General features: G+C 74.6%; 43 protein-coding genes. 22 read left to right on the forward strand and 21 right to left on the reverse strand.

All coding sequences use genetic code 11. The annotated features are described in order from the left end of the window. Positions 1-95 precede the first annotated feature (95 nt). Entirely contained in the window at positions 96-1,109 is a 1,014-nt protein-coding gene (locus BM093_RS28440; RefSeq protein WP_425439207.1) for a uroporphyrinogen decarboxylase/cobalamine-independent methonine synthase family protein, read from the reverse strand. Between the two features lie 187 nt (positions 1,110-1,296). Further along, entirely contained in the window at positions 1,297-1,758 is a 462-nt protein-coding gene (locus BM093_RS28445; RefSeq protein WP_093353187.1) for a nitroreductase family deazaflavin-dependent oxidoreductase, read from the reverse strand. Positions 1,759-1,920: 162 nt separating this feature from the next. On the opposite strand from BM093_RS28445, the gene BM093_RS38045 reads away from it, so the two are divergent. Together BM093_RS38045 and BM093_RS28450 are read left to right on the forward strand one after the other, a co-directional pair. Further along, positions 1,921-2,292, forward strand: coding sequence for an alpha-hydroxy-acid oxidizing protein (locus tag BM093_RS38045; RefSeq protein WP_177238755.1), 372 nt, complete (start codon positions 1,921-1,923; stop codon positions 2,290-2,292). Continuing rightward, complete coding sequence (locus BM093_RS28450) at positions 2,289-3,161, forward strand: alpha-hydroxy acid oxidase (protein WP_177238756.1); 873 nt, start codon at positions 2,289-2,291, stop codon at positions 3,159-3,161. The genes BM093_RS38045 and BM093_RS28450 overlap by 4 nt, the downstream gene beginning before the upstream one ends. Before the next feature lie 34 nt (positions 3,162-3,195). Here the strand turns inward: BM093_RS28450 and mnmA are convergent, their stop codons facing one another. The 6 genes from mnmA to BM093_RS28480 all read right to left on the reverse strand — a co-directional run bounded on the left by mnmA (position 3,196) and on the right by BM093_RS28480 (position 9,360). Then, on the reverse strand, positions 3,196-4,278 hold the full coding sequence (mnmA, locus tag BM093_RS28455) for a tRNA 2-thiouridine(34) synthase MnmA (RefSeq protein ID WP_093353197.1): 1,083 nt from the start codon (positions 4,276-4,278) through the stop codon (positions 3,196-3,198). A gap of 3 nt (positions 4,279-4,281) precedes the next feature. Further along, positions 4,282-5,490 (reverse strand): cysteine desulfurase family protein, encoded by a 1,209-nt coding sequence (locus BM093_RS28460; RefSeq protein ID WP_093353202.1) that lies wholly within the window; start codon positions 5,488-5,490, stop codon positions 4,282-4,284. Beyond that, positions 5,405-6,589, reverse strand: coding sequence for a lysophospholipid acyltransferase family protein (locus tag BM093_RS28465; RefSeq protein ID WP_093353208.1), 1,185 nt, complete (start codon positions 6,587-6,589; stop codon positions 5,405-5,407). Before BM093_RS28465 ends, BM093_RS28460 begins: the two co-directional genes overlap by 86 nt. Continuing rightward, positions 6,586-7,383 (reverse strand): GNAT family N-acetyltransferase, encoded by a 798-nt coding sequence (locus tag BM093_RS28470; RefSeq protein ID WP_245773861.1) that lies wholly within the window; start codon positions 7,381-7,383, stop codon positions 6,586-6,588. The genes BM093_RS28465 and BM093_RS28470 overlap by 4 nt, the downstream gene beginning before the upstream one ends. Positions 7,384-7,577: 194 nt before the next feature. Beyond that, on the reverse strand, positions 7,578-8,519 hold the full coding sequence (locus BM093_RS28475) for an electron transfer flavoprotein subunit alpha/FixB family protein (protein WP_093353213.1): 942 nt from the start codon (positions 8,517-8,519) through the stop codon (positions 7,578-7,580). Between the two features lie 55 nt (positions 8,520-8,574). Beyond that, the gene (locus BM093_RS28480; RefSeq protein WP_093353218.1) at positions 8,575-9,360 is read right to left on the reverse strand and encodes an electron transfer flavoprotein subunit beta/FixA family protein; all 786 of its coding nucleotides are present in this window, start codon (positions 9,358-9,360) and stop codon (positions 8,575-8,577) included. Between the two features lie 396 nt (positions 9,361-9,756). Between BM093_RS28480 and BM093_RS28485 the strand changes: the two genes are divergently transcribed. The 4 genes from BM093_RS28485 to BM093_RS28500 are packed head-to-tail and all read left to right on the forward strand — an operon-like array spanning position 9,757 to position 13,685. Next, on the forward strand, positions 9,757-10,038 hold the full coding sequence (locus BM093_RS28485; protein ID WP_093353223.1) for a hypothetical protein: 282 nt from the start codon (positions 9,757-9,759) through the stop codon (positions 10,036-10,038). 53 nt (positions 10,039-10,091) lie between these two features. After that, entirely contained in the window at positions 10,092-10,835 is a 744-nt protein-coding gene (locus BM093_RS28490) for a class I SAM-dependent methyltransferase (protein ID WP_093353227.1), read from the forward strand. A gap of 14 nt (positions 10,836-10,849) precedes the next feature. Further along, on the forward strand, positions 10,850-12,406 hold the full coding sequence (locus BM093_RS28495) for a 1,4-alpha-glucan branching protein domain-containing protein (RefSeq protein WP_093353231.1): 1,557 nt from the start codon (positions 10,850-10,852) through the stop codon (positions 12,404-12,406). A 31-nt stretch (positions 12,407-12,437) separates the two neighbouring features. Then, positions 12,438-13,685: a glycosyltransferase family 4 protein gene (locus BM093_RS28500; RefSeq protein WP_093353236.1), complete on the forward strand. Its 1,248-nt coding sequence runs from the start codon at positions 12,438-12,440 to the stop codon at positions 13,683-13,685. A 278-nt stretch (positions 13,686-13,963) separates the two neighbouring features. On the opposite strand, the gene BM093_RS28505 is transcribed toward BM093_RS28500, so the two are convergent. After that, positions 13,964-14,671: an acyltransferase gene (locus BM093_RS28505; RefSeq protein ID WP_245773862.1), complete on the reverse strand. Its 708-nt coding sequence runs from the start codon at positions 14,669-14,671 to the stop codon at positions 13,964-13,966. Between the two features lie 121 nt (positions 14,672-14,792). Here BM093_RS28505 and BM093_RS28510 point away from each other — a divergent pair, with 121 nt between their 5' ends. Then, positions 14,793-14,996 carry a hypothetical protein gene (locus tag BM093_RS28510; protein WP_093353244.1) on the forward strand — a complete coding sequence of 68 codons (204 nt, stop codon included), beginning with the start codon at positions 14,793-14,795 and terminating at the stop codon, positions 14,994-14,996. A 9-nt stretch (positions 14,997-15,005) separates the two neighbouring features. Further along, on the forward strand, positions 15,006-15,968 hold the full coding sequence (locus tag BM093_RS28515) for a nucleoside hydrolase (protein ID WP_093353248.1): 963 nt from the start codon (positions 15,006-15,008) through the stop codon (positions 15,966-15,968). On the opposite strand, the gene BM093_RS28520 is transcribed toward BM093_RS28515, so the two are convergent. From BM093_RS28520 to BM093_RS28550, 7 genes are all read right to left on the reverse strand, one after another. Beyond that, positions 15,941-16,558, reverse strand: coding sequence for a helix-turn-helix transcriptional regulator (locus tag BM093_RS28520; RefSeq protein WP_177238757.1), 618 nt, complete (start codon positions 16,556-16,558; stop codon positions 15,941-15,943). The genes BM093_RS28515 and BM093_RS28520 overlap by 28 nt on opposite strands. 82 nt (positions 16,559-16,640) lie before the next feature. Beyond that, positions 16,641-17,246 (reverse strand): DedA family protein, encoded by a 606-nt coding sequence (locus BM093_RS28525; protein WP_177238758.1) that lies wholly within the window; start codon positions 17,244-17,246, stop codon positions 16,641-16,643. A gap of 108 nt (positions 17,247-17,354) precedes the next feature. Further along, positions 17,355-17,993 carry a response regulator gene (locus tag BM093_RS28530; protein WP_093353347.1) on the reverse strand — a complete coding sequence of 213 codons (639 nt, stop codon included), beginning with the start codon at positions 17,991-17,993 and terminating at the stop codon, positions 17,355-17,357. 32 nt (positions 17,994-18,025) lie between these two features. Beyond that, positions 18,026-19,210, reverse strand: coding sequence for a MacS family sensor histidine kinase (gene macS, locus BM093_RS28535; RefSeq protein ID WP_093353261.1), 1,185 nt, complete (start codon positions 19,208-19,210; stop codon positions 18,026-18,028). Positions 19,211-19,226: 16 nt separating this feature from the next. Beyond that, a complete protein-coding gene (locus BM093_RS28540) occupies positions 19,227-20,183 on the reverse strand; it encodes a class I SAM-dependent methyltransferase (protein ID WP_093353266.1) in 957 nt (318 codons plus the stop codon). 48 nt (positions 20,184-20,231) lie between these two features. Continuing rightward, positions 20,232-21,011, reverse strand: a complete 780-nt coding sequence (locus tag BM093_RS28545; RefSeq protein WP_093353269.1) for an enoyl-CoA hydratase/isomerase family protein — start codon at positions 21,009-21,011, stop codon at positions 20,232-20,234. 40 nt (positions 21,012-21,051) lie between these two features. After that, on the reverse strand, positions 21,052-21,822 hold the full coding sequence (locus BM093_RS28550) for an ABC transporter ATP-binding protein (RefSeq protein ID WP_093353352.1): 771 nt from the start codon (positions 21,820-21,822) through the stop codon (positions 21,052-21,054). Positions 21,823-21,949: 127 nt separating this feature from the next. Here BM093_RS28550 and glgX point away from each other — a divergent pair, with 127 nt between their 5' ends. After that, positions 21,950-23,974 (forward strand): glycogen debranching protein GlgX, encoded by a 2,025-nt coding sequence (gene glgX / locus BM093_RS28555; RefSeq protein WP_093353356.1) that lies wholly within the window; start codon positions 21,950-21,952, stop codon positions 23,972-23,974. A gap of 11 nt (positions 23,975-23,985) precedes the next feature. Here the strand turns inward: glgX and BM093_RS28560 are convergent, their stop codons facing one another. Together BM093_RS28560 and BM093_RS28565 are read right to left on the reverse strand one after the other, a co-directional pair. Next, a complete protein-coding gene (locus BM093_RS28560) occupies positions 23,986-24,615 on the reverse strand; it encodes a DedA family protein (protein ID WP_093353273.1) in 630 nt (209 codons plus the stop codon). A gap of 135 nt (positions 24,616-24,750) precedes the next feature. Continuing rightward, positions 24,751-25,977, reverse strand: a complete 1,227-nt coding sequence (locus BM093_RS28565; RefSeq protein ID WP_093353360.1) for an MFS transporter — start codon at positions 25,975-25,977, stop codon at positions 24,751-24,753. Between the two features lie 256 nt (positions 25,978-26,233). Between BM093_RS28565 and BM093_RS28570 the strand changes: the two genes are divergently transcribed. The 8 genes from BM093_RS28570 (at position 26,234) to BM093_RS28600 (ending at position 34,793) form a co-directional block, all read left to right on the forward strand. Further along, positions 26,234-29,959: a nitrate reductase subunit alpha gene (locus BM093_RS28570; RefSeq protein WP_093353278.1), complete on the forward strand. Its 3,726-nt coding sequence runs from the start codon at positions 26,234-26,236 to the stop codon at positions 29,957-29,959. After that, a complete protein-coding gene (gene narH / locus BM093_RS28575) occupies positions 29,960-31,708 on the forward strand; it encodes a nitrate reductase subunit beta (protein WP_093353283.1) in 1,749 nt (582 codons plus the stop codon). After that, a complete protein-coding gene (gene narJ, locus BM093_RS28580) occupies positions 31,705-32,349 on the forward strand; it encodes a nitrate reductase molybdenum cofactor assembly chaperone (RefSeq protein ID WP_093353288.1) in 645 nt (214 codons plus the stop codon). The genes narH and narJ overlap by 4 nt, the downstream gene beginning before the upstream one ends. Continuing rightward, positions 32,346-33,077, forward strand: coding sequence for a respiratory nitrate reductase subunit gamma (gene narI / locus BM093_RS28585; RefSeq protein WP_093353293.1), 732 nt, complete (start codon positions 32,346-32,348; stop codon positions 33,075-33,077). Before narJ ends, narI begins: the two co-directional genes overlap by 4 nt. 90 nt (positions 33,078-33,167) lie before the next feature. Beyond that, a complete protein-coding gene (locus tag BM093_RS36240) occupies positions 33,168-33,332 on the forward strand; it encodes a hypothetical protein (protein ID WP_177238759.1) in 165 nt (54 codons plus the stop codon). Then, positions 33,325-33,651 carry a transcriptional regulator gene (locus BM093_RS28590; protein ID WP_093353298.1) on the forward strand — a complete coding sequence of 109 codons (327 nt, stop codon included), beginning with the start codon at positions 33,325-33,327 and terminating at the stop codon, positions 33,649-33,651. The genes BM093_RS36240 and BM093_RS28590 overlap by 8 nt, the downstream gene beginning before the upstream one ends. Positions 33,652-33,658: 7 nt before the next feature. Beyond that, on the forward strand, positions 33,659-33,919 hold the full coding sequence (locus BM093_RS28595) for an FmdB family zinc ribbon protein (protein WP_093353304.1): 261 nt from the start codon (positions 33,659-33,661) through the stop codon (positions 33,917-33,919). A 160-nt stretch (positions 33,920-34,079) separates the two neighbouring features. Continuing rightward, complete coding sequence (locus tag BM093_RS28600) at positions 34,080-34,793, forward strand: hypothetical protein (protein ID WP_093353309.1); 714 nt, start codon at positions 34,080-34,082, stop codon at positions 34,791-34,793. A 40-nt stretch (positions 34,794-34,833) separates the two neighbouring features. Here the strand turns inward: BM093_RS28600 and BM093_RS28605 are convergent, their stop codons facing one another. After that, complete coding sequence (locus BM093_RS28605) at positions 34,834-35,652, reverse strand: mycofactocin-coupled SDR family oxidoreductase (protein ID WP_093353313.1); 819 nt, start codon at positions 35,650-35,652, stop codon at positions 34,834-34,836. Positions 35,653-36,376: 724 nt separating this feature from the next. On the opposite strand from BM093_RS28605, the gene BM093_RS28610 reads away from it, so the two are divergent. Next, positions 36,377-38,860: an HNH endonuclease signature motif containing protein gene (locus BM093_RS28610; RefSeq protein ID WP_093353318.1), complete on the forward strand. Its 2,484-nt coding sequence runs from the start codon at positions 36,377-36,379 to the stop codon at positions 38,858-38,860. 73 nt (positions 38,861-38,933) lie between these two features. Here BM093_RS28610 and glgP read toward each other — a convergent pair whose 3' ends face one another. Further along, positions 38,934-41,516 (reverse strand): alpha-glucan family phosphorylase, encoded by a 2,583-nt coding sequence (gene glgP / locus BM093_RS28615; protein WP_093353322.1) that lies wholly within the window; start codon positions 41,514-41,516, stop codon positions 38,934-38,936. A 52-nt stretch (positions 41,517-41,568) separates the two neighbouring features. Then, positions 41,569-42,558 carry a Fe2+-enterobactin ABC transporter substrate-binding protein gene (gene fepB, locus BM093_RS28620; protein ID WP_093353326.1) on the reverse strand — a complete coding sequence of 330 codons (990 nt, stop codon included), beginning with the start codon at positions 42,556-42,558 and terminating at the stop codon, positions 41,569-41,571. Positions 42,559-42,749: 191 nt separating this feature from the next. On the opposite strand from fepB, the gene BM093_RS28625 reads away from it, so the two are divergent. From BM093_RS28625 to BM093_RS28640, 4 genes are all read left to right on the forward strand, one after another. Beyond that, the gene (locus BM093_RS28625; RefSeq protein ID WP_177238760.1) at positions 42,750-43,943 is read left to right on the forward strand and encodes an alpha/beta hydrolase-fold protein; all 1,194 of its coding nucleotides are present in this window, start codon (positions 42,750-42,752) and stop codon (positions 43,941-43,943) included. Further along, positions 43,940-44,377, forward strand: coding sequence for a MarR family winged helix-turn-helix transcriptional regulator (locus BM093_RS28630; protein WP_093353333.1), 438 nt, complete (start codon positions 43,940-43,942; stop codon positions 44,375-44,377). The genes BM093_RS28625 and BM093_RS28630 overlap by 4 nt, the downstream gene beginning before the upstream one ends. Before the next feature lie 176 nt (positions 44,378-44,553). Beyond that, entirely contained in the window at positions 44,554-46,545 is a 1,992-nt protein-coding gene (locus BM093_RS28635; RefSeq protein ID WP_093353338.1) for an alpha-1,4-glucan--maltose-1-phosphate maltosyltransferase, read from the forward strand. 124 nt (positions 46,546-46,669) lie between these two features. Beyond that, positions 46,670-46,953, forward strand: a 284-nt coding sequence (locus BM093_RS28640) for a leucine zipper domain-containing protein (RefSeq protein ID WP_143105555.1), incomplete at its 3' end; no start/stop codon positions are given.

The following is a 46,953-nucleotide window of genomic DNA, read 5'->3' on the forward strand; positions in this document are numbered from 1 at the left end:
GCCGACCCCGCACCGATTCTCATCCTTCAAGGCGGCCAGCGGTAGCGGCCATGGGGTCTCTGACCGCGAAAACCACTCACGGGCGGCGGAGCCGCTCACTCGTCGGGGTCGGCGAACGCCCTGCCGAGCTCGCGGGAGAGTGCGAGGGCGCGGCGCGCCCCGGTCGGGGACGCCCCGGCGAGACCGCAGGCGGGGGTCGGGACGGCGAGGCGGGCGAGTCGCCGGCGGTCGAACCCGAGCCGGTCGGCCAGGTCGTAGCCGGCTCGGGCGAGGTCGCCGACGACCGGCTCGCGGGCGGGTGCGGTGCCGGGCAGCAGCCCGAGCAGCAGCGGGACACCCTCGTCCCAGGTCTCGCCGATCGCGTCGAGCAGGCGGGCCTCGGCGGTCGCGCCGGTGAAGGTGGGGCGGGTCGCGTCGATCCCGACGGCGGCCGCGCCGGCCGCCGCGAGCAACCGGATCGGCGGCCGGTCCGCACAGCAGTGCACGACGACCGGTGCGTCGATCCCGCCGATCAGCTCACGCAGCAGGTCCTCGGCGTCCGGGGCCGGCACGGTGCGCACGGTGCCGTACCCGGAGGCGGTCGGCAGGGACCCGGCGAGCACGGCGGGCAGTCCGGGTTCGTCGAGCTGGACGACGACCGTGGCCCCGGTCCGCTCCGCGACCTCCGCGACGTGGGCACGGAGGCCCTCGCCGAGGCTCGCGGTGAACTCGCGGACGGCGCCGCGGTCGGTGAGCACCCGGTGCCCGGAGGCCAGCTCGACCGACGCGGCGAGCGTCCACGGACCGGCGACCTGGACCTTGACCCAGTCCGGGCGGATCCGGTCGCAGGCGTCGTCGAAGGCGTCGAGGTCGGCGGCCATGAGGTCGCGGGACCGGCGCAGGTCGCGGCCCGGCCGGGCGGTGACCCGCCAGGCGGTCGGGACGACCTCGACGGCGAGGTCGACCAGCAGGCCGGCGGTGCGGCCGATCAGGTCCGCCCCCACCCCGCGGCCGGGGAGCTCGGGCAGCGCCGGGAACTCCGGGGTCTCGCCGGTGACCAGCGCGGACGCCTCCCGCGGGTCCGTACCGGGCAGCGACCCGACACCGGTGCCGATGCCCTCGGGCCACAGCTCGCGCGGGCCGGTCGGCTCGTCCGGCTCGTCGCTCACGACCTCGATCCGGGGCTCGGGCGGCCGGGTCTCGCCGGGACGGACGTCGCCCAGCCCGGCAGCGGCGAGCGCGGCGGCCAGCGGGTCCTCAGAACTCACCCGGCCAGTCTCCCCCGTGCCCGCCGCGGGCGGATCCCTGGGGCCGCGCTCACGGGTGCAGCACGAACACCGGGTGCCGGTGCGCGGCGGCGGCCAGCTCGTCGTCGGAGGAGTCCGGGCCGACACCGTCGAAGAAGGCGCCGACCTCCCAGGCCCAGCGCCGCAGGTACGCCCGCAGCACCGGGACGGTCTCGGCGGACGCGGTCAGCTCGGTGGCCGCGACCCGCTCGGACCGACGGCCGACGGTCAGCGTCGCCTCGCCCGCCACCCGCAGGTTGCGCACCCACTGCGTCTCACCGCGGGCGGCGACGAGGTAGCGGGCGCCGCCGTGGCTCAGCGGGTTGACCGGCACCGTCCGGACGGCGCCGGAGCGCCGCCCGCGGACCCCGAGGACGGCTGCCCCAGCGAGCGGGACGCCGAGCCGGGTCAGGCCGGCCACCAGCGGGTTCAGCACGTGACGGGTGATCCGTCCGGGAGCGAGGTAGTGATTGCCAGAGCGCTGCTTCGTCATGAGAGCAGTGTTCACGATTGTCCGTGGAATGGCAAGAGCAGTGCTCTCGCGAGCCCGTCGGGAACAAAGTAGTTGAACGTTCAGTTATACGAGATGACAGCGGTGACCACCGCGGAGCGAGTGGGACGGCCCCGATGAGCGGGGCGGGGAAGGGTGAGAGCGATGACCGGCCGGAGCGCCTACAACGCCTATCGGGAGCGGCGCACGCTGGATCGGATCCAGTCCGTGGCGGACGCCCGGGACCTGGCGCGGCGCCGGGTACCGGCGAGCGTGTTCCAGATGTTCGAGGCCGGGTCGGGCTCCGACATCACGGCCCGGCGCAACGAGGAGGTCTTCTCCGAGGTCCTCTTCCGCCCGCGCAACGCGGTCTCGCTGCCCGAGCACGACATCTCCACGACCGTGCTCGGACACCGGATCTCCATGCCGCTGATCGTGTCCTCGGTGGGCTTCCTCGGCGTCGCGCACTCCGACGGCGAGGCCGGCGTCGGAGTGCCACCGGCTCGGCCGGCACGATCCAGTTCGTCTCCGGGGTGACCACCACCCCGATCGAGAAGATCATGGACAACGCCGACGGGCCCGTCTTCTACCAGCTGTACTACGTCGGCGGCCGGGACGCCTCGGCCCCGATCATCGAGCGGGTGAAGCGGGCCGGGGTCGAGGGGCTCGTCCTCACCGTGGACACGCCCACCATCGCCCGTCCCAAGGACCTGCTCTGGACCCAGCGGCGCGCGGTACCGACCGACGTGTCCCTGCGGGAGCTGCTGAGGTTCGCACCGCAGGTCGTCACCCGGCCCGGCTGGGCGTGGGACATCGCCCGGGCCAACGGCGTGCAGCTGCCGGACATTGCGATGGCGCTGCGGCCGGACGGCTCACCGATGGGCTTCTGGGAGGGCATCGGCAAGATCTACGAGCAGACCCCGGCGTGGGAGGACCTGCCCTGGATCCGCCGGCACTGGGACGGCCCGATCGTGCTGAAGGGGATCCTCACGGTCGAGGACGCCGAGCGGGCGGCCCGTGAGGGCGTCGACGCGATCGTCGTGTCCAACCACGGCGGCAACGTGCTCGACGGGTCGGTGCCCACCCTGCCGCAGCTCCCCCGGATCGTCGACGCCGTCGGGGACCGGGTCGAGGTGCTGCTGGACTCCGGTGTCCGCCGGGGCACCGACGTGCTGAAGGCGGTCTCGCTCGGCGCCCGGGCCGTGCTGCTCGGGCGGGGCTACGTCTACCCGCTGATGGCCGCGGGCGAGCCGGGCGTGCGGCACATCCTGGAGCTGTTCCGGCGCCAGATCGGTGAGGGCCTGGCCTTCCTCGGCGCGGAGTCGCTGCACGAGCTCGACCGCTCGTTCCTCGACGTGCCGGCCTCCTGGGCGAGTATGACGGGAGAGCCGGCGCTGTCGCGGTAGGGAGCCGGCGGCGTTCGGGGGCGGCCCCGGACGGTCAGTGCGTGGCCGCGACCGTCGCCGAGCCGAGCACCACGTCACCGTCCTCGCACGGCCGGTAGAACGCCACCGCCTGCCCCGGCGCGACCCCGCGCAGCGGCTCGGACAGCACGACCGTCACCCCGTCGTCCGACGGGGTGACCTCGGCCGGGGCGGTGCCGCCGTGCGCCCGCACCTGGGCGACACAGCCGAAGGGGGCCTCCGGTGCGACCCCGGAGGCCCACACCGGGGTCCGCGCGCTGATCGAGGTCACGTCGAGTGCGGAGTCCGGGCCGACCCGGACGGTGCCGTTGACCGGCTCGATCCCGAGCACGTAGCGGGGGCGGCCGTCGGCGGCGGGCCGGTCGATGCCGAGGCCCTTGCGCTGCCCGACGGTGAACCCGTGCACGCCGTCGTGGGTGCCGAGCACCTCGCCGGAGGCCGAGTCGACGACGTCGCCGGGGCGCGACCCCAGCTGCTCGCGCAGGAAGCCCTGCGTGTCGCCGGTGGGGATGAAGCAGATGTCGTGGCTGTCCGGCTTCCCGGCCACCCGCAGCCCGAGGCGTGCGGCCTCCTCGCGGATCTGCGGCTTCGGGGTGTCACCGATCGGGAACATGGCGTGCCGCAGCTGGTCGGCCCGCAGCACCGCGAGGACGTAGGACTGGTCCTTGTCGGCATCGGCCGAGCGGCGCAACCGGGGCACCGAGGGGTCCAGGCGGGCGTAGTGACCGGTGCAGACGGCGTCGAACCCGAGCGCCAGCGCCTTGTCCAGCACCGCCGCGAACTTGATCTTCTCGTTGCAGCGCAGGCACGGGTTCGGGGTCTCACCGGCGGCGTAGGCGGCGACGAAGTCGTCCACCACGTCGCGGGTGAACTCCTCCGACAGGTCCCACACGTAGTACGGGATGCCGAGCAGGTCGGCGGCACGCGCGGCGTCGGACGCGTCCTCCCGCGAGCAGCAGCCGCGGGACCCGGACCGCATGGCGTCGCGGGTGCGGGACAGCGCCAGGTGCACCCCGACGACGTCGTGGCCCGCGGCGACGGCCCGCGCGGCCGCGACCGCGGAGTCGACGCCGCCGCTCATCGCAGCGAGGACCCGCACGGCTCAGCCCGTCACCGCGGCAGGGGCCCCGCGGCCGGCCCGCCGGGCACGTTCCACGACCGAGCCGATCGCGCCGCCCAGGGCGGCCACGTCGTCACGGGTGCTGGTGTGCCCGAGCGAGAACCGCAGTGAGCCGCGGGCGGTGGACTCGTCGGCGCCCATCGCGAGCAGCACGTGGCTGGGCTGCGCGACGCCCGCGGTGCACGCGGACCCGGTCGAGCAGTCGATGCCGTTCGCGTCGAGCAGCATCAGCAGGCTGTCGCCCTCGCACCCGGGGAACGACAGGTGCGCGTTGCCGGGCAGCCGGCCCGGCCCGCCGGCGACCACGGCGTCGAGGGCGTCGCCGTTGACCACGGCGTCGGGGACCTCGGCACGGACGGCGCGGACCAGCTCGTCGCGCAGCGCGGCCAGCTCGGCCCGGCGGTGCGGTGCCGCGGCGACCGACTCGGTGACCGCGGTCGACAGGCCCACCAGCGAGGGGACGTCGAGCGTGCCGGAGCGGACGTCGCGCTCCTGGCCGCCGCCGTGCAGCAGCGGCGTGCAGTCGACGTCACGGCCGAGCAGCAGCGCGCCCGCGCCGTAGGGGCCGCCGAGCTTGTGCCCGGTCAGGGTGAGTGCGTCGGCGCCGGAGGCGGCGAAGTCGACGTCGAGGATCCCGACGGCCTGCACGGCGTCGGTGTGGAACGGGACGCCGAACTCGTGCGCGACCCCGGCCAGCTCCTGCACCGGGTTGACCGTGCCGACCTCGTTGTTCGCCCACATGATCGAGACCAGCGCGTTGCCGTCGGGCTCCTCGGCGAGCGCGGCGCGCAGCGTCTCCGGCCGGACCCGGCCGGTCGCGTCCACGTCGAGCAGCCGCAGGCGGGCGCCCTCGTGCTCGACCAGCCAGTCGGCGGCGTCGAGCACCGCGTGGTGCTCGACCGAGGACACCAGCACCCGGGTACGGCGCGCGTCGGCGGTGCAGCGGGCCCAGTAGATGCCCTTGACGGCGAGGTTGTCGCTCTCGGTGCCGCCGGTGGTGAACACGACCTCGGACGGACGCGCGCCGGTCGCCTCGGCGATCCGCTCGCGTCCCTCCTCGACCTCGCGCCGGGCCCGGCGGCCCGACGAGTGCAGCGACGACGCGTTACCGGTGCGGCCGAGCGCGTCGCTCATCGCGGCGACGGCGGCGGGCAGCATCGGTGTGGTCGCCGCGTGGTCCAGGTACGTCATCGGTCACCAGGGTAATCCCCGCCCCACCGGCTTCGCGCCGAGTACCGGCTCCGTCCTCCGGCGCCGGCCGCTCACCGCCGGTCCCGGACGGGGCGCGGACACCGTCGCGGGCCCGCGCCGCGAGCGCGCGGCGATCGCCCGCGTCCGGCTCGATCAGCTCCCCGACGCCGACCTCGCACACCAGCCCGGGCAGGCGCAAAACCCGTCCGACGGTGTCCCCCAACGTCTGCGTGCCGACGAACGCGGCCGCGGTGGTCGGGCGCCCGTCCGGGGTCGTGATCGAGATCGTGACCGGGCGGACCGGGGCGCCTGCGTCGATCGCGGCCTGGAACGGGGCCCGCCGGTAGGTCCCGCCGGTGGCACCGCACCAGGTCGTCGCCTCCGGGAAGACGCCGACGAGCGCGCCGGCCCGCAGCGCGGCCGCGGTCGCGGCGACCGTGCCGGGCAGCCGGGACAGCCCCTCGCGGTGCACGAACAGCGTGCCGGTCCGGGCCGCGAGCGTCCCGATCAGCGGCCAGTCCCGGACCTCGCGCTTGGCGAGCATGGTGACCGGGCCGATCGCGCCGAGTGCGGGGACGTCGATCCAGGACGTGTGGTCGGCGACGACGAGCGCACCCCGCCCGTCGGCCGGCGCGAGCGGTGCGCCGTGCACGACCAGCCGCACCCCGGCCGCGGCGAGCACCGCCCGGTGCAGGACGCGCAGCACCGGCCCGAGCACGCGGGGGCCGAGCACCGCGGCACCGGGGACGAGCGGCACCGCGAGCGCGAGCACCCCGAGGAGGACGACGAGGCGGCGAGCCAGGCGCCAGCGTCCGGTCGCCGCCCGGGCGGGCAGGCAGTCCCGCGGGGTGCACGGCGACCACGTCGCCCACGGGCCGCCGGGCCGCTCGGCCGCAGGAGGGTCCGCCGGGTGGGTCGGGTGCGCGAGCTGCGGGTGGTGCGCAGGGGTGCGCAGAGCAGAGCCGCCGGGCGCGGACCCGGGGTGGTGCGTATCGGTGCGCAGAGCAGAGCCGCCGGGCGCGGACTCGGGGTGGTGCGTAGAGGTGCGCAGAGCAGAGCCGCCGGGCCGGACCGGCTCCGGGCCCGCCGTGAGCGTCATGCGGGAGTCCCCGGCCCGGCCGCGTCCCCGAGGAAGAACCGCAGGTAGCGCTGGTCGACGTCGTCCATGCCGAGCAGGACCGGGAAGTCGGCGACACCGAAGTCCGGGTCGTGCGCGGGCGGCCCGCACACCCGTGCCCCCAGCCGCAGGTACCCGCGCAGCAGCGGCGGCAGGGCGGCGATCGTGGTCGTGGTCGCGGTGATGCGGTCCCGGGCCACCCCGGCCGGGTCCCAGGCGCGGTGCGGGACGGTGCGGTGCTCCTCCGGTGCGAGGTGCCGGGCCCGCACCGTGTCCCACACAGCCGCGGCGTGCAGGCCGCCGTCGGCGAGCGGGACGCTGGCGCAGCCGATCAGCCGGCGGTGCCCGGTCAGCAGCATGTAGCGGGCGATCCCGGCCCAGGCCAGCCCGACGACGGCGCCGGAGCGGTGGTCGGGGTGCACGCAGGAGCGTCCGGTCTCCACCAGCGAGGCCCGCAGCGGCTCGAGCCGGGTCAGGTCGAACTCGCCGTCGGCGTAGAGCCCGCCGGCGGCCCGGGCACGCTGCGGCGGGAGCATCCGGTAGGTGCCGACGATCTCGCCGGTCGTGTCCTCGCGGACGACGAGGTGGTCGCAGAACCGGTCGAACCGGTCCACGTCGCGGCCGGGCACCGGGGTGTCCAGCGTGGCGCCGAGCTCACCGGCGAACACCCGGTGGCGCAGGGCCTGGGCCGCGTCGACGTCGTCGGGATCGGTCGTGAGCAGCAGGGAGTACCGGCGGGCCGCGGTCTCCGGTGTCGAGACGATCACCTGGTTCACGCCGGTGTTGGTACCGGCCGTCCGCGACGTCCGGACGGTTCCGCACCGACACGCCGGTGGCGGTCACGTGAACGGCGACCGACCCCTGGCGCGGGGTGTCGTCGCAGGCAGCAGCGGGTGAACGGCCCCGGCACACACGACGACGCCCGGGTGCACGACGGCACCCGGGCGTCGTCCGGTCAGCTCACGGGGGGTCAGCCCTTGCGCTTGGTGACCTCGTCCTGCAGCTGCGGGGCGACCTTGAACAGGTCGCCGACGATGCCGAAGTCGGCGACCTCGAAGATCGGCGCCTCCTCGTCCTTGTTCACCGCGACGATCGTCTTCGACGTCTGCATCCCGGCCCGGTGCTGGATCGCACCGGAGATGCCGAGGGCGATGTAGAGCTGCGGCGAGACCGACTTACCGGTCTGCCCGACCTGGAACTGCGGCGGGTAGTAGCCCGAGTCCACCGCGGCACGCGAGGCACCGACGGCCGCACCGAGCGAGTCGGCCAGCCCCTCGACGACGGTGAAGTCCTCGGCCGAACCGACACCGCGCCCACCGGAGACGATCACCGTCGCCTCGGTCAGCTCCGGACGCGACCCGCCCTGGATCGGCTCCCGCCCGGTCACCGTGGCCTGCCGCCCGGACGCCGCCGGGACCTCGACGCTCTCCCGCGCCCCGGCACCGGCCGAGGCCTCGATGTCGATCGCACCCGGACGCACCGTGATCACCGGGTGCTCGGTGTTCGCCTTCGCCTCCGCGGTGTAGGCACCACCGAAGATCGAGTGCTGCACGCCGTCACCCGTGACACCGACCACGTCGGACAGCAGCCCGGACCCCGTCCGCACGGCCAGCCGCCCGGCGACCTCCTTGCCGTTGGCCGACGCCGAGATCAGCACCCCGGCCGCCGACCCGATCAGCGACTCCAGCACCGCCACCTCGGGCGCCAGGAAGTCGGTCGAGTCGGTCTCGGCCGCGTAGATCTTGTCCGCGCCGTGCTCGGTCAGCCCGTCGGCCAGCTTGTCGGCCGCACCCGCGCCGCCGACCACGACCGCGGACGGCGAACCCAGCGCCTTGGCCGCGGTCAGCAGCTCGTACGTGGTCTTCTTGATCTCCCCGTCGACGTGGTCGACGAGAACCAGAACCTCAGCCATGAGTCTCGCATCTCTCCTAGGGAAGAAGTGGTGGTTGTCGAACCGTGCGAACGGGTCAGATCAGCTTCTGGCCGACCAGGTACTCGGCGATCTTCGCGCCGCCGTCGCCCTCGTCGGTGACCTTCTCACCGGCCTGCTTCGGCGGCTTCGGCGCCGAGCTCGTCACGCTCACCAGCGCGTTGGCCAGACCCACCTCGGAGCCGTCGATCCCGGCCCCGGCCAGATCCAGGTTGTTCACCGGCTTCTTCTTCGCCGCCATGATCCCCTTGAACGAGGGGTACCGCGGCTCGTTGGACTTCTCACCCACCGACACCACCGCCGGCAGCTCCGCCGACAGGTGCGTCACACCGTCGTCGGTCTCCCGCTTCACCGTCACCGTCGAACCCGACACCGACAGCTCGTTCGCCCACGTCAACGCCGGCACACCCAGCAGGTCGGCCACCATCGCCGGCACCGCGGCGACCTGACCGTCCGACGCCGAGTTGCCCGCGATGACCAGGTCCCAGCCCTCGACGGTGCCGATCAGCTTGGTCAGCGCCCGCGCGGTCTGCACCGCACACGAGCCGTGGATCGCCTCGTCCGAGAGGTGCACCGCCGAGTCCGCGCCCATCGACAGGGCCTTGCGGATCGCGTCCGAGGCCCGGTCCGGGCCCATGCACACCACGACCACCTCGCCGTCACCGGCGGCCTCCTTCAACAGGAGAGCCTGCTCCACGGCGCGCTCGTTGATCTCGTCGATGACCGCCTCGGTACCCTCACGGTCGAGGGTGTGGTCGGAGTCGGACAGCTTCCGCTCCGAGTAGGTGTCGGCCACCTGCTTCACCAGGGTCACGATCTTCATAGGACCTCTTCGACCTCCTGCCGCGGCGGCCTGCGCCCACGCGCACACCGCGTCGTCCTCGTTCGCGGGCCGGCTCCCGGTCGTCCGGGCCCGGTCCGCCTCGCGTCACCGTGACGGTGCTGCGCCGCGCGCTCTGCCGAGCGGGGGTGGGCCGCGGCGTCGCGCCCGTCGTAGCCGCTGACTCTGCCAGCGTCGTGCCCTAATGGCACGCCGTGCCACGTGTGACATTCATTGTTACCAGCGAGTAGCACCCTGGTACACGCCGATGCGCGGTGACCGTACTCACCCGCGGCGGCCGTCACGCCCGGCACGCACGACGTCACACCCCGTTCCCGCGGACGAGGGCCCGGACTTCGCTACCGTCGACAGCTCACGCACCGGCAGGAAGGAGCCGTCGTGCAGGTGACGGGGTTCGACGACCGCCTGGGGACCGGCTACGTGCTGAGCACGGGCGACCACGCGGGTGAGGACGTGCCGGGCAGCCGGACCGTCGAGTACGGCGGGGTGACGATCCGCGCCACCGAGGGCCTCGCGGTGATGCTCGAGGACGCACTGGCCCACCGGCCGACCACCCGCCTCGAGTGGGGCGGGCCCGAGGTCCCGCTGACGCTCGACGACACCACCCTGCTGGCCTGGCTGCAGCAGGACGTCGGCGGCATCGTGACCGTCGCCGAGTAGCACCGCCCGGGCCGGGTGCGGGCCGGGCGGGCACCTCGTGATGGAGTCGGCCCGTGACCAGCAGCCTGCCTCTCACCGGTGAGCGAACCGTCCCGGGCATCGCCCACGAGAACTACTGGTTCCGCCGCCACGAGGTCGTCTACGCCGCGATCGCGGCGAGCTGTTCCGGCGCGGTAGTGCTCGAGGCCGGGTGCGGCGAGGGCTACGGCGCCGACCTGCTGGCCGGGACCGCGCGCCGCGTGCTGGGGCTGGACTACGACGTGCCGACGGTCGCGCACATGCGCGACCGCTACCCGAGGGTCGCGGTGGCACGGGCGAACCTGGTGGCACTGCCGGTGCCCGACGCCACCATCGACGTCGTGGTGTCCCTGCAGGTCATCGAGCACCTGTGGGAGCAGGAACGGTTCCTCGACGAGTGCCGGCGGGTGCTGCGTCCCGGCGGGACGCTGCTGGTCTCGACGCCGAACCGGATCACGTTCTCGCCGGGCCGCGACACCCCGCTGAACCCGTTCCACACCCGCGAGCTGGACCCGCGCGAGCTGGCCGGGCTGGTGCGCGACGCCGGGTTCGACGACGTCGTCGTCCGCGGGCTGCACCACGGGCCGCGGCTGCGCGCGCTGGACGACCGGCACGGCGGCCTGATCGAGGCGCAGACCCGCCTGGCCCTGTCCGGGGAGGTGTGGCCACCGGAGCTGGTCGCGGACGTCGCCGCCGTCCGCAGCTCGGACTTCGAGCTCCACGAGCACGATCTCGACGGCTCGCTCGACCTGCTCGTCACGGCGGCCCGGCCACAGTGACTCGGACAGCCACAGTGACAGGGACAGCGACAGGGACACCGAGGGCAACGGCGACGGTCGGGACGTTCTGCCTGGTCCTGCACTCGCACCTGCCGCTGCTGGCCCGGCACGGGCGCTGGCCGGTCGGCGAGGAGTGGCTCTACCAGTCGTGGGCGCACTCGTACCTGCCGGTCGTGGCGACCCTGCGCGAGCTGGCCGCCGAGGGTCGCGGCGGGCTCGCCACGCTCGGGCTCACGCCGGTGCTCACCGCCCAGCTCGACGACCCGTACTGCCTGCGCGGCATGCACGACTGGCTGGGCCAGTGGACGCTGCGGGCGCACTCGGCGGCGACCCGGCTGCCCGAGCTCGCCGCACACGAGCACCGGGTCTCGACGGCCGCGACCGCGGAGTTCGAGGCGCACTGGCGGCACGGCGGCTCCCCCGCCCTGCGGGCGCTGCGCGACGCCGGCGCGGTCGAGCTGCTCGGCGGGCCGGCCGCGCACCCGTTCCAGCCGCTGCTGCAGCCACGGGTGCGGGCCTTCTCCCTGCGGGCCGGGCTGGACGACCACGCACTGCGGCTCGGCGCGCGGCCGGCCGGGATCTGGGCGCCGGAGTGCGGCTACGCACCCGGGATGGAGCACGACTACGCCGACGCGGGCGTGCAGCGTTTCCTCGTCGACGGTCCGGCGCTGCGCGGCGACACCGCCCTCGCCCGGCCGGTCGGGGACTCCGGCGTGCTCTGCGTCGGCCGCGACCTGGACATCACCTACCGGGTCTGGTCGCCGCGCAAGGGCTACCCCGGCTCCGCCGAGTACCGCGACTTCCACCACTGGGACCACCCGTCGGGCCTCAAGCCGGCGCGGGTCACCGGGCGCCGGGTCCCGCCCGAGCGGAAGAAGCCCTACGACCCGGCCCTCGCACAGGAGGCCGTGCAGCGCGACGCGCGGGACTTCGTCGACACCGTCGTCGCCCGGCTGCGATCGCTGCGGGAGTCCACCGGCCGGCCCGCCCTGACCGTGGCCGCGTTCGACACCGAGCTGTTCGGGCACTGGTGGCACGAGGGCCCGCAGTGGCTCGCGGCCGTGCTGCGGCTGCTGCCCGAGGCGGGGGTCGCGGTGCGCACGCTCGGCGGCGCGGTCGACGACGGCCTGGTCGGTGAGCCGGTGACGCTGCCGGAGTCCTCCTGGGGCTCCGGGAAGGACTGGCGGGTCTGGGCGGGCCCGCAGGTCGCCGACTTCGTGTCCCGCAACGACGACGTGCAGCGCGACCTGTTGTCCGCTGTGGACGCGGTCCCGGCCGTGGCGGGGCCGTCGCTGCGCCCGGACGTCCGGGACCCGCTCGCGGACCTGCTCGCCGACCAGGCGTTGCACGCGCTGTCGAGCGACTGGGCGTTCATGGTCAGCAAGGACTCCGCCGCCGACTACGCCCGCTCCCGCGCCGCCGTGCACGCCGGCCGGGTCGCGGAGCTCTCCGGGCTGCTGCGCGCGGGGCGCCGGCGGGCCGCGCGGCGCCGGGTCGCGTACTGGACGGACGCGCCCGTCCCGGCCTTCGGGCACCTCGACGCCCGGGCCCTCGCGACTACCCGGCGGTAATCACCGGCGCGGCGTTTGCCAGGATCGGGCGATGCGGGTGCTGATGGTCAGCTGGGAGTTCCCGCCGGTCGTCGTCGGCGGGCTGGGCCGGCACGTGCACGCCCTGGCCCGCGAACTGGTCGTGGCCGGGCACGAGGTCGTCGTCCTGTCCCGGGCGCCTGCCGGCACGGACGCCGGCACCCACCCGACCGTCGAGGAGCGCGTCGACGGCGTGCGGGTGCTGCGCGTCGCGGAGGACCCGCCGCACCTGGAGTTCGGTACCGACCTCGTGCCGTGGACGCTCGGCATGGGACACGGCCTGCTGCGGTACGCGCTGACCTCGCTGCTGCCCGGCTGGCGTCCCGACGTCGTCCACGCCCACGACTGGCTGGTCGCGCACCCGGCGGTCGCGCTGGCCGACGTCCTCGGTGTCCCGCTGGTCGCCACGCTGCACGCGACCGAGGCCGGCCGGCACTCGGGCTGGCTGCCCGGGCCGATGAACCGGCAGGTGCACTCCACCGAGTGGTGGCTGGCCCAGCGGGCGGACCAGGTGATCACCTGCTCGTCCGCGATGCGGGCCGAGGTGGCGACGCTCTACGACCTCGACCCCGGCGCCGTCCACGTGGTGCACAACGGGATCGATCCGGGCCGGTGGCGGGTGCGCACGACGCCCGCACCGGCGCCCGCGGGAGCCGGGCCCCGGCTGGTCTACTTCGGACGGCTGGAGTACGAGAAGGGCGTCCAGGACCTGATCGCGGCGCTGCCCCGGATCCGGCGCAGGCACCGCGGAACCCGGCTGCTCGTGGCCGGGAGCGGGACGCAGCAGGAGATGCTGCAGGCCCGCGTCACCGAGCACCGGGTCAAGCGCTCGGTCGACTTCCTCGGGCACCTGCCCGACACCGAGCTGACAGCCCTGCTCCGCGGCGCCGACGCGGTCGTGCTGCCGAGCCGGTACGAGCCGTTCGGGATCGTCGCGCTGGAGGCCGCGGCCGTCGGCGCGACGCTGGTGGCGTCGACGGCCGGGGGGCTCGGGGAGCTGGTGCGCGACGGCGAGACCGGGCTCGGCTTCGCCCCGGGCGACGTGAGCGGTCTCGCCGACGCCGTCGACCGGGCGCTGTCCGACCCGCCCGCCGCACGGCGGCGGGCCCGGGCGGCCCGGGCCCGGCTGCGCACCGACTTCGCCTGGCCGACGATCGCTGAGCAGACCGCACAGATCTACCGCGACGCCCGCGCCCGGGGCCCGCAGGACCTGGTGCGGCCGAAGATCCCCACCGGGAACCTGTTCGACCGCGCGCCCTGACGCCCACGCCCTGACTCCACGCCCAGGCCCGGGGCCGACCGCGCGCCCCGAGGGGCACCCTCGTAGCGCCAGGTGCCCCGAGGGTGCCCCCGGGAGCACTCGGGCGCGGCACGGCACACGCGCACCGGAGACGGGCCCGGCCCCCACCGACGCCGCCAGGGGCACCCCCGTAGCGCCCTGCGCCCCGAGGGTGCCCCCGGGAGCACTCGGGCGCGGCCCGGCTGCGCAGCAGCGTGCGCGGGCGGCGGGGCGGCGAGGCGGCGCCCCGGCCGGGAGCGTCAGGCGCGGTCCAGGCGCGCCTGCAGGGCCCGGTCGGCCTTGCGGGCCATGTCGGCGACGGCGGCGCGCTCGGCGGCGGCGGCCTCGTAGTCCGCGCGCCGGTCCCGCACCACCCGGGCCGGCGTCCCGACGGCGATCGCGTCGTCGGGGATGTCCCCGCGGGCCACGGCGTGGGCGCCGAGGACCACACCGGAGCCGATCCGGGTGCCGCGCAGCACCGACGTCTTCACCCCGAGCCAGCAGCCCTCGCCGATCCGCACCGGGGATTTCACGATGCCCTGGTCCTTGATCGGCCGGTGCACGTCCTCGGTCCGGTGGTCGAAGTCGGTGACGTAGACCCAGTCCGCGACCAGCGTCGACCCGCCCACCTCGACGTCGAGGTAGCAGTTGAGCGTGTTGTTCCGGCCGAAGACGACCTTGTCGCCGATCCGCATCGAGCCCTCGTGGCAGCGCAGTGCCGTCCCGTCACCGATGTGCACCCAGCGGCCGATCTCGAGGCGGCCGAAGCCCGGGCGCGCCTCGATCGTGACGTTCTTGCCGAGGAAGACCATGCCGCGCAGCACCACGTGCGGGTACCGCAGGCGCAGCACCAGCAGCCGCCAGTAGCGCAGCAGGTACCAGGGGGTGAACGCCCGGTTCCGCAGGATCCAGCGCAGCGTGGCCGGCGTGCACAGCCGGGCCTGCTCCGGGTCGGACGGCGCTCTCACGGCACCGAGCCTAGGCGTGTGCCCGCGGCATCCCGCGGGTACCTCCGTGCCACCGGCCGACGAACAGCCAGCTGCTCGACCGGCCGGCTGCCCGACCGACCGACCCCGGGAGAGCACCATCGTGACCGAACCCCGCGAGCCCGACGGCGGTGTCGACGTCGGCACCGACGAGCTGACCTCCGGCGGCGCAGGCACCGTGCGCGACGACCGCGACCACGCAGGCAACCCGCGCCCGGCCGGGTCCACCGACGACTCCGGCGCGACCACGGCCGCCGCCCGCGAGCTCGACGCCGAGGACGACGACGAGCCCACCCGCAGCGAATAGGCTGCGGGCGTGCGCCCCCGCCCGTTGATCATCGACACCGACCCGGGCGTGGACGACGCCGTCGCGCTCGTCCTGGCGCTGCGCAGCCCCGAGGTCGACGTCCGGGCGGTGGTCGCGGCGTTCGGCAACGTCGCGCTGGAGCGCACGCTGGACAACGCCGGACGGGTGCTGGCCCTGACCGGGCGCACCGACGTCCCGCTCGGGACCGGCGCCGACCGCCCGCTGGTGCACCGGCGCGAACAGCGGGCCGGGCACGTGCACGGCGTCGACGGCCTCGGCGGGCGCGCCGCGCAGCTGCCGGACCCGGTGACCCCGCTGCCCGGCTCCGGGATCGCGCTGATGGCCCGGGTGCTCGAGGAGGCCGACGAGCCGGTCACGATCGCCTCGATCGGCCCGCTCACCGACACCGCGCTGCTGCTGGCGACCCACCCCGGCCTGGCCGAGCGGATCGAGCGGATCGTCGTGATGGGCGGCGCGATCGGCGGCGGCAACATCACCGGCGCCGCCGAGTTCAACGTGCACGCCGACCCGGAGGCCGCGCACCGCGTCCTCACCCAGGACCGGGTCCCGGTCGCGCTCGTCCCGCTCGAGACGACGCTGGGCTGCGCCGCGGGGCCCGAGTGGATCGCGGAGCTGGCCGGCGCGGACCCGGTGGGCGCCGAGCTGGCGGCGATGATCGCGCCGTACCACGGCTACTACCGGGGCCGGTACGGCCGCGACGCCGTCGCGCTGCACGACGCGACCGCGCTGCTGGAGTGCGTCGCGCCCGGTTCGCTGGCCGCGACCCCGGTCCCGCTGGTCGTGGACACCGGGTTCGGCCCGGCCCGCGGCGCGACCATCCCGTACCGGGTGCCCGAGGCGCCGTCCCCGGCCGTCGACGTGCTCTCCGCACCGGACGTCCCGGCCGTGCTGGACGCGGTACTGGCCCGCCTGTCCGGGCGTCCTCAGGCCAGCCCGTGCTCGATCGCGTAGCGCACGAGCGCACCCCGCCCGGGCACGTCGAACTTGCGCAGCAGCCGCTGCACGTGGTTCTCCACGGTGCGCGGCGAGAGCACCAGCCGGGCCGCGACCTGCTTGGCGGTCAGGCCCTCGACGACCAGCCGCAGCACCTCGGACTCGCGCGGGCTGAGCTCGGGCACCGCCGCCGCGGACTGCACCACCGACTCCAGCACGACCGCGGCCAGCCCGGGTGAGAACGCCGGGCGTCCCGCGGCCGCGGCCGCGGCGAGGTCCGCCAGCTCGGCCGGGTCCACGGTCGTCGCGACGCCGGTGGCTCCGGCCCGGACGGCGTCGAGCACCAGGACGTGGTCGGCGCCCGGGGCCGCCACGGCGAGGACCGGGAGGTCCGGCGCGCGGGTCAGCAGCGCCTCGATCGCGGCCGGTCCCGCGTCGCGGGGTCCGGTGAGGTCGACCAGCACCAGCGCCGGTGCCAGCCGGACGACGGCCGCGGCGACCGCGTCGGGCGCGCCGAGCGGTATCCGGCCGAGGACCCGCGCCCCGGACGGGGCGATCGTCTCCCCCACCACCACGACGCCGGCCCGGCCACGATCGTCCTCGCGCACGTCCCGGTTCCCCCGTCCCCCGATCCACCCGGACGGGTTCAGCTTTGCCATCCCGCCGGGCGATGGCAAGGCCGGCGGACCGTCAGGCGACCGCGACACCGCGGCGGGCCCGCACGATCCGGCGCGCGACGCCGGCGGTGCCCGCCACGAGCACGGCGAGCAGGAGCCCGGCGAGCACCGACAGCAGGGGGTCGCCCCGGGTGAACGGCCCGACGAGCATCCCGATCCCGGTCATCCAGCTGGTCCAGACGAACGAGGCGAGCAGCGTCGCGGGCAGGAACGCGGACAGTGGCAGCCGCACCCGTCCGGCCGCGCTCACGCTCGCCAGCCGGCCACCGGGCACCAGCCGGGCCGCGACCAGCGCGAGGATCGGACGGCGGTGCAGGTGCCGGCGGACCCAGGCGCCCACCCCGTCGTCGCGCCGGGCGCCGCGCAGCACCGAGTGCGAGGACCGGCCCGCCCCGTAGAGCAGCCCGTCACCGAGCAGCGACCCGAGCAGTGTCGCGCCGAACAGCCCGGCGAGCCGCCAGCGGTCCCCGTCGGCCAGTGCCGAGGCGGTCGCGCTGAACAGCACCGGCTCGCTGGGCAGGAACGGCATCGGGCCGTCGCAGATGACGGCGAGGGTGAGCAGCGGCAGCAGCCACGGGCTGTCCAGCCCGTACCCGATCAGCGCGGACGGGTCGGTCACGGGCGTCTCCGGCAGGCGCATCGTGGGCGGTGGTGGTCCGGGGCCGGCGGGGAAGCGGCGTGACCGAGTGTGCTTGCCGTCGTGACCCGACCGTGACCCGGGGCCCGGTCAGTCCGCCAGGCCCTGCTCGATCGCGTAGCGGACCAGCTGGCTGCGGTTGTGCAGCTGCAGCTTGCGCAGCGTGTTCTGCACGTGGCTCTCGACGGTCCGGTGCGAGACGACGAGCTTCGCGGCGATCTGCTTGGCCGTCATGCCCTTCGCGACCAGCCGCAGCACCTCGGTCTCGCGCTCGGTCAGGGCGGGCACCGCGGGCGCGCCGTCGGCCAGCTTGGGGGCCTCGGCCAGGCGCCGGTACTCGCCGAGCACCAGCCCGGCGAGTCCGGGGGTGAACACGGCGACCCCGCGTGCGGTCCGCCGGATCGCCTCCAGCAGCTCGTCGACCCCCGCCGACTTCACCAGGTAGCCGAGCGCGCCCGCCTTGACCGCCTCCAGGACGTCGGCGTGCTCGCCGGAGGCCGACAGGACCAGCACCCGGCTGTCCGGGCTGGTCCGGGCGATCTCGGCGATCGCGTCCACCCCGGAGGTCGGGCCGAGGTTGAGGTCCATCAGGACGACGTCGGGCCGCACGGCGGTGGCGATCCGCACCGCGGCCGGGGCGTCCGGGGCGGTCGCGACGACGTCGAGCCCGCGCTCGGTCAGGTCCCGGGCCACGCCCTCGCGCCAGATCGGATGGTCGTCGACGACCATCACGCGGATCGCGCCGTCGCTGTTCTGTCCGGTCACCTCTGCCCCCGTTCGAGTGCGATGACCCATTCAGTCCCGATCTCCGGACCGGTGTCCAGCCTCAGCGTCCCACCGATCTCCTCGACCCGGCCGCGGATCGAGCGCGACACCCCGAGCCGGCCCTGGGCCTCGGCCTCGGCGAGGCGCCCCTCGGGGATGCCCGGGCCGTCGTCTCGGACGCTGACCTCCAGGGTGCCGGGCAGCTCCTCGACCAGCACCCAGGCCCGGGCCCCCGCCCCGGCGTGCTGGGCCACGTTCGCCAGCGCCGCGCGCACCGCGCCCTCCACCTCGTCGACCACCGGCGCGGCGAGCTCGACCGGGCGGCCCGGTGCCGACACCGTCACCCGGTCCGAGGCGAGGATCCGCAGGGCCGCGGCGAGGTCGCGCCGGCCGCGGGCGTCGGTCGTGCCCGGCCCGGCCAGCAACGCCCGCAGCGCCGTCTCCTGCTCGCCGGCGAGCACCCCGAGCTCGGTCGCGTCGCCGCCGATCTCGGCCCCGCGCCGCTGGACGTGCGCGAGGACCTGCAGCACGCCGTCGTGGATGGAGCGGGTGAGCCGCTCGCGCTCGCCGGCGGCGGCCTGCTCGGCGGTGAGCCGGCGCAGCCGGGCCGCGGTGCGCTCCAGCACGTGCGAGGCGAACCCGACGGTCAGCCCGGCCAGCACCAGCAGCTGGATGTCGCCGAGCTCGAGCACACCGAACCGCTGCTTGGACAGCACGAGGGCCGCCGAGATCGCCAGCGCGGCGAGCAGCCCGCCGCGGATGCGGAACGCGACCGCACACGCCAGCACCGCGCCCGAGGTCCAGATCGAGCCCATGCCGGGACCGCCGTCGTCCAGGTGCGCCGCGCGGACGATCCACGGGGTCGTGGCCATCGTCGCGACGCAGACGAGCAGGTCGGCGACCGCGAGCCGGGCGCGACCGTCGGGGGCGCCGGGCAGACCGCCCAGGTAGCCCCAGGACGTGACGGCCGTCCACACCGCCATCACCAGCAGCACCCCGACCGCCGCCGCCGGGCGCTCGTAGCCGCCGGGCAGGTGGTAGACGGTCACGCCGACGACGGTGAGCAGGGTCAGGAGCCGGTAGGCGATGATCCCGCGCCAGAACGGCTCCAGCGGGTGCTCCATGTCGACGAGTGTCGCGCCCTGGGCACGTGAGCGGGCCCGTTCCGGAAGGCTCGTCATCGGACCGGTCGGGCCGTCAGCGCGGCTTCGTGCCGGTGATCAGTGCGTTGTAGAACCAGCCGCGCGGCACGACCCGCGCCAGCAGGTGCTCGTCCACCCAGGACAGCCGCTGCCAGCCGTGGTAGGCGAACATCGCCCAGTTCCAGCCGAGCTTCCCGGGCGGGACGGCGGCCTCGAACGTGCGCACCGGCCAGCCCAGCATCGCCGCGGAGAACTCCTCGCTGCTCGCCCGCACCCCGTCGAAGCCTGCCGCGCGGGCGGTGTGCTCCAGGTCGGACGGGTCGAACGTGTGGATGTCCACGACCGACTCCAGCGCGGCGGCCCGGGACGACTCGTCGAGCTCGTGCTGCGGACGCCGCCACCCCTGCAGGGCCGGGAGCTTCGTGAGGGTCGTGGTCGCCTTCCACGTCCACCGGCCGAGTGTGCGGGCGTAGGCGTCGCCGACGGTCGTCGGCTCCCCGGCGAACACGAACCGCCCGCCCGGCTCCAGCACCCGGTACACCTCGCGCAGCGCGGCCCCGACGTCGGGGATGTGGTGCAGCACGGCGTGCCCGACGACGAGGTCGAAGCTGTCGTCCGGGAACGGGATGTGCTCACCGTCGACGACCCGACCCTCGACGTCGAGCCCGAGCCCGGCCGCGTTGCGGGTCGCGGCCTCGACCATGCCCGGCGACAGGTCGGTGACCACGCCCCGCTCGGCCACCCCGGCCTGCATGAGGTTGAGCAGGAAGAACCCGGTGCCGCTGCCCAGCTCCAGCGCCCGCAGGTAGGGGCGCCCGTCCCACGGTGCGGCGATGCGGAACCGGCCGACGGCGTAGTCGATGCAGCGCTCGTCGTAGCTGATCGACCACTTCTCGTCGTAGGTGCCCGCCTCCCAGTCGTGGTAGAGGACGTTGGCGAGTTTCGGGTCGTGCCAGGCCGCCTCGACCTGCTCGGCGGATGCGTGCGGGGTGGGCACCGGGTCCGAACTCATGAGTAGGAGTTTCGCAGAGCCCTGAACAGGCCCGGCTCAGCGCCCGGCTCAGCGGCCGGTGAAGGTGGCCTTGCCCGGACCGTTCTCCACGAACGAGGCCATGCCGGTCGACGCGTCGTCGCTCGCGAACACCCCGGCGAACAGCTCGGACTCGATGTCCAGGCCGGTGCGCAGGTCGGTGTCGAGCCCGTTGTCGATCGCCTTCTTCGCCGCCGCGTAGGCCAGCGCCGGCCCCGTCGTGAACTGCGCGGCCCACGCCACGGCGCGCGTGTAGACCTCGTCGGCGCCGACGATCTCGTCGACCAGACCGATCGCCAGCGCCTCCTCGGCGCCGACCATCCGGCCGGTGTAGATCAGGTCCTTGGTGCGCGGGGCGCCGATCAGCCGCGCGGCACGCTGCGTGCCGCCACCGCCGGGGAAGATGCCCAGCAGGATCTCGGGGAAGCCGAGCTTGGCGTTGTCCCCGGCGATCCGGCGGTCGGCGCCGAGGGCGACCTCGAGCCCGCCGCCGAGGGCGTAGCCGGTCACCGCGGCCACGGTCGGCTTCGGGATGGTCGAGATCGCGCCCAGCCCGGCGGAGAGCTTGCGGGCCTGCGGCGCCATGTCCGAGTAGGACATCGACGCCATCTCCTTGACGTCGGCGCCGGCGGCGAAGGTCTTCTCCCCGCCGTACACGACGACGGCGCGCACGTCGGCACGCGTCGTCGCCTCGTCGGCGACCTCCAGGAGCTCCCCCTGGATCTGACGGTTCAGGGCGTTCATCGGCGGGCGGTCGATCCGGATCGTCCCGACGCCCTCGTCCACGGACAGGCTCACGAATTCGGTCACGCGCGGACCATAACCGCCCGCCCCGGGGCCGGTGGTGTGATCATGCCCGCCGGTAGGCGGTGAACCGGCCGCCGGCGCGGCGCTCGACGGTCAGCGGCAGCCCGAAGGTCTCCGACAGCGGCTCGTCGGTCATGACGTCGTCGAGCAGGCCGGCCGCGACCACCCGGCCCTCGCGCAGCAGCATCCCGTGCGTGTACCCGGGCGGGATCTCCTCGACGTGGTGGGTGACCAGCACCGACGCCGGCGCGTACGGGTCCGCCGCCAGGTCGGCCAGCCGGGCGACCAGGTCCTCGCGCCCGCCCAGGTCCAGCCCGGCGGCCGGCTCGTCGAGCAGGAGCAGCTCCGGGTCGGTCATCAGCGCCCGGGCGATCAGGGTGCGCTTGCGCTCGCCCTCGGAGAGGGTGCCGTAGGCGCGGTCGGCGAGCGCACCCATCCCGAGCTGCTCGAGCAGCTCCCGGGCGCGGCCGGTGTCGGTGTTCTCGTACTCCTCGCGCCAGCGGCCCAGCACCCCGTAGCCCGCGGAGACGACGACGTCGGCCACCTTCTCGTCGCCGGGGATCCGGATGCCGAGGTTGGCCGAGGTCAGGCCGATCCGCGGGCGCAGCTCGAAGACGTTCACCCGGCCCATCCGCTCGCCGAGCACGTGCACGACCCCGGAGGTCGGGTGCAGCTCGGCCCCGGCGAGGCGGAGCAGGGTCGTCTTGCCCGCGCCGTTCGGGCCGAGCACCACCCAGCGTTCGTCGAGCTCGACCCGCCAGGTCACGGCGTCGAGCAGCGTGCTGGGGCCACGGCGGACGGTGGCGCCGTCCATCCCGATCACGAGGTCCTCGGAATCGACCGGGGTGTCGACCGGGGTGTCGACCGGGGTGACGTCGGTGGGTGTGACACCGGGCGCGGGCGAGGTACGGGACGCAGTCACCCCCCTATCCTGGCCGATCGTGCCTGTCTTCCCGCTCGGTGCCCACCCCGACGACCACGGGACCCGCTTCGCCGTCGCCTCGACCAGCGCGGAGATGGTCGAGGTGTGCCTCGTGGACGGTCCGGAGGACGGCGGTCCCGGCGCCCTGACCGAGCGCCGCGTCGAGCTGGCCGAGCACACCTTCGGGGTCTGGCACGGGCACGTGCCCGGGGTGAGGCCCGGCCAGCGCTACGGCTACCGGGTGCACGGGCCGTACCGGCCGTTCGACGGCCTGCGGGCCAACCCGGCCAAGCTGCTCGTCGACCCCTACGCGACGCGGATCACCGGCCGGGTCACCGACGTCGTCGCCGCCCGGGGCTGGCACGGCGACCCGATGTCGGGGCAGCCGAGCCGGGTCGACTCGCTGGGCTCGGTGCCGCTGTCGGTGGTCACCCCCGCGGACACCGGCAGCCGCCCGCCGCGCCCGGACGTGCCCTGGTCGGAAACGGTGATCTCGGAGCTCCACGTGCGGGGCTGGACCCGGCTGCACCCGGAGGTGCCCGAGGCACACCGGGGCAGCTACCTCGGCCTGGCCCACCCCGCGGTGATCGCGCAGCTGCAGCGGACCGGGGTGACCGCCGTGGAGCTGCTGCCGGTGCAGGCCAGCGCGCCCGAACCGCCGCTGCTGGAACGGGGCGCGACGAACTACTGGGGCTACGCCACCCTCGGTTTCCTCGCCCCGCACCCGGGCTACGCCGCCGTGGCGGGCAACGAGGCCGCCGAGTTCCGCTATCTGGTCGACGCGCTGCACGCGGCCGGGATCGAGGTCATCTGCGACATCGTCCCCAACCACACCTGCGAGGGCGGGGTCGGCGGCACCACGCTGTCCTACCGCGGACTGGACGCACCGGCGTACTACTCGCTCGGCGGGGCCGGGCACGACGCCGACATCACCGGCACCGGCAACACCCTCGACGCCGGCTCACCGACGGTGATCCGGCTGGTCTGCGACGCGATGCGGCACTGGGTGCACGCCTACGGGGTCGACGGGTTCCGCATCGACCTCGCCTCGGTGCTCGGGCGGCCGCACTCGGGCCCGTTCTCCCCGGACTCGGCGCTGCTGACCGCGATCGCCCAGGACCCGACGCTGTCGACCTGCAAACTGATCGCCGAGCCGTGGGACGCGACCGGCGAGGGCTACCGGGTCGGCGGGTTCGGCGTCGCCTGGTCGGAGTGGAACGGCCGCTACCGCGACGCCGTGCGCGACTTCTGGCGCGGGCACGGCGGCGTCGCCGAGCTGGCGTCGAGGCTGACCGGCAGCTCCGACATCTACCGGCTGTCCGGGCGGCGGCCGTGGGCCTCGGTCAACTTCGTGACCGCGCACGACGGGTTCACCCTGCGCGACCTGGTCTCCTACGAGCGCAAGCACAACGAGGGCAACGGCGAGGGCGGCCGGGACGGCACCGACGACAACCGCTCGCAGAACCTCGGCGCCGAGGGCGAGACCGACGACGCCGGGATCCGCGGCGCCCGGCTCGCCACCGCCCGGGCGATGATGGCGACCCTGCTGCTGTCCATCGGCACCCCGATGATCACCGGCGGGGACGAGCGCTGGCGTACCCAGGGCGGCAACAACAACCCCTACTGCCGCGACGACGAGACGTCCTGGGTGGACTGGAGCGCCACCGACGAGACCGCGGCGATGGAGGCGTTCACCGCCCGGCTCACCGCGCTGCGCCGCGAGTCGCCGGTGCTGCACCGCGATCAGTTCTACGTCGACGGCGAGGTCCTCTGGTGGGACCCGTCCGGGCGGCCGATGGAGCCGCAGGACTGGCACGACGGCGGCCGGCGGACCCTGGTGGTGCTGCTGGCTGACTACTGGCTGCTGCTGTTGCACGCCGGCACCGAGCCGGTGGACTGCGTGCTGCCGCCCGGGCCGGCCGGCTTCGACCCGGTGCTCGACTCCACGACCGCCGACGGCGTGCCCGCCGACCCCGCACCGGTCGGGGCGGGGGCCACGCTGGTCCTCCCGCCCCGGTCGGTACGCCTGCTGCGCAGCCGCTGACCGGCCCGGCCTCACCGCGGCGCGTGCACGGCCTCCGGGGCCCGCCGTGCCGCCCGGCGCTCCTGCACCCACCGCGCGGCCCGGTCGGCGAGCAGCCCGACCAGCACGCCGCCCAGCACCCCGGCCACGGCCGCCACGAGCGGGGGCACCGGCAGCACGCTCCCGGCCACCACCCCGAGCAGCACGCAGTACCCGGCCCAGGCCGGCGCGGCCAGCGCCGTCGCGGCCAGGAACCGGCCCCGGGGGTGGCCGGTGGCACCCGCCGTCATCGTGATCGCGACCCGGCCGACCGGGACGTAGCGCCCCGCGATGATCAGCGCGGTGCCCCGCTGCCGCAGCGTCGCGCGCACCTGCTCCACCCGGCGCCGCCCGCGCGGGCCCCGGAACCACGGCCAGCGCTCCATCGGGACCCGGGACCCGAGCCGGTAGGCGATCTGGTCACCGGCGAACGCCCCCAGCGCTCCGGCGAGCACGAGCAGCAGCACCGGCGGGCCCGCCCCGGTGACCGACAGCGTCGCCAGCGCGATCAGCACGGACTCGCTGGGCACGGGCGGCAGGAAGCCGTCGAGCGTGCACAGCGCGAGCAGCGCCACGACCGCCCACGGCGAGGCGACGATCGTCGTCACCAGGTTCTCGAACACCGGCCGGACCCCCCACGTCGTCCGGCCCGCCGCGCCGGCGGACCGCGAACGACGCTAGGTCGGCCCGCCCGGTTCCCGGATCGGAGAGAACCCCGGGGAAACGACCGCGCCCCCCTGAGATCGGCTCGGGGTCGGCTACGCCGTCGCGAGCCGCCGGACCGCCGTGGCGCTGAGCAGCGCCGCCAGCAGCGCCGCGACCGCGAGCAGCACGAACCCGAGCCCGTACCCGCCGGTCACGGTGTAGACCGCGCCCATGACCAGCGGCGGGAAGAACCCGCCGAGGCCGCCCGCGGCCCCGACCACGCCGGTCACCGAGCCGACCCGCTCGGCCGGGACGGTGCGCGCGACCATCGCGAACACCGCGCCCGTCCCGATCCCCAGCACCGCGGCCAGCAGCAGGAACGCCACCGTGCCCGCCGGCAGCAGCTGGAGCTTGAGGGCGGCCAGCAGCGCCAGCAGCGCGGCCGCGACGAAGACGGCGACGAGCACCCGCACCGGGGGCAGCCGGTCGGCCAGCCAGCCGCCGACCGGGCGCATGACCACGGCCAGCACCACGAACCCCGCGGTCCGCACGGCGGCGTCGCCCCGGGCCAGGCCGTAGTCGTTGATGAGCTCGGTCGGCAGGTACACGCTGAACGCGACGAACCCGCCGAACGCGATGGCGTACAGGTAGGACAGGTGCCAGGTGGCGGGCATCCGCAGCGCCGTGCCCAGCCGGCCGAGCATGGTGCCCTGCGGCACCGGCCGGTCCGCCCGGTCGCGCAGCAGCAGGTACGCGACCACCGCGTAGACCACGAGCAGCACCGCGACCAGGTCGAACGGGAACGTGCGGCCGAACGCCTCGACCAGGGCCACGGTGGTGAACGACGAGACCGCCGTGCCGCCCATCCCGGCACCGAACACCCCGAGCGCCAGGCCGCGCCGCTCCGGCGGGTACCAGGAGTTCACGAACGGCACCCCGATCGCGAACGTGGTCCCGCCGAGCCCGAGGAAGAACCCGCCGGCCAGGTACGCGGGCAGCGAGTCGGCCAGGTGCCCGAGGTAGAGCACCGGCAGGACGGTGAGCAGCGCCAGCGCGGGGAACATCCGGCGGGCCCCGAGCCGGTCGGTCAGTGCCCCGACCGGGATCCGGCCCAGCGAGCCGACCACCACCGGGACCGCCACCACCAGCGACTGCTCGAACGAGGTGAGCCGCAGGTGCTCGCCCAGCGACGCCCCGAGCGGGGACAGCAGCGCCCACGCCCAGAACGTCAGCACGAACCCGGCCGTCGACAGCGCCAGCATCAGGGCGGGGCTCGCGCCCGCACCGCCCGGTGTGGACGCGCCGGCCCGCGGACGATCCCGCCCCGACGGTGCGGTCATCTCGGCCTCCTCGCCTGCGTTCCGGCGCGGCTGCGGCCGGACGGCGACCACCGCGGGGCGACCCACCGTGCTCCGTGCCGGGCCGGGCCGCAAGGGTCGTTGTGCCCTTCCCACCTGCAGAGATCGTTTTTACGATCCGCTGACGCCTACCTCTCGCGCGAAACGTGGCGACGGTCCAGGATGGGCTGTCTCCGCACCGATCCGTGACGCACCTCACCACCACCGGCCCCGCCCGGGCCGGCAGGACGGAGTCCACATGGGAGCCACGACCGGCCGGCACGCGGCGACGGGCGACGGGCAGGCGGCGGGTCCCGGGATCACCGACGGGCCCGCCGCCGACGCCCTGTTGCGTGCCGGGAGCTTCCTGCGCCGCCGGCGGTCCACCGGGGACCTGCGGGCCGAGTTCCGCCGCGGCGGGCGCGAGGGCGACGTCTTCTACCGGGACCGGTGGAGCCACGACAAGGTCGTCCGCTCCACCCACGGCGTCAACTGCACCGGGTCCTGCTCGTGGCGGGTCTACGTCAAGGACGGGATCATCACCTGGGAGACCCAGGAGACCGACTACCCCTCGGTGGGCCCGGACTCGCCCGAGTACGAGCCGCGCGGCTGCCCGCGCGGCGCGGCGTTCTCCTGGTACACCTACTCCCCGACCCGGGTCCGCTACCCGTACGCGCGCGGGGTGCTGGTCGAGATGTACCGCGAGGCCCGCGCCCGCCTCGGCGACCCGGTCGCCGCCTGGGCCGAGATCACCGGCGACCCGCAGCGGCGGCAGCGCTACCAGTCGGCCCGGGGCAAGGGCGGGCACGTACGGGTCTCCTGGGACGAGGCCGTCGAGCTCGTCGCCGCCGCCCACGTGCACACGATCCGCACCCACGGCCCGGACCGGATCGCCGGCTTCTCCCCGATCCCCGCCATGTCGATGGTCAGCCACGCGGCCGGATCGCGGTTCGTGGAGCTGGTCGGCGGGGCGATGACCTCGTTCTACGACTGGTACGCCGACCTGCCGGTGGCCTCGCCGCAGGTGTTCGGCGACCAGACCGACGTGCCCGAGTCCGGGGACTGGTGGAACGCCACCTACCTGTTGATGTGGGGCTCCAACGTGCCGGTGACCCGCACCCCGGACGCGCACTGGATGGCCGAGGCGCGCTACCGCGGGCAGAAGGTCGTCGTCGTCTCCCCCGACTACGCCGACAACACCAAGTTCGCCGACACCTGGCTGCCCGCCCAGCCCGGCACGGACGGCGCGCTGGCGATGGCGATGGGGCACGTGCTGCTGACCGAGTTCTTCGTCGAGCGCCGGGTCCCGTTCTTCACCGACTACGTCGGCCGGCACACCGACCTGCCGTTCCTGGTCACCCTCGAGGTCCGCGACGGCGCCTACGTGCCCGGCCGGTTCCTCACCGCCGCCGCGCTGGGTGAGCAGGGCGAGGGCGCCGAGTGGAAGACCGTGCTGCTCGACGACCGCACCGGCGAGCCGGTGGTGCCCAACGGTTCGCTCGGGTTCCGCTACACCGGTTCCGGCGAGGGCCGCTGGAACCTCGACCTCGGCGGCGTCGAACCGAGGCTGAGCCTGTACGGCACCGCGGGCGAGGGGTGCGAGGTGCTGCTGCCCCGGTTCGACGCCGCCGACGGCACCCCGGGCGTGCTGCACCGCGGCGTCCCGGTCGCCCGGATCGGCGAGCACACCGTGACCACGGTGTTCGACCTGATGCTGGCCCAGTACGGCGTCGCCCGCGACGGGCTGCCCGGGACCTGGCCCACCGGCTACGACGACGCCACCGAGCCGTACACCCCCGCCTGGCAGGAGCCGATCACCTCGGTGCCGGCCGCCCTCGCGACCCGGATCGCCCGCGAGATGGCGACCAACGCCGAGGAGTCCGGCGGCCGGACGATGATCGTGATGGGCGCCGGGATCTGCCAGTGGTTCCACGGCGACACCACCTACCGCGCGGTGCTGGCGCTGCTGCTGCTCACCGGCGCGATGGGCCGCAACGGCGGCGGCTGGGCGCACTACGTCGGCCAGGAGAAGTGCCGGCCGGTGACCGGCTGGGCGACCATGGCCTCGGCCACGGACTGGCAGCGCCCGCCGCGCCAGATGATCGGCACCGCGTACTGGTACACGCACACCGACCAGTGGCGCTACGACGGCTACCGGGCCGACGCGCTGACCTCCCCGCTGGCCGACGGCGCGCTGTCCGGGATGCACACCATCGACACGATCGCGCGCTCGGCCCGGCTGGGGTGGATGCCGTCGTACCCGCAGTTCGACCGCAACCCGCTCGACGTCGCCGACGAGGTCCCGGAGGGGGCTGACGCCGCCGCGCACGTCGCCGGGGAGCTGGCCGCCGGGCGGCTGCGGTTCGCGATCGAGGATCCGGACGCCGAGCAGAACTGGCCCCGGGTGCTGACCCTGTGGCGGGCGAACCTGCTGGGTTCCTCGGCCAAGGGCGACGAGTACTTCCTGCGCCACCTGCTCGGCACGCACGACAACGTGCGCGCCGAGCAGACCCCGGAGCACCTGCGCCCCCGCGACGTGACCTGGCGCGACGGCGAGCCGCCGCGCGGCAAGCTGGACCTGCTGCTGTCGCTGGACTTCCGGATGACCAGCTCGACGCTGCTCTCGGACGTCGTGCTCCCGGCCGCCACCTGGTACGAGAAGCACGACCTCAACACCACCGACATGCACCCGTTCGTGCACGCGTTCAACCCGGCGATCGACCCGCCGTTCGAGTCGCGCACCGACTTCGACGCGTTCACCGCGATCGCGCAGCGGTTCTCCGAGCTCGCGCGCACCCGTCTCGGGGTGCGCCGCGACGTGGTCGCGGTGCCGCTGCAGCACGACACCCCCGGCGAGACCGCGCAGCCCGGCGGGGTCGTGCGGGACTGGAGCCGCGGCGAGTGCGACCCGGTGCCGGGCCGGACGATGCCGAACTTCGTCGTCGTCGAACGGGACTACGGCGCCGTCGCCGACAAGATGGCCGCGCTCGGCCCGCTCACCGAGCGACTCGGCCTGGTCACCAAGGGGCTGACCTACCACCCCGACGAGGAGGTCGCCGCGCTCGCCGCGGCGAACGGTGTCATGTCCTCGGGGGCCGCGGCCGGGCGCCCGGCCCTGGACACCTCGGCGAAGATGGCCGAGGCGATCCTGATGCTCTCCGGCACCACGAACGGCCGGCTCGCCACCCAGGGCTTCCGCGAGCTGGAGCGGCGCACCGGCACCCGCCTCGCCGACCTCGCCGAGGGCAGCGAGGAACGCCGCATCCACTTCGCCGACACCCAGGCCCGCCCGGTCCCGGTGATCACCAGCCCGGAGTGGTCGGGCAGCGAGACCGGCGGGCGCCGCTACGCCCCGTTCACCGTCAACGTCGAGCGGCGCAAGCCCTGGCACACGCTGACCGGGCGGATGCACTTCCTGCTCGACCACGAGTGGATGCGCGAGTTCGGCGAGATGCTGCCGCTCTACCGGGTGCCGCTGAACATGCGGGCGCTGTTCGGCGAGGGCGCGGTCGGCGAGACCGACGGCCGCTCGGTCGTCGTCCGCTATCTGACACCGCACTCGAAGTGGTCGATCCACTCCGAGTACCAGGACAACCTGTTCATGCTCTCGCTGTCCCGCGGCGGTCCGGTGGTGTGGATGTCGGTCGAGGATGCCGGGGCGATCGGTGTGCGGGACAACGACTGGGTCGAGGCGGTCAACCGCAACGGGGTGATGGCACTGCGCGCGATCGTCAGCCACCGGATGCCCGCGGGCACCGCGTTCGTCTACCACGCCCAGGAGCGGGTGGTGAACGTCCCGATCACCGAGACCACCGGCACCCGCGGCGGGATCCACAACTCGCTGACCCGCATCCTCGTCAAACCCACCCACCTCATCGGCGGCTACGCCCAGCTGTCGTTCGCCTTCAACTACCTCGGTCCGACCGGGAACCAGCGCGACGAGGTCACCGTGATCCGCCGTCGCTCCCAGGAGGTGGAGTACTAAATGCGCGTGATGGCCCAGATCGGCATGGTCATGAACCTGGACAAGTGCATCGGGTGCCACACCTGCTCGGTCACCTGCAAGCAGGCGTGGACCAACCGCGGCGGCGTCGAGTACGTCTGGTTCAACAACGTCGAGACCCGGCCCGGGCAGGGCTACCCGCGCCGCTACGCCGACCAGGAACGCTGGCGCGGCGGCTGGGTCCGCAACCGGCGCGGACGGCTGCAGCTGCGGGCCGGTGGCCGCTGGCGCAAGCTCGCGACGATCTTCGCCAACCCGGTGCTGCCGCACATCTCCGACTACTACGAGCCCTGGACCTACGACTACGAGACGCTCACCGAGGCCCCGCTCGGCGACGACTTCCCGGTCGCGCAGCCGCGCTCGCTGCTCACCGGCGAGCCGATGCAGGTCGAGTGGAGCGCCAACTGGGACGACGACCTCGGCGGCGGCCCCGAGGTCGGCGCGCAGGACCCGGTCGTGGAGAAGCTGCGCCGCGAGTCCGAGGACGCGGTCAAGCTCGACTACGAGCGCGCGTTCATGTTCTTCCTGCCGCGGATCTGCGAGCACTGCCTGAACCCGTCGTGCGTGGCCTCCTGCCCGTCCGGGGCGATGTACAAGCGCGCCGAGGACGGCATCGTGCTCGTCGACCAGGACCAGTGCCGGGGCTGGCGGATGTGCGTGACCGGCTGCCCGTACAAGAAGGTGTACTTCAACCACCGCACCGGCAAGGCCGAGAAGTGCACGTTCTGCTACCCGCGGGTGGAGGTGGGGCTGCCGACGGTGTGCTCGGAGACCTGCGTCGGGCGGCTGCGCTACATCGGGCTGTTCCTCTACGACGTCGACCGGGTCGGCGAGGCCGCCGCGGTGCCCGACGAGCAGGACCTCTACGAGGCCCAGCTCGACATCCTGCTGGACCCGGCCGACCCCGACGTCGTCCGCGCGGCCCGCCGCGAGGGCATCCCCGAGGACTGGATCGCCGCCGCCCAGCGCTCGCCGGTGTACAAGCTGGCCAAGGAGTACCGGGTGGCGCTGCCGCTGCATCCGGAGTTCCGCACGATGCCGATGGTCTGGTACGTCCCGCCGCTGTCCCCGGTGGTCGACCGGCTCACCGAGACGGGGCACGACGGCGAGTCGGCGGCCAACCTGTTCGGCGCGGTCGACGCGTTGCGGATCCCGGTCGAGTACCTGGCCGAGCTGTTCACCGCGGGCGACCCGGAGCCGGTGCGCGACGTGCTCAACACGCTCGCCGCGATGCGCGCGTTCATGCGCGACGTGACGCTGGGCCGGGAGGTCGACGAGTCGATCCCGGCCGCCGTCGGGATGGACGGCGCGCAGATCATGGAGATGTACCGGCTGCTGGCGATCGCCAAGTACGACGAGCGCTACGTCATCCCGACCGCGTACGAGGGCGAGGCGCACCAGCTCGAGGAGCTCGCCTGCTCGCTGGACTTCGAGGGCGGACCCGGGATGGGGGGCGAGGGCCCCGACGGCGGGCCGCCGTTCGGGGAGGCCTCGGGCCGCCCGGTCCCGGTGTCGGTGGAGACCTTCCACGCGCTGGCCGACCGGCAGACCGCCGACGACTTCGGCGACACCGAGAGCCGCCGGGGCCGGGTGAACCTGCTCAACTGGGACGGCCGCGGGCGCCCGGAGGGTCTGTTCCCACCCCGGCGGACCGCCGCCGAGCGGGCCCGCGACGGGAACGGGTCTCCCCCACCGGACGACGGGGACGGACCGGCGGGGGACGCCCGATGAGGGCCACGCCTGCCGCGCTGCCCGCCCGGGACCAGGCCGTCGTGCTGCAGGGGGTCTCGATCTGCCTGCAGCACCCCGACGCCCGGGTGCTGGCCCTGTTCCCGCTGGTGCGCGCGGCCGTCGCCGAGCTGCCGTTCGGCCGGCCGGCCGAACGGCTCACCCACTTCCTCGACGTCGCCGACGCCACCGCGCCGATCCGGGCCGCGGCCCACCACACCTCGGTGTTCGACACCCGGCGCCGGTGCTGCCCCTACCTGACCTGGTGGACCGATGGCGAGACCCGTCGCCGGGGCGCGTCGCTGGCCGCGGTCCAGGCGCGCTACCACGCGGCCGGGTTCGAGCTGGCCGGCGGCGAGCTGCCCGACTACCTGCCGGTCGTCTGCGAGTACGCGGCCACCGCCGACCTCGCCGACGGGCTGGCCCTGCTGCAGGAGCACCGGCCCGGCCTGGAGCTGCTTCGGCTGGCCCTGCTCGACGCCGGGACGCCGTACGCGGCACCGGTGGAGGCGCTGTGCGCGCTGCTGCCGGGCCCGTCCCCGCGCGACGTCGCCGCGGCGCGGGCGATGGCCCGGTCCGGGCCGCCGCGCGAGCAGGTCGGCCTGGAGCTCGCGCCGTTCACCCCCGCCGGAGGTGCGTCATGACCACGAACTGGATCGACGTCCTGCTCTGGGGCGTGCTGCCGTACGTGATGGTGGTGGTCCTCGTCGGCGGCACGATCTGGCGCTACCGCTACGACCGGTTCGGCTGGACCACCCGCTCCTCGGAGCTGCACGAGTCGCGGCTGCTCCGGATCGGCAGCCCGCTGTTCCACTTCGGACTTCTGGTGGTGATCGTCGGGCACGTGATCGGGCTGGTGATCCCGGCGTCGTGGACGGCCGCGGTCGGGGTCACCCAGGAGGCCTACCACGTGCAGGCGCTGGTGCTCGGCGGGATCGCCGGGTTCAGCACGCTGGCCGGGATCGCGATCCTGATCTACCGGCGGCGCACCACCGGGCCGGTGTTCTCCGCGACCACCCGCAACGACAAGGTCATGTACGTGGTGCTGGTCGCCGCGATCGTGGCCGGGCTGGCCACGACGCTGCTGGGCGCGGCGGGCGGCGAGGGGCACGACTACCGGGCGTCGGTCTCGCCCTGGTTCCGCTCGCTGTTCGTGCTGCAGCCGGACATCGCCTCGATGGCGGCGGCGTCGACCGGGTTCCACGTGCACACGTTGATCGGGATGGCGCTGTTCGTGATCTGGCCGTTCACCCGGCTCGTGCACGCCTTCACCGCGCCGCTGCAGTACCTGTTCCGGCCCTACATCGTCTACCGCAGCCGGGCGGGCGGGCCGGCCGCACGTCCGGCGCGACGGGGGTGGGAACGGGTCTGAGCGCACGCCCGGCAGGCCCGGCGCGAGCTCGGTGCCGGGCAGGACAGTAACGTCGCCCGCCACCTGCCCCCACCTGTCGGAGATCCTTCGATGACCCCAGCACCCGCGCCCGCGGACGGCACCGCGACCGCCGCGCACCCGGCCGCCGACGGCACCGCGCCCCGCAGCCTGCCGGTCGTCCTGGCCGCGTTGCGCCGCCCGGCCGGGACGCCGGTCGTCCCCCGGATGCCGGCGACGGCGGACGACCGTGGCTGAGCCGCCCGCGGACGCCCGCCTCGTCCCGCTGCTGCTCGACCCGACCCGGCTGCGCATCGCCACGGCACTGGTCGCGACCGACGAGGCCGATTTCGGCGCCGTCCGCGACCGGGTGGGGCTGACCGACTCGGCCCTGTCCACGCAGCTGAAGGCGCTGGCCGCGGCGGATCTGATCACCTCCCGCCGGGAGCCGACGGGCACGGCCGGCCGGACCTGGATCGGCCTGACCCCGCAGGGCCGCGAGCAGGTGGGCGCCCACATCATGGCGCTGCGCGAGATCGGCTCGGATGCTTCTCCCGGCGGCCCGGGCCACGCATAATCGGGGAATGCCGCGTTACGAGTTCCGCTGCCGGGAGTGCGCCAGTGGCGGCGCACCCGAGACCTTCGAGGTGGATCGACCGATGGTGGCGGCCTCCGACCCGGCTACCTGCCCGTCCGGGCACACCGACACCGTGAAGCTGCTGTCCACCGTGTCGCTGGGTGGCCGCTCGCCGGGTGGCCGCTCGCCGGGCGGCGGTGCGCCGGCACCGGCGATGGCCCCGGCCGGCGGTGGGGGCTGCTGCGGCGGCGGGTGCTGCGGGGGCTGACCCGTCCGGGTGACGCTCGCAGCGGTGGCGCCCCGGGCTCACCCACATGCCTCCCCGGTTTCGTACGAACAGGCCCTCTCTCCGCTGCCGTGTGACGCAGCGCAGTCGTGGCGCGATGAAACGGGCGCATCTCCATCACCAACGAACTGGGGGGTTCGTGATGACCGGAGCGCTCGCCCGGCCGCTGCGCGCGGTGGGCCTGTTCACCGCCGCGGTCGCCACACTGTTCGCGACCGCGGCCACGGCGTCGGCGGCATCGGCTGCCATGCCACCCGAGCAGCCGGCCCCGCCCGGGCCGGTCCAGGACCTCGTGCTGAGCCCCGCGCCGGGGAACGGCGCCCGCGGGCTCGGGTTCGAGGCGGACTGGACATCACCGGCCGAGACCGGCGACGGAGTCGACACCCACTACGTCGTGGAGGCCTACGACGCGGTCGGCAACCGGCTCGAGTCGACCAGCACGGGTGACACGGCCACCGAGCCGATCCGGGGGGATCGGTGCCGTGCCCCGCTCAGCTTCGCGGTCCGTGCCGTCACCCGGGACTCAGGCACCGGGGACCCGCTCGAGGGGCCCACCGTCCGGGCCGAGTTCGGGGACGTGAGCCTCTGCGAGATCAACAACTCGATCGGCGCGGAGCAGACCGGCGAGGGGACGCTGCAGGTCACGGTGACGCGGGAGCAGCCGATCGACCCGTACGTCGCCGGGCCGTGCACGCTCACCGTCGACGGGCAGGTCGCCTGGAGCGGGAACTGCGGCACCCGGGAGCAGACGGTCGACGTCGACGGGCTCGCAGCCGGCGGCCACGACCTCGTCCTGACCACCGTCTCACCGCGGGGTGACACCTACACCGCCCGGACCTGGGCACCGGTGAGCTGACGGCGGCGGGCGCCCGCCGGACCGGGTGGGTGCCCGCTCCCTACTCCGTCCCGTTGGCGAGCACCATCGACTCGCCGGTCCGCAGGCGGCCACGCGCCGAGACCAGGTGGAGCACGGCCTCCGCGACGTCGCGGGGTTCGAGCAGGCCCGGCCGCGGCCGTCCGCGCGCGAACACCTCCTCGACGTCCGCCCGGGTCGGCTCGGACAGGTCCGGGCGGATGAAGCGGTACGTGCCCGGGTTGTGGATCATGGTGGTGTCGACCCCGGCGGGCAGCACGGCGTTGACCGTGATCCCGTGCTCGGCCACCTCGTAGGCCACCGACTGCACGAGCGCGACGACGCCGGCCTTGGCCGCGGCGTAGTGCCCGGAGCTGCGGGCGCCGCTGCGCGCGACGATCGAGGAGGTCGCCACCACCCGTCCGGAGCCCTGCTCGATCAGGTACGGGAGCACGGCCCGGAACGTGGTGAACACACCGGTCAGGTTGACGTCGATCATCGTCTGCCACTGCCGCCCGGACATCTCGGCAATCGCGCCGCTCGTCGCGATGCCGGCGTTGGCCACCACGATGTCGATCCCGCCGAGCTCCGCGACCGCCCGGTCGGCCACCTGCTGCATCGCGGACGCGTCGCGCACGTCCGCGGTCACACCGAGGCAGCGGCGGCCGAACCGCTCCACACCGGCGACCGTCTCGGCGAGGTCGTCCGGGGTGGCCGGCGGGTAGTCGACCCCGTCGACCGGGCCGGCCAGGTCGCAGACGACGACGTCCGCGCCCTCCCGGGCGAGGGTCGTGGCGTGAGCCCGGCCCTGCCCCCGCGCACCTCCCGTGATCAGCGCGACCGCGCCGTCGAGCACACCCATCGGTCCGTCCCTTCCTCATCGACGTCGTCGGGGTGCAGACCTCGCCGCAGGGGTGGACTCATCGGCCGAGGAGCGCGGCGCCGGTGGTCGACGCCGAGAACCCACGCCCGGCGGCGACACCGCTGCGGTGCAGCCGTAGCTCACCGGCCTTCCCGGGGTGCGTACCTCCTCCTCGGGCGCGTACCCGCAACCGCGACCGGCGGCTCCAGCGCCGGCGGGCCTCGATCAGTTCGGAGCCCCGCACTTCCCACACTGCGCGCCGGCGGAGACGGCGCGGTGCTCGACTCGCCCGCCCGCCGGCCGGCGGGAATCGACCCGCGGCTCGAGACGGGTGTCCGGGCCGACCTGCCGGTGGGTGTCACCTGCGGCCCGAGCCTGCCCTTCGAGGGGCGACAGCGTGCGCCCGGGCGAGCCGTGGGGGTCGAGTGGCACGCTCTCGTCCTCGGGAGGGCGGAAGCGTGCGTGTCGCCGCACCGGAGTCTGTTGATCAGCACCTATCCGCCCCGCGCGGGGCGGAAGCGCGCATGTCACGGCACCGTGCCTGTCGATCAGCACGGATCCGCCCCGCGGAGAGCTGGCCGGGACGGTTCGACAGTTGCCACCCCGGCACGCCGACGCGGCCCCGGGGCCCGCCGCGAACTTTTCACCAAGAAATTCTGCCGATCCCGCCTCCAGCGGCCCTCGGCGCGCCGAAAGTGTCGGACCTCGAAGATATGTTCGACCCATGTTGCAGCCGGTGGTGCTCCCCGACGGGCTGGCGGACCTCCCGCCCGGCCCGGAACTGGGTGCGCTGCTGGCCGGGATCGACCCGACCCGGGTCGCCAATCACGACACCGTGGTGGTGTTGCAGGCCTGGCGGCGGCAGCGTTCCCACACCGACGCCGCGGAGTTGGCGATCCTGGCCGAGGTCGGGCACTGCGACCCGTTCGCCCCTGCCGGGCGGGTCGCCCGGCTCGAGGAGGCACCCGCCGATTGCGGGCTGGAGATCGCAGCGGCGTTGACGTTGACCGAGGTGACCGCGTGGCGGGAGTACGCCCTGGCCGACACGCTGATCCACCGGCTGCCGGCCGTGCACGCCTCCCTGACCAGCGGGGATATCGATCGGGCGAAGGCGATGTTGTTCGCCGACTACCTCGAGCCCCTCACCGATGCCCAGAACGCCCGTATCTGCGCCACCCTGCTCCCGCAGGCGCCCGATCTCACCACGGGGCAGTTGCGGGCGCGGTTGCGGCGGATGGTGTTGGCGATCGACCCCGAGGCCGCTCGGCGGCGGTATCGGAAGGCGCTGCAGCAGCGGCGGCTGGTGTGTTATCTCGACGAGGACGGCACGGCCACCCTCACCGCCACCGGGCTGGACCCGACCGCGGCCCAGGCGGCGTGTGAACGCGTCGACGGCCTGGCCCGCGAGCTGCGCGCTGCCGGGCATCCGGAGCCGTTGCCGGCGATCCGTGCGGATCTGAGCACTGCGCTGCAGGACGGCAGCCTGCACACGCTCAGCCACGACGAGATCATCGCCGTGATGCTCGCCCGGGCCACCGCACCCGACACCGACACCGACGAGTCGAGCAGCACCGGTACCGACTCGGCCACCGGCACCGAGTCCGACTCCGCCACCGGTACCGGCTCCGACACCGGTGCCGGTGCCGGTGCCGGTGCCGGTGCCGGTGCCGGTACGGAGGCTGCAACTGGAGCGCACCACAACACCGCTACCGGGACCGGCGACCTCTCCGACCACCACTCCGACTCGAACTCGGGAACCGGCAGCGGCACGGACACCGATGCGAACTCCAACTCCGGCTCGACCTCCGGTACCGGCACCGACCGCAGTCCCGGCTCAGCATCCGGGTCCGACACCGGCTCCAACGCCGGCACCGGGTCGACCGGGAACTCCGCGCAGCATGGCGGGAACCGCGAGCACGGCGCGGACAGCAGCGACAGCGGCCGGCACGACGGCGCCTGCACCGAGACCAACGGCGATACCGACGCCGACTCCGGCTCCGGCTCGGCATCCGGGTCCGACACCGGCACCGACCCGGACTCCGACTCGGACAGCGAGGGTGCCGACGAGGGTGAGGACGACGGGGACAGCGATGACGGGGGCGACGCCCCCGAGCCCGATCCCGATCCTGATCCCGGTAAGGGGAACTCCGGCGGCCCTCACGATGACGGTCCCGACGGAGACGGTCCCAGCGGTGGCGGTGGTGGTGGTCCCCGTGGGGGCGGACCCAATGATGGTGGCGGCGGTCCTCGTGGCGATCGTTCCGGTGGCGGTGGCGCTCGGCCCATCCCGGAACGCGCCCGGCCGGGCATCGAGATCCGCCTACGCCTGTCCACCCTGCTCGGCCACGACGACCACCCCGGCGAGATCCCCGGCCTCGGCCCGATTCCCGCCCACACTGCTCGTGATTGTCTGGCTCGCCAGCAGTACGCGGAGTGGCGCTTCGCGATCACCGACGCCGACGGCTACCTGGTTCTGGCCGGCACCACCCGGCGTCGCCCACCCCGACAACCCGGACCGGGTGGACGTCCACTGATCCGACAGGCCCACGGCGGCACCGTCGAACTGCAGATCCCCGCCACCCTGCTCGAACAACTCGCCGCGGACCCGCCACCCGGGTGGGAACCGTTGATCGCCGACCTGGCCGCCCAGTACGCCAACCGCGCCAGTTTGCTGGCGGAGTTGGATCGGCGCTCGGGGGATCGGTTCCCGCACCCGGCGCTGCGGCGTCACGTCGAGGTCCGCGATCGCACGTGCGTGTTCCCGGGATGCCGGCGTCCGGCGCGCAAGGCCCAGCAGGACCACACGGACGATCACCAACACGGCGGCCCGACGACCAGCGATAATCTCGGCCCACTCTGCGTGTTCCACCACGCGATCAAGACCGCCGGACGCTGGCGGGTGCGACAACCGTCCCCGGGGGTGTTCCGGTGGCGCAGCCCGTTGGGCCGGTTCTACACCACCCGCGGCGAACCCGTCTGCCCACCATTACCCGACCCGCTACCCGACCCCGAAGCCGAGGTCGGGCAGGTCGAGGCCGTGCCGGGACTGGGGAGTCCGCTGCAGGCCGAGTTCGACGAACGGCCCCTGTTCCCGACCCCACCCGAGGAACCCGAACCGGAGGAACCGGCGCCCGAGTCCGAGCCGGCCGAGGCCCCCGAACCGACCGCGGCGACCGACCGCGCACCACCGGAGGAGCCACCGTTCTGATCGAGCCGACGCCCGGCCGGGCCGACCGGCAGACGTGCGAGCCGGGCCCGTGCGCGACGGGCCCGGCCGTACGTCAGCCCGCCAGGACGATCCGGCCCAGCTCCACCGACGACGCCAGGTGCGGGTGGTGCGGCAGCACCCGCACCGTGTAGCCGGTCAGGCCGGCGTGCGGCAGCGGGACCGCGACCTCCCAGGTCCCGTCGCCCCGGTGCTCCATCGCCTCGGTCACCGGCTCGGCCAGCTCGTCGGCGTCGTCCACCCGCCCGACGACGGCCTCGACCGTCACGTCCGACGGCTCCAGCCCGGCCAGCTCGACACCCGCGCGCACGGTCATCGGCGAGCCGACGACCGGGGTGTCCGGCAGTCCCGAGGCGTCCACCCCGGTGATCCGCACGTGGTTCCAGGCCTTGTTCAGCCGCGCCCGGTACTGGGCGATGTCCCGGGCGGCGGCGTAGTCCGCGGCCGCGGCACCGGCGGCGGCCCGCGCGGCCGGGGCGTACCAGTCCTGGACGTACTCGCGCACCATGCGGGTCGCCTGCACCTTGGGCCGCAGCGTGGTGAGTGTGTGGCGCACCATCTCCACCCAGCGGTGCGGGACACCCTCGGTGCGGTCGTAGAACGCAGGCCCGACCTGGGTCGCGAGCAGCTCGTAGAGCGCGTTGGCCTCCAGGTCGTCACGCCGGGTCGGGTCCTCGACGCCGTCGGCGGTGGGGATGGCCCAGCCGTTGCCGCCGTCGTAGAACTCGTCCCACCAGCCGTCGCGGATGGACAGGTTCAACCCGCCGTTGAGCGCCGACTTCATGCCCGACGTCCCGCACGCCTCCAGCGGGCGCAGCGGGTTGTTCAGCCACACGTCGCAGCCCCAGTAGAGGTAGCGGGCCATCGACATGTCGTAGTCGGGCAGGAACACGATCCGGTGCCGGACACCGGCGTCGTCGGCGAACCGGACGATCTGCTGGATCAGCGCCTTGCCACCGTCGTCGGCGGGATGCGACTTCCCGGCGACGATCAGCTGCACCGGCTGGTGGGCGTCGAGCAGCAGCCCGCGCAACCGCTCCGGATCACGCAGCATCAGGGTGAGCCGCTTGTAGGTCGGCACCCGCCGCGCGAAGCCCACGGTCAGCACGTCGGGATCGAAGACGTGGTCGGTCCAGCCGAGCTCCGGCTCCGAGGCACCCCGCTCCAGCCAGGCCGCCCGGACCCGGCGCCGGACCTCCTCCACCAGCCGGGCGCGCAGCGCGTTGCGCAACGCCCACAGGTCGGCGTCGGACACCTCGGACGACTCCTGCGCGACCCCCTCGGGCCCCGGCGCGCCGAGCAGCTCGGTGACCTGCCGCGCCTCCCAGGTCGGTCCGTGCACCCCGTTGGTGACCGACCCGATCGGCACCTCCTCGCGGTCGAAGCCCGACCACATCCCGCCGAACATCTCGCGGGAGACGATGCCGTGCAGCCGCGAGACCCCGTTGGCCCGCTGGGCCAGGCGCAGGCCCATGTGCGCCATGTTGAACATCTCCGGGTCGTCCTCGGAGCCCAGCGCGAGCAGCCGGTCGGTCGGCAGCCCCGGCAGCAGCCGGTCGGTGAGGTAGTGCCGCACGAGGTCCAGGCCGAACCGGTCGATCCCGGCCGGCACCGGGGTGTGCGTGGTGAACACCGTGCCGGCCCGGACGGCGGCGAGTGCCTCGTCGAAGTCCAGGCCCGCACCGGAGACCGTCGCGGGCGAGCTCGACGAGGGCCCCGCGCCGTTCGACGCCACCGCGGACCCCGTGCACAGCTCCCGGATCCGCTCCAGGCCGAGGAACCCGGCGTGGCCCTCGTTGGTGTGGAACACCTCCGGGGCCGGGTGGCCGGTCGTGCGGCAGAAGGCCCGGACGGCGCGGACCCCGCCGACGCCGATCAGGATCTCCTGCTGGATGCGGTGGTTCTGGTCGCCGCCGTAGAGCCGGTCGGTGACACCGCGCAGGTCGGGCTCGTTCTCCTCGATATCGGTGTCGAGCAGCAGCAGCGGCACCCGGCCGACCCGGGCCAGCCAGACCCGCGCCGACAGCGCCCGGTCGTCGGGCACGGCGACCTGCACGAGCACGGGGTCGCCGTCGGGACCGGCGAGCAGCTGCAACGGCAGCCCCTGCGGGTCGATCGCCGGGTAGTGCTCGAGCTGCCACCCGTCCAGCGACAGCGACTGCCGGAAGTACCCGGAGCGGTACAGCAGCCCGACGCCGATCAGCGGCACGCCCAGGTCGGACGCGGCCTTGAGGTGGTCCCCGGCGAGCACGCCGAGGCCGCCGGAGTAGTTCGGCAGCACCTCGGAGACGCCGAACTCCATCGAGAAGTAGGCGACGGCGGCGGGCAGACGTTCGTCCGGTTCGGCCTGGTACCAGCGGGGTTCGCTCAGGTACCGCTCCAGGTCGGCGGCCTGCTCGGCGACCCGGTCGGTGACGGCGCCGTCCTGGGCCAGCTCGGCGAGCCGCGAGGTCGGGATGTCGCCGAGCAGCCGGACCGGGTCCTGCCCGCAGGCGTCCCAGGCCTGCGGGTCGAGCGAGGCGAACAGGTCACGGGTGGGCGCGTGCCACGTCCACCGCAGGTTCGTGGCCAGTGTCTGCAGCGGCGCGAGCGGACCGGGGAGCTGGGCACGAACGGTGAATCGGCGGAGGGCTCTCACGGCGCGGACCCTAGTGCCGACGGCCGGTCCGCGCGGCACGTGCCCGGACGGGTCACCCCGCGGCGGTCTGCAACCGCTTCAGGACGCTGTCGGCGGCGAAGCGGTCCAGCCGGAACGACTCCGGCCCGAGCGCGTACACCCGGCCCTCGGCGAACGCCGGCAGCGTGGCGAGCAGCGGCTGCCGCTCGCGGTACTGCTGCACCTGCTCGTCGGTGGCGTTGACGACGAACAGCGAGGCGTCCCCGAAGTCGCCCGCGTTCTCCAGCGCGACCGGGATCGCGTCCTTGCGGGTACCGGAGTCGCCGAGGCCGGAGGCGCCGCTGGGGTCGATCGTGCGCAGCGTCAGGCCGAGCTCGCCGAGCAGCTTGCCCTGTGCGGAGTCCGCGGTGAACACGTTGTAGCCGTCGGGGGTGACCGTCAGTGCGACGGCCTCGTGCGCGGCGCCCAGCGCCGCCCCGACCTCGGTCGCCCGCCCGGCGAACGCCTGCTCGGCGGCCGCGGCCTCGGCCTCCCGGCCCAGGTCGGTGCCGAGCCGGCCCGAGAGCTCCTGCCAGGACAGCTCGCTGTGGTTGACGACGATCGTCGGTGCGATCTCGCTGAGCTGGGCGTAGGCCTCCGGGGTGACGGCGTCGGCCCCGACCGCGCTGCCGACGATCACGTCCGGCTGCTGCGCCGCGACGGCCTCGACGTCGACCGTGGGCCCACCGAGCGGGACCGTCCCGCCGTCCACCGCACGGGGCGCCCAGGCCACGAAGAAGCCGTTGTCGTCGGCGACGCCGCCGGGCCGGGAGGTGGCGGTGGCGACCACCGGCAGGTCCAGGCCGAGCAGCGGCCCGGTCATCGTGACGCTGGCGGAGACCACCCGCTGCGGCGCGGCCGGGACCTCGGCGGTGCCGAGCTCGTGGGTGACCGTCCGGGTCCCGGCCGCGCCGTCGGCACCCTCCGGGCCGTCGGCGGGGGTCGCGGACGGCGACGAGCACCCGGCTGCCAGACCGAGCGCGGCGATCAGCAGCAGAGCTGCGCGACGAGAAGCTTGCCTCATTGCCAGGACTATTAGGCAAGCCTACCCTGGTGTCAATGTCTCCCCGGCCACCTGCGTCCCCCGGGCCGGCTGCGCCCGCCCGGCCGGCTGCGTTCCCCCGGCCGCCGGCGGGCTCCGAGCCACCCGGCGGGCTGTCCGGGTCCGCGGTCCCCCCGCAATCCCCCCGCCCGGCCCCGCCGGAGCGGCTGCCCGTGGACCGCTGCCCGCCGGTGGCGCGGCTGATCGCCGGCGGATCCCGCGATGCCTTCTGGGCCGAGGTCCGCCGCCGCGGCACCCCGCTGGTCGACGACCTCGGCGACGGCACCTGCGCGGTCACGTTCGCCGTCCCGCAGCGGCCCGGGACCACCGAGGTGCGGGTGCTGCCGAACAAGCTGGCCGATGCCGCACACCCGGACGCCACCACCGCCGAACAGCTGCCCGGCGGGTGGGCACTGACCCTGCGGATGCCCCGGGACTGGCGGGCGGGCTACGGGATCGCCGAGCTGCCGGGCGCACCCGTCCCGGCGACGAACGGTGCGGCCGCGGCCCGGCGGGAGCGCGCGCTCGCCGCCGTCGCGGAGGCCGGACGTCCCGCGCTGGGCCGGTTCCTCGACGCCCAGGCCGCGGCCCGGCCCGATCCGCTCGCCCGTGAGCACCTCCCCGACGGCACCTCGGTCGTCTCCCTCCCCGACGCCCCCGCCCGCCCGCGGCCGGGCGGCCCGCCCGGGACCGTCCTGCACGGCACGCTCGACGACCGCCCGCTCTGGCTGCACGACCCGGCCGGCGCCGACCCCGGCGAGCCGCTGCCCGTCGTCGTCCTGCTGGACGGGCACACCTGGCTCGCCGACGACCTGCCCGCGGTACTCGACGGGTCGATCGCCCGCGGGGAGCTGCCGCCGGTCCGGACGGTCGGGGTCGCCGCCGCCCCCGGAGACCGGCGCAGCCGCGAGCTCGGCTGCGACCCCGGCTTCGTCGCGCTGCTGCGCGACGGTGTCCTGCGCTGGGCGGGCGGGCTGCGGGGGCTCACCCCGGACCCGGGCCGCACCGTCGTCGCCGGTCAGAGCCTCGGCGGGCTGACCGCGCTCTACGCCACCCAGGTCGCGCCGGAGCGGTTCGGCCTGGCCCTGAGCCAGTCCGGGTCGTTCTGGTGGCCGAACACCGGCGGGGTCGCCGAATGGCTCACCGGCGCGCTGCCCACCGGGCCGCGGACCGCGGGCGTGGTGCTCGAGGTCGGCAGCGAGGAGTGGGTGCTGGGTGGGCCGACCCTCCGCGTCGCCGGGGCCCTGGCCGCCCGCGGCGACCCCGTGCGGCTCCGGGAGTTCCGCGGCGGCCACGACCCGGCGTGCTGGCGGACCACACTGGTGCCCGCACTCGGGGACCTCCTGGGCCGGGGCGGTGGCCGGTGAACGAGCCCGACCCGACCGGCCGGCTCGCCGGGGAAGCCGTGCTGCTGGCCGCCTCCCGGCTCACCGCGATGATCCACGCGGCGGCCGCCGCCGAGGACCTCACCCCGCTGCAGGCCCGCTTCCTGCGCACCCTGCACGAGCCGATGCCCCAGGCCGACCTGGCGGAGCGGCTCGGGCTCGACCCGGCCCGGGTCTCGGCGCTGACCCGCGAGCTCGGCCGGCGCGGGCTGGTCGAGCGCGAGCACGGACGCGGGGACCGCCGCCGGCGCTACGCACGGCTCACCCCCGCGGGTGACGCCGTGGTCGACCGGATCGGGGCCCGGCTGACCGCCCGCTCCCCGATGACCCAGGTGCTCGACCGCGCCGAGCGCGACACCCTCGTCGACCTGCTCGGACGGGTCATCGCGGCGCTGCCCGCGCCGGGCCCCGGCTGAGCGTCCGCATCCGGCCGCGAACGGGGGACGAACCGCGGCTGAACCGATACCGGACACCGCGCGGCGCGCCGTGTCCCGTCGCGCGCACGACTGGACCGGATGGGTACGGTTGTCCCGTGCGCCACACCGGTCCCGGCGTACACATCCGCTCGACCAGAATCCGGGGGTGACGTCCGATGACGGGGCGGCTCGGGATCGACGACGTGACCCCGTACGTGGAGACGGGCGACCCGGCCAAGGCCGTCGTCGGGGAGGTCGTGCCGATCCGGGCGACCGTGTGGCGCGAGGGGCACGACGCGGTCGCCGCGAACGTGGTCTTCACCCCGCTCACCGTGAACGGTGATCCGGGCGAGCCGCGCTACGTGCGGATGCAGCCCGAGGGCGTCGGCACCGACCGGTTCGTCGCCTGGGTCTCCCCCGACGCCGAGGGGCGCTGGACGTTCCGGGTGGACGCCTGGAGCGACCCCTGGGCGACCTGGCGCTCGGCCGTCGAGAAGAAGATCGCGGCCGGGCAGTCCGCGGACGAGCTGGCCAACGACCTCGAGGTCGGGGCCCGGCTGCTGTCCCGGGTCGGCCGCCGTCCGTCCGAGAAGGACAACAGGGACCTGCTCCACGGCGCGGCGAACGCCCTGCGCGACACCGCGCTGCCGCTGCGCGCGCGGGTGGCCCCCGCACTGTTCGACGCCGTCCTGAAGATCATGACCGAGCGTCCGGTCCGGGAGCTGATCACCCGCGGCCCGGAGCGGCAGATCCACGTCGACCGGCGGCGTGCCCTGTTCGGCTCGTGGTACGAGCTCTTCCCGCGTTCCACCGGCGGCCGCGACGAGACCGGCCGGGCCGTGCACGGCACGTTCGCCACATCGGCCAAGGAGCTGGACCGGGTCGCGCGGATGGGCTTCGACGTCGTCTACCTGCCGCCGATCCACCCGGTCGGCACGGTGCACCGCAAGGGCCGCAACAACTCCGTGCACGCCGAGCCCGGAGACGTCGGCTCGCCGTGGGCGATCGGGTCCGCCGCGGGCGGGCACGACGCCATCGACCCCGAGCTGGGCGACTTCGACGACTTCGACGCGTTCGTCGCCAAGGCCGACGAGCTCGGGATGGAGGTCGCGCTGGACCTGGCGCTGCAGTGCGCACCCGACCACCCCTGGGTCGCCGAGCACCCCGAGTGGTTCACCGTCCGTCCGGACGGGACGATCGCCTACGCCGAGAACCCGCCGAAGCGCTACCAGGACATCTACCCGCTGAACTTCGACCGGGACCCGGACGGCATCTACGCCGAGTGCCTGCGCGTGGTGCTGAAGTGGGTCGACCACGGCGTGAAGATCTTCCGGGTCGACAACCCGCACACCAAGCCGCCGAACTTCTGGCACTGGCTGATCTGGGAGGTCAAGCACCGCCACCCGGAGGTGCTGTTCCTCGCCGAGGCGTTCACCCGCCCGGCCCGGCTCTTCGGCCTCGCCCGGCTGGGCTTCACCCAGTCCTACACCTACTTCACGTGGCGGACCGAGAAGGAGGAGCTGGCCGACTTCGCGCTCATGCACGCCGAGCACGCCGACGAGTGCCGGCCGAACCTGTTCACCAACACCCCGGACATCCTGCACGAGTCGCTGCAGACCGGCGGGCCCGCGATGTTCGCGATCCGCGCGACCCTGGCCGCGACGATGTCGCCGACCTGGGGTGTCTACTCCGGGTTCGAGCTGTACGAGGGCACCCCGGTGAAGCCGGGCAGCGAGGAGTACCTCGACTCGGAGAAGTACGAGCTGCGCCCGCGCGACTTCGAGTCCGCGGTGAACCAGGGCCGGTCGCTGGAGCCGTACCTGACCCAGCTCAACGAGATCCGCCGCGCGCACCCGGCGCTGCAGCAGCTGCGCGAGATCCACTTCCACGAGGTCGACAACGACCGGCTCCTGGCCTACTCCCGGCTCGACCCGGCGACCGGCGACCAGGTGCTCGTGGTGTGCACACTGGACTCGTTCGCCCCGCAGCAGGGCACCGTGAAGCTGGACATGCCGGCGCTGGGTTTGCGCTACACCGATGTCGTCGAGGTGCACGACGAGGTCTCCGGCCAGACGTTCCGGTGGGGCGAGTACAACTTCGTCCGGCTGGTTCCCAGCGACGACGTGGCGCACGTGCTGCGGCTGCCGGCCCAACTCCCCCTGATCTAGATGTGCTGTCCGGGCACGTTGGTGACAGTCCGGCACGCCCGTCCGATGATCTTGAGACAGGCGAGGGCCTCCGGGTTCGGTGTGGATCACCACGAAACACGCCGAAGCCCGAGGAGGCCCTCTGGTGATCCACCGTAACGCCCCGCTGACCCCGACCGGCCGGCTGCGCCTGGCCCGGTGTGTCGTCGACGACGGCTGGGACCTGCGCCGCGCCGCGGAGCGGTTCCAGGTCGCCCACACCACCGCCGCCCGCTGGGCCGGGCGCTACCGCCACGGCGGCGAGGCCGCGATGGTCGATCGCTCCAGCCGACCGCATCACAGTCCTCGCCGCACCAGTCGGGCCGTCGAGGTCGAGGTTTTACGGCAGCGTGATGAGCACAAGATCGGGCCGCTGCGCATCGCCGGCCG

This window comes from Pseudonocardia ammonioxydans (genome assembly GCF_900115005.1).
Taxonomy (GTDB): Bacteria; Actinomycetota; Actinomycetes; order Mycobacteriales; family Pseudonocardiaceae; genus Pseudonocardia; species Pseudonocardia ammonioxydans.

What these genes read in the sequence shown, in the direction of transcription:
- BM093_RS28445 (WP_093353187.1), bottom strand. Translation starts at nt 1,758, where the DNA reads ATGACGAAGCAGCGCTCTGGCAATCACTACCTCGCTCCCGGACGGATC.
- BM093_RS38045 (WP_177238755.1), top strand. Translation starts at nt 1,921, where the DNA reads ATGACCGGCCGGAGCGCCTACAACGCCTATCGGGAGCGGCGCACGCTG.
- BM093_RS28460 (WP_093353202.1), bottom strand. Translation starts at nt 5,490, where the DNA reads ATGACGTACCTGGACCACGCGGCGACCACACCGATGCTGCCCGCCGCC.
- BM093_RS28465 (WP_093353208.1), bottom strand. Translation starts at nt 6,589, where the DNA reads ATGACGCTCACGGCGGGCCCGGAGCCGGTCCGGCCCGGCGGCTCTGCT.
- BM093_RS28475 (WP_093353213.1), bottom strand. Translation starts at nt 8,519, where the DNA reads ATGGCTGAGGTTCTGGTTCTCGTCGACCACGTCGACGGGGAGATCAAG.
- BM093_RS28480 (WP_093353218.1), bottom strand. Translation starts at nt 9,360, where the DNA reads ATGAAGATCGTGACCCTGGTGAAGCAGGTGGCCGACACCTACTCGGAG.
- BM093_RS28500 (WP_093353236.1), top strand. Translation starts at nt 12,438, where the DNA reads ATGCGGGTGCTGATGGTCAGCTGGGAGTTCCCGCCGGTCGTCGTCGGC.
- BM093_RS28530 (WP_093353347.1), bottom strand. Translation starts at nt 17,993, where the DNA reads ATGGTCGTCGACGACCATCCGATCTGGCGCGAGGGCGTGGCCCGGGAC.
- macS (WP_093353261.1), bottom strand. Translation starts at nt 19,210, where the DNA reads ATGACGAGCCTTCCGGAACGGGCCCGCTCACGTGCCCAGGGCGCGACA.
- BM093_RS28540 (WP_093353266.1), bottom strand. Translation starts at nt 20,183, where the DNA reads ATGAGTTCGGACCCGGTGCCCACCCCGCACGCATCCGCCGAGCAGGTC.
- BM093_RS28550 (WP_093353352.1), bottom strand. Translation starts at nt 21,822, where the DNA reads ATGGACGGCGCCACCGTCCGCCGTGGCCCCAGCACGCTGCTCGACGCC.
- BM093_RS28565 (WP_093353360.1), bottom strand. Translation starts at nt 25,977, where the DNA reads ATGACCGCACCGTCGGGGCGGGATCGTCCGCGGGCCGGCGCGTCCACA.
- BM093_RS28570 (WP_093353278.1), top strand. Translation starts at nt 26,234, where the DNA reads ATGGGAGCCACGACCGGCCGGCACGCGGCGACGGGCGACGGGCAGGCG.
- narH (WP_093353283.1), top strand. Translation starts at nt 29,960, where the DNA reads ATGCGCGTGATGGCCCAGATCGGCATGGTCATGAACCTGGACAAGTGC.
- narJ (WP_093353288.1), top strand. Translation starts at nt 31,705, where the DNA reads ATGAGGGCCACGCCTGCCGCGCTGCCCGCCCGGGACCAGGCCGTCGTG.
- narI (WP_093353293.1), top strand. Translation starts at nt 32,346, where the DNA reads ATGACCACGAACTGGATCGACGTCCTGCTCTGGGGCGTGCTGCCGTAC.
- BM093_RS36240 (WP_177238759.1), top strand. Translation starts at nt 33,168, where the DNA reads ATGACCCCAGCACCCGCGCCCGCGGACGGCACCGCGACCGCCGCGCAC.
- BM093_RS28595 (WP_093353304.1), top strand. Translation starts at nt 33,659, where the DNA reads ATGCCGCGTTACGAGTTCCGCTGCCGGGAGTGCGCCAGTGGCGGCGCA.
- BM093_RS28600 (WP_093353309.1), top strand. Translation starts at nt 34,080, where the DNA reads ATGACCGGAGCGCTCGCCCGGCCGCTGCGCGCGGTGGGCCTGTTCACC.
- BM093_RS28605 (WP_093353313.1), bottom strand. Translation starts at nt 35,652, where the DNA reads ATGGGTGTGCTCGACGGCGCGGTCGCGCTGATCACGGGAGGTGCGCGG.
- BM093_RS28610 (WP_093353318.1), top strand. Translation starts at nt 36,377, where the DNA reads ATGTTGCAGCCGGTGGTGCTCCCCGACGGGCTGGCGGACCTCCCGCCC.
- fepB (WP_093353326.1), bottom strand. Translation starts at nt 42,558, where the DNA reads ATGAGGCAAGCTTCTCGTCGCGCAGCTCTGCTGCTGATCGCCGCGCTC.
- BM093_RS28635 (WP_093353338.1), top strand. Translation starts at nt 44,554, where the DNA reads ATGACGGGGCGGCTCGGGATCGACGACGTGACCCCGTACGTGGAGACG.